General features: G+C 44.8%; 57 protein-coding genes, 1 tRNA gene and 1 other RNA gene (1 of these 59 running past the window's edge). 15 read left to right on the forward strand and 44 right to left on the reverse strand.

Features of this window, described 5'->3' with window-relative positions:
* Positions 1–47 precede the first annotated feature (47 nt).
* From AZI85_RS15490 to rpsU, 7 genes are all read right to left on the reverse strand, one after another.
* Positions 48–389 (reverse strand): hypothetical protein, encoded by a 342-nt coding sequence (locus tag AZI85_RS15490; RefSeq protein WP_155724058.1) that lies wholly within the window; start codon positions 387–389, stop codon positions 48–50.
* Positions 390–697: 308 nt separating this feature from the next.
* Positions 698–774 (reverse strand) — tRNA-Met (locus tag AZI85_RS15495).
* A gap of 137 nt (positions 775–911) precedes the next feature.
* The gene (locus AZI85_RS15500) at positions 912–1373 is read right to left on the reverse strand and encodes a hypothetical protein (RefSeq protein ID WP_063244914.1); all 462 of its coding nucleotides are present in this window, start codon (positions 1371–1373) and stop codon (positions 912–914) included.
* A 152-nt stretch (positions 1374–1525) separates the two neighbouring features.
* Complete coding sequence (gene rpoD, locus AZI85_RS15505) at positions 1526–3355, reverse strand: RNA polymerase sigma factor RpoD (RefSeq protein ID WP_063206055.1); 1830 nt, start codon at positions 3353–3355, stop codon at positions 1526–1528.
* Between the two features lie 14 nt (positions 3356–3369).
* Entirely contained in the window at positions 3370–5229 is a 1860-nt protein-coding gene (dnaG, locus tag AZI85_RS15510; protein WP_063244915.1) for a DNA primase, read from the reverse strand.
* Between the two features lie 8 nt (positions 5230–5237).
* Positions 5238–5684, reverse strand: coding sequence for a GatB/YqeY domain-containing protein (locus tag AZI85_RS15515; RefSeq protein WP_063206053.1), 447 nt, complete (start codon positions 5682–5684; stop codon positions 5238–5240).
* Between the two features lie 147 nt (positions 5685–5831).
* Positions 5832–6026 carry a 30S ribosomal protein S21 gene (rpsU, locus tag AZI85_RS15520; RefSeq protein WP_041872727.1) on the reverse strand — a complete coding sequence of 65 codons (195 nt, stop codon included), beginning with the start codon at positions 6024–6026 and terminating at the stop codon, positions 5832–5834.
* A 170-nt stretch (positions 6027–6196) separates the two neighbouring features.
* Between rpsU and AZI85_RS15525 the strand changes: the two genes are divergently transcribed.
* From AZI85_RS15525 to AZI85_RS15540, 4 genes are read left to right on the forward strand one after another with little or no spacing between them, the layout of a single operon-like run.
* Positions 6197–7258: a hypothetical protein gene (locus AZI85_RS15525; protein ID WP_063244916.1), complete on the forward strand. Its 1062-nt coding sequence runs from the start codon at positions 6197–6199 to the stop codon at positions 7256–7258.
* A 42-nt stretch (positions 7259–7300) separates the two neighbouring features.
* The gene (locus AZI85_RS15530) at positions 7301–8050 is read left to right on the forward strand and encodes a TerC family protein (protein WP_063245072.1); all 750 of its coding nucleotides are present in this window, start codon (positions 7301–7303) and stop codon (positions 8048–8050) included.
* Positions 8050–8982, forward strand: coding sequence for a tRNA adenosine(34) deaminase TadA (gene tadA / locus AZI85_RS17980; RefSeq protein WP_301335695.1), 933 nt, complete (start codon positions 8050–8052; stop codon positions 8980–8982). Before AZI85_RS15530 ends, tadA begins: the two co-directional genes overlap by 1 nt.
* A 29-nt stretch (positions 8983–9011) precedes the next feature.
* The gene (locus tag AZI85_RS15540; RefSeq protein WP_063244918.1) at positions 9012–10598 is read left to right on the forward strand and encodes a DEAD/DEAH box helicase; all 1587 of its coding nucleotides are present in this window, start codon (positions 9012–9014) and stop codon (positions 10596–10598) included.
* Here AZI85_RS15540 and AZI85_RS15545 read toward each other — a convergent pair whose 3' ends face one another.
* Entirely contained in the window at positions 10599–10874 is a 276-nt protein-coding gene (locus tag AZI85_RS15545) for a hypothetical protein (protein WP_063244919.1), read from the reverse strand.
* Between the two features lies 1 nt (position 10875).
* Positions 10876–11814 (reverse strand): protein-glutamine glutaminase family protein, encoded by a 939-nt coding sequence (locus tag AZI85_RS15550; protein ID WP_063244920.1) that lies wholly within the window; start codon positions 11812–11814, stop codon positions 10876–10878.
* 112 nt (positions 11815–11926) lie between these two features.
* On the opposite strand from AZI85_RS15550, the gene AZI85_RS15555 reads away from it, so the two are divergent.
* Complete coding sequence (locus AZI85_RS15555) at positions 11927–12943, forward strand: M48 family metalloprotease (protein ID WP_063244921.1); 1017 nt, start codon at positions 11927–11929, stop codon at positions 12941–12943.
* A gap of 57 nt (positions 12944–13000) precedes the next feature.
* On the opposite strand, the gene AZI85_RS15560 is transcribed toward AZI85_RS15555, so the two are convergent.
* The 6 genes from AZI85_RS15560 to AZI85_RS15585 form a co-directional block, all read right to left on the reverse strand.
* Positions 13001–13720 carry a response regulator transcription factor gene (locus AZI85_RS15560; protein ID WP_063244922.1) on the reverse strand — a complete coding sequence of 240 codons (720 nt, stop codon included), beginning with the start codon at positions 13718–13720 and terminating at the stop codon, positions 13001–13003.
* A gap of 55 nt (positions 13721–13775) precedes the next feature.
* The gene (locus tag AZI85_RS15565; protein ID WP_063244923.1) at positions 13776–14138 is read right to left on the reverse strand and encodes a translation initiation factor; all 363 of its coding nucleotides are present in this window, start codon (positions 14136–14138) and stop codon (positions 13776–13778) included.
* Positions 14135–15661, reverse strand: a complete 1527-nt coding sequence (locus tag AZI85_RS15570; protein ID WP_063244924.1) for a SpoVR family protein — start codon at positions 15659–15661, stop codon at positions 14135–14137. The genes AZI85_RS15565 and AZI85_RS15570 overlap by 4 nt, the downstream gene beginning before the upstream one ends.
* Positions 15662–15702: 41 nt before the next feature.
* A complete protein-coding gene (locus tag AZI85_RS15575; RefSeq protein ID WP_063244925.1) occupies positions 15703–16800 on the reverse strand; it encodes a DUF444 family protein in 1098 nt (365 codons plus the stop codon).
* Positions 16800–18875, reverse strand: coding sequence for a PrkA family serine protein kinase (locus AZI85_RS15580; protein ID WP_063244926.1), 2076 nt, complete (start codon positions 18873–18875; stop codon positions 16800–16802). The genes AZI85_RS15575 and AZI85_RS15580 overlap by 1 nt, the downstream gene beginning before the upstream one ends.
* Before the next feature lie 77 nt (positions 18876–18952).
* Complete coding sequence (locus AZI85_RS15585; protein ID WP_063244927.1) at positions 18953–19579, reverse strand: DUF4292 domain-containing protein; 627 nt, start codon at positions 19577–19579, stop codon at positions 18953–18955.
* A 17-nt stretch (positions 19580–19596) separates the two neighbouring features.
* On the opposite strand from AZI85_RS15585, the gene AZI85_RS15590 reads away from it, so the two are divergent.
* On the forward strand, positions 19597–20208 hold the full coding sequence (locus tag AZI85_RS15590; protein WP_063244928.1) for a hypothetical protein: 612 nt from the start codon (positions 19597–19599) through the stop codon (positions 20206–20208).
* Between the two features lie 49 nt (positions 20209–20257).
* Here AZI85_RS15590 and AZI85_RS15595 read toward each other — a convergent pair whose 3' ends face one another.
* Together AZI85_RS15595 and AZI85_RS15600 are read right to left on the reverse strand one after the other, a co-directional pair.
* Entirely contained in the window at positions 20258–22135 is a 1878-nt protein-coding gene (locus AZI85_RS15595; protein ID WP_063244929.1) for a tetratricopeptide repeat protein, read from the reverse strand.
* Between the two features lie 93 nt (positions 22136–22228).
* Positions 22229–22723, reverse strand: a complete 495-nt coding sequence (locus tag AZI85_RS15600; protein WP_063244930.1) for a hypothetical protein — start codon at positions 22721–22723, stop codon at positions 22229–22231.
* A 264-nt stretch (positions 22724–22987) separates the two neighbouring features.
* On the opposite strand from AZI85_RS15600, the gene AZI85_RS15605 reads away from it, so the two are divergent.
* Complete coding sequence (locus AZI85_RS15605) at positions 22988–23533, forward strand: polyhydroxyalkanoate synthesis regulator DNA-binding domain-containing protein (RefSeq protein ID WP_041872735.1); 546 nt, start codon at positions 22988–22990, stop codon at positions 23531–23533.
* Between the two features lie 56 nt (positions 23534–23589).
* Here the strand turns inward: AZI85_RS15605 and AZI85_RS15610 are convergent, their stop codons facing one another.
* Both AZI85_RS15610 and lpoB read right to left on the reverse strand, forming a co-directional pair.
* On the reverse strand, positions 23590–24831 hold the full coding sequence (locus AZI85_RS15610) for a COG3014 family protein (protein ID WP_063244931.1): 1242 nt from the start codon (positions 24829–24831) through the stop codon (positions 23590–23592).
* 4 nt (positions 24832–24835) lie between these two features.
* On the reverse strand, positions 24836–25435 hold the full coding sequence (lpoB, locus tag AZI85_RS15615; RefSeq protein WP_063244932.1) for a penicillin-binding protein activator LpoB: 600 nt from the start codon (positions 25433–25435) through the stop codon (positions 24836–24838).
* A 132-nt stretch (positions 25436–25567) separates the two neighbouring features.
* On the opposite strand from lpoB, the gene AZI85_RS15620 reads away from it, so the two are divergent.
* On the forward strand, positions 25568–25978 hold the full coding sequence (locus tag AZI85_RS15620; protein ID WP_253721029.1) for a JAB domain-containing protein: 411 nt from the start codon (positions 25568–25570) through the stop codon (positions 25976–25978).
* Here the strand turns inward: AZI85_RS15620 and AZI85_RS15625 are convergent, their stop codons facing one another.
* The gene (locus AZI85_RS15625) at positions 25979–26596 is read right to left on the reverse strand and encodes a hypothetical protein (RefSeq protein ID WP_253721030.1); all 618 of its coding nucleotides are present in this window, start codon (positions 26594–26596) and stop codon (positions 25979–25981) included.
* 253 nt (positions 26597–26849) lie between these two features.
* On the opposite strand from AZI85_RS15625, the gene AZI85_RS15630 reads away from it, so the two are divergent.
* A complete protein-coding gene (locus AZI85_RS15630; protein ID WP_063244933.1) occupies positions 26850–27335 on the forward strand; it encodes a hypothetical protein in 486 nt (161 codons plus the stop codon).
* A 52-nt stretch (positions 27336–27387) separates the two neighbouring features.
* Here the strand turns inward: AZI85_RS15630 and AZI85_RS15635 are convergent, their stop codons facing one another.
* The 11 genes from AZI85_RS15635 to AZI85_RS15685 form a co-directional block, all read right to left on the reverse strand.
* Entirely contained in the window at positions 27388–28311 is a 924-nt protein-coding gene (locus AZI85_RS15635; RefSeq protein ID WP_063244934.1) for a spore coat protein U domain-containing protein, read from the reverse strand.
* Positions 28308–30725: a fimbria/pilus outer membrane usher protein gene (locus AZI85_RS15640; protein WP_063244935.1), complete on the reverse strand. Its 2418-nt coding sequence runs from the start codon at positions 30723–30725 to the stop codon at positions 28308–28310. Before AZI85_RS15640 ends, AZI85_RS15635 begins: the two co-directional genes overlap by 4 nt.
* Positions 30722–31459, reverse strand: coding sequence for a fimbria/pilus periplasmic chaperone (locus AZI85_RS15645; RefSeq protein ID WP_081111044.1), 738 nt, complete (start codon positions 31457–31459; stop codon positions 30722–30724). The genes AZI85_RS15640 and AZI85_RS15645 overlap by 4 nt, the downstream gene beginning before the upstream one ends.
* Positions 31460–31539: 80 nt before the next feature.
* Complete coding sequence (locus AZI85_RS15650) at positions 31540–31764, reverse strand: hypothetical protein (protein ID WP_063244937.1); 225 nt, start codon at positions 31762–31764, stop codon at positions 31540–31542.
* A 32-nt stretch (positions 31765–31796) separates the two neighbouring features.
* Positions 31797–33764, reverse strand: a complete 1968-nt coding sequence (locus AZI85_RS15655) for an ATP-binding protein (protein WP_063244938.1) — start codon at positions 33762–33764, stop codon at positions 31797–31799.
* Entirely contained in the window at positions 33761–34696 is a 936-nt protein-coding gene (locus AZI85_RS15660) for a hypothetical protein (protein ID WP_063244939.1), read from the reverse strand. Before AZI85_RS15660 ends, AZI85_RS15655 begins: the two co-directional genes overlap by 4 nt.
* Positions 34680–35147, reverse strand: coding sequence for a hypothetical protein (locus tag AZI85_RS15665; RefSeq protein ID WP_063244940.1), 468 nt, complete (start codon positions 35145–35147; stop codon positions 34680–34682). The genes AZI85_RS15660 and AZI85_RS15665 overlap by 17 nt, the downstream gene beginning before the upstream one ends.
* Before the next feature lie 13 nt (positions 35148–35160).
* A complete protein-coding gene (locus AZI85_RS15670; RefSeq protein WP_015089392.1) occupies positions 35161–36204 on the reverse strand; it encodes a rod shape-determining protein in 1044 nt (347 codons plus the stop codon).
* A gap of 78 nt (positions 36205–36282) precedes the next feature.
* Positions 36283–37311, reverse strand: coding sequence for a hypothetical protein (locus AZI85_RS15675; protein WP_063244941.1), 1029 nt, complete (start codon positions 37309–37311; stop codon positions 36283–36285).
* A 161-nt stretch (positions 37312–37472) separates the two neighbouring features.
* Positions 37473–39104, reverse strand: coding sequence for a glycerol-3-phosphate dehydrogenase/oxidase (locus tag AZI85_RS15680; RefSeq protein WP_063244942.1), 1632 nt, complete (start codon positions 39102–39104; stop codon positions 37473–37475).
* Between the two features lie 5 nt (positions 39105–39109).
* Positions 39110–39565 carry a hypothetical protein gene (locus AZI85_RS15685; protein ID WP_063206026.1) on the reverse strand — a complete coding sequence of 152 codons (456 nt, stop codon included), beginning with the start codon at positions 39563–39565 and terminating at the stop codon, positions 39110–39112.
* A gap of 51 nt (positions 39566–39616) precedes the next feature.
* On the opposite strand from AZI85_RS15685, the gene AZI85_RS15690 reads away from it, so the two are divergent.
* On the forward strand, positions 39617–40363 hold the full coding sequence (locus tag AZI85_RS15690; RefSeq protein WP_063244943.1) for an HAD family hydrolase: 747 nt from the start codon (positions 39617–39619) through the stop codon (positions 40361–40363).
* 55 nt (positions 40364–40418) lie between these two features.
* Here AZI85_RS15690 and AZI85_RS15695 read toward each other — a convergent pair whose 3' ends face one another.
* The 7 genes from AZI85_RS15695 to AZI85_RS17700 are packed head-to-tail and all read right to left on the reverse strand — an operon-like array spanning position 40419 to position 46270.
* A complete protein-coding gene (locus tag AZI85_RS15695; protein ID WP_063244944.1) occupies positions 40419–41738 on the reverse strand; it encodes an aminopeptidase P family protein in 1320 nt (439 codons plus the stop codon).
* 9 nt (positions 41739–41747) lie between these two features.
* Positions 41748–42728 carry a patatin-like phospholipase family protein gene (locus AZI85_RS15700; protein ID WP_063244945.1) on the reverse strand — a complete coding sequence of 327 codons (981 nt, stop codon included), beginning with the start codon at positions 42726–42728 and terminating at the stop codon, positions 41748–41750.
* A gap of 44 nt (positions 42729–42772) precedes the next feature.
* Positions 42773–43552 carry a TlyA family RNA methyltransferase gene (locus AZI85_RS15705; protein ID WP_063244946.1) on the reverse strand — a complete coding sequence of 260 codons (780 nt, stop codon included), beginning with the start codon at positions 43550–43552 and terminating at the stop codon, positions 42773–42775.
* Between the two features lie 2 nt (positions 43553–43554).
* Complete coding sequence (locus tag AZI85_RS15710) at positions 43555–44424, reverse strand: polyprenyl synthetase family protein (RefSeq protein ID WP_063244947.1); 870 nt, start codon at positions 44422–44424, stop codon at positions 43555–43557.
* A 2-nt stretch (positions 44425–44426) separates the two neighbouring features.
* Positions 44427–44651: an exodeoxyribonuclease VII small subunit gene (locus AZI85_RS15715; protein WP_063206020.1), complete on the reverse strand. Its 225-nt coding sequence runs from the start codon at positions 44649–44651 to the stop codon at positions 44427–44429.
* On the reverse strand, positions 44652–46058 hold the full coding sequence (gene xseA / locus AZI85_RS15720; RefSeq protein ID WP_063206019.1) for an exodeoxyribonuclease VII large subunit: 1407 nt from the start codon (positions 46056–46058) through the stop codon (positions 44652–44654). It abuts the gene before it with no gap.
* Positions 46059–46111: 53 nt separating this feature from the next.
* The gene (locus AZI85_RS17700; RefSeq protein ID WP_172795346.1) at positions 46112–46270 is read right to left on the reverse strand and encodes a hypothetical protein; all 159 of its coding nucleotides are present in this window, start codon (positions 46268–46270) and stop codon (positions 46112–46114) included.
* A 137-nt stretch (positions 46271–46407) separates the two neighbouring features.
* On the opposite strand from AZI85_RS17700, the gene ssrS reads away from it, so the two are divergent.
* The 3 genes from ssrS (at position 46408) to AZI85_RS15735 (ending at position 49240) form a co-directional block, all read left to right on the forward strand.
* A non-coding RNA gene (ssrS, locus tag AZI85_RS15725) (6S RNA) lies at positions 46408–46584 on the forward strand.
* A gap of 128 nt (positions 46585–46712) precedes the next feature.
* Complete coding sequence (locus AZI85_RS15730) at positions 46713–48710, forward strand: hypothetical protein (protein WP_063244948.1); 1998 nt, start codon at positions 46713–46715, stop codon at positions 48708–48710.
* Positions 48689–49240 (forward strand): hypothetical protein, encoded by a 552-nt coding sequence (locus tag AZI85_RS15735; RefSeq protein ID WP_063206017.1) that lies wholly within the window; start codon positions 48689–48691, stop codon positions 49238–49240. Before AZI85_RS15730 ends, AZI85_RS15735 begins: the two co-directional genes overlap by 22 nt.
* 5 nt (positions 49241–49245) lie before the next feature.
* On the opposite strand, the gene AZI85_RS15740 is transcribed toward AZI85_RS15735, so the two are convergent.
* The 6 genes from AZI85_RS15740 to AZI85_RS15765 are packed head-to-tail and all read right to left on the reverse strand — an operon-like array spanning position 49246 to position 54984.
* Positions 49246–49806 (reverse strand): NifU family protein, encoded by a 561-nt coding sequence (locus tag AZI85_RS15740; protein WP_063206016.1) that lies wholly within the window; start codon positions 49804–49806, stop codon positions 49246–49248.
* Positions 49803–51032, reverse strand: a complete 1230-nt coding sequence (locus AZI85_RS15745; RefSeq protein WP_063244949.1) for an aminotransferase class V-fold PLP-dependent enzyme — start codon at positions 51030–51032, stop codon at positions 49803–49805. Before AZI85_RS15745 ends, AZI85_RS15740 begins: the two co-directional genes overlap by 4 nt.
* A gap of 3 nt (positions 51033–51035) precedes the next feature.
* Entirely contained in the window at positions 51036–52292 is a 1257-nt protein-coding gene (sufD, locus tag AZI85_RS15750; protein WP_063244950.1) for a Fe-S cluster assembly protein SufD, read from the reverse strand.
* A 21-nt stretch (positions 52293–52313) separates the two neighbouring features.
* Complete coding sequence (sufC, locus tag AZI85_RS15755) at positions 52314–53063, reverse strand: Fe-S cluster assembly ATPase SufC (RefSeq protein ID WP_041872487.1); 750 nt, start codon at positions 53061–53063, stop codon at positions 52314–52316.
* 24 nt (positions 53064–53087) lie between these two features.
* Complete coding sequence (sufB, locus tag AZI85_RS15760) at positions 53088–54539, reverse strand: Fe-S cluster assembly protein SufB (protein ID WP_063244951.1); 1452 nt, start codon at positions 54537–54539, stop codon at positions 53088–53090.
* Positions 54529–54984 (reverse strand): RrF2 family transcriptional regulator, encoded by a 456-nt coding sequence (locus AZI85_RS15765; RefSeq protein ID WP_063206012.1) that lies wholly within the window; start codon positions 54982–54984, stop codon positions 54529–54531. The genes sufB and AZI85_RS15765 overlap by 11 nt, the downstream gene beginning before the upstream one ends.
* 213 nt (positions 54985–55197) lie before the next feature.
* Here AZI85_RS15765 and AZI85_RS15770 point away from each other — a divergent pair, with 213 nt between their 5' ends.
* Together AZI85_RS15770 and tolQ are read left to right on the forward strand one after the other, a co-directional pair.
* Positions 55198–56064 (forward strand): hypothetical protein, encoded by an 867-nt coding sequence (locus AZI85_RS15770; RefSeq protein WP_253721031.1) that lies wholly within the window; start codon positions 55198–55200, stop codon positions 56062–56064.
* Positions 56065–56136: 72 nt separating this feature from the next.
* Positions 56137–56768 carry the 5' portion of a protein TolQ gene (tolQ, locus tag AZI85_RS15775; RefSeq protein ID WP_063244953.1) on the forward strand. Its footprint extends 106 nt past the window's final position, so 632 of the gene's 738 nt are visible here — the first part of the coding sequence; it begins with the start codon at positions 56137–56139; the stop codon falls past the right edge of the window.

The raw sequence follows: 56768 nt of genomic DNA on the forward strand, positions 1-56768 counted from the left end.
AACTTCAAGGCCAACGAAGACGGGATCATTAAATTTGATAAGAAATATTATTGAACAACACCCGGAGAAGCACAGCTTTCATCAACGCTAGCTTTTTCAGAGAAAGAAACCGCATCCCCATTAGCATTACAGCAAACAAAGCGTTCCCGCTTCACAATGTCGTTTCTAGACTCCATCGAAGCCGTATACTTACAACTTCGGTACTTCCCAGACACCGCCCCACAAGCCGCCGCCTCCAAAGAAGTCCCCCCCGACTGCTGAGGATCCGCAGTACAAGTAGCAGTCCCATTAGCACATTTAATAGTAGTCGAACACAAAGCCCTAACCGGATCCGCCTGAACCACCAATGAACTAAAAAGAACAACAACAGCAAGAATCAGAGTTTTCATATCACCCCTCCAAGAAGCACCTTTACGCCCAAGAAAAAAGGAGTCAATTTTCAACCCAAAAACAAATCCAAAACCGCCCCCTAAAAAAACCCAAGGGAGCGCGAAGAGGGGGCGAGGTTGTGCCCGCGGTAAAAAGCTCCGGGGGAGCTTTTTAGTGCGGAGCATGCGGGAGGCCCTCGCCGCGAAGGCGGCGAACGTCGACCGCCTAGGAATATTGGGCTCAACGCCCAATATTCCGCGTCCCGAGATGCCACCAAGCAACCAATAAAAAAACCCAAAACCATCGGCAATAAAAAGAAAAGGATAAATGGTAGGGGGCGAGGGACTTGAACCCCCGATCCCAGTGTTATGAGCACCGTGCTTTAACCAACTAAGCTAGCCCCCCGGAAGTCTGAGATGACTTTACCGTATCAAACCTAACGAACACTATCAACCGCACATGATGGCAGCGAACGTTTAAAAATAAAAAAGGGTCCCGATGGGAACCCTTTTGACGCTGTGTAGAGTTAAATCAGCGATAAATTAAAACTTCGTGTACGAACAAGCCAAAGCAAAACGACCTGTCAGACCGGCAACACCCAAGTAAACTCCGTTCTTGGCCTTAGAATCTAAATCCAAGCGCACAAGAGAGCCGCCTTCATAGCAGGTCAATTCATAGTGGGCACGTCCGACAAAGGATGAAGCACGAGAGCGATACCAAAGTGTCGTACAAGCGACGTCACGAACCGTGATCACGCGATGCTGAGGACCATTGCCCGTCGTTGCCCAAAACTCTTCGCTATAATTGATACGTAATGGCTCGTCAGGGGTCGCACGTTCTGCTTTTAGATACACGGTCGCCACCGTGTCGTTGCCTGTGTATTGAACCAAATCAGGCGTTTTTTCAGCGGAACATTCAACGGACTTAATGACTTTGTCAGCGGAATCGATAGCGAAAGCGGAGTGAGACAAAAGCAAAGCAGCCACGAAAAGAACTGATTTCATTTTAACCTCCAGTTTTAAAATTGGAGGGATCATACAAGAAAATTTCCGAACGATTTGTCAGGATTATTAAAGATGAAAAAGATTCTAAAAAAAAGGGGACTTTCCGAAAAAAGTCCCCTTTAAAGAGTTTAAATCAGTTTTGAGAACGCGCTCTAGCTATCAACGAAAGCCTTAAGCTTGTTCGAGCGTGAAGGATGACGAAGCTTACGAAGAGCTTTCGCCTCGATCTGACGGATACGTTCACGGGTTACGTTGAAGTCTTGACCTACCTCTTCAAGAGTGTGGTCGGATTCTTCACCGATACCGAAACGCATACGAAGAACTTTTTCTTCTCTTGGAGTCAAAGTCGAAAGAACACGGCGAGTTTGCTCAGCCAAGTTCAGGTTCACAATCGCTTCTGCAGGATTGATAACCTTTTTGTCTTCGATAAAGTCACCCAAGTGCGAATCTTCTTCTTCACCCACTGGAGTTTCCAAAGAGATTGGTTCTTTCGCGATTTTCAAAACTTTGCGAACTTTATCAACCGGCATGTCCATCTTATCTGCGATCTCTTCAGGGGTCGGCTCACGGCCTAGTTCCTGAATAAGATAACGAGATGTACGTACAAGCTTGTTGATGGTCTCGATCATGTGCACAGGGATACGGATTGTACGAGCTTGGTCGGCAATCGCGCGAGTGATCGCTTGACGGATCCACCATGTCGCATAAGTCGAGAACTTATAACCACGACGGTATTCGAACTTATCAACGGCTTTCATCAAGCCGATGTTACCTTCTTGGATCAAATCCAAGAATTGAAGACCGCGGTTCGTGTACTTCTTCGCGATAGAAACCACAAGACGCAAGTTTGCTTCAACCAATTCAGATTTCGCTGCATCGGCCTCACGCTCACCTTTCCAGATCGCTGTGTAAGTTTCCTTAACCCAGTTGTGGTTCATCTCAGTCTCAGAGTCCAAACGCTTGATACGTTTTTCAGCTTCTTGAGCCTGTAACACGTAAGACTTGAACTTTTGATAGTTCAAACCCGTGTCGCGAGTCATTCTTGTTAATTCTTTTTCGTTCGCATCGATCAACTTCATACGCTCAGCCATAGCTGCAACGTCTTTAGAGAACGTACGCTCAACACCGTCTTTGATACGACGACGAAGAGTTCCGATACGGTTCACTAAGTTTTTGAACTTGATCACAACACGATTGATAGTTTTACGGTTGAAGTTCACAGACTCGAAGTTCGCCATCAACTTATCGTTCATCACAACAAGTTCTTTCATAGCGGCTTGACGAGCTGGAGTATTGGTTTCTTCTTTACGAAGAACCATGAAAAGCTTCTCAGCACCTTTTTGGTACTCAGTCACTTTACCGATAAGTTCATGAATCTTATCGATGTACTCTTTTTCATCGTACTGAGTGTCTTCGTCCTCAAGACCACGGAAGATCGATTTAACTTTGATACGGCCTTCATCAAGACGTTTACCAAGTTGAATGATCTCGTATGTACCTAGAGGTGACAAAAGGATCGCACGAACGATTTCACGCTCCCCTTTTTCAATACGACGGGCAATCTCAACTTCACCCTCACGAGTTAAAAGAGAGACGCTACCCATTTTACGCAAATAAAGACGAACGGGGTCGTTACCCTTTACGTCTTCGCTTTCGGCTTTTTCTTCATCATCTATTTCTTCGTCTTCAGAATCCGGGCTTTCAAGGAATGCTCCTTCGCCCTCTTCTTCTTTCGAAGTTTCAGACAAGTCTGAAATTACTACACCACCACCCTCAAGCGCGTGCATGAATGCATCGAGCACCGAAGGAGCGATAATTTCAGGCGGAAGAAGGTCGTTGATCTCTTCAATAGTCAACGCACCTTTTTCCTTTGCAAGCTTCAGAAATCGTTGAATTTCTTCTTTAATCAACGTTTCTTGTTCTTGCAGGGAAAGAACCTTTACGGGCTCTTTCTCTTGTTTGTTTGGTAGGTTCGGTTTCATCAATACCCCGCCTTTTACCCTTTATTCAGAGAGATTCGGTTTCTCTGAATATTCATAATCTGTTCCAACTTTTCCGAACTAGGTTCGTTTTTAAGATCTCGCGCCAATTGCTTTGCTTGCTCTCTTAAGAAATTTTCACGCACGCGTTTAAAGCAATCACGCAAGAGCTTCATCTCTGCCTCTTCGTCGAACCCTGGCTCGGTTTCAGCTTGTGGACCGGCTTGAAATAAATATTCAGGCTGATCGACGTAAGAGACAAGCAGACTGGTCAACTTATCAAACTTATTAAGATCTTGTCTATACACATCCGTCGCCTTTTCTAGGATCTTTTTCACTCCGTCGTGAGCGACGCTCTCAAGCAATTTTTCATTCACAAATTGATCAAAATTGGCACGACTTTTGAGTACCAATCCTAATAGCAGAAGCTCGGCTTTTGAGCCTCCTTTAAGGGAGATTTTGCCACCCTCTACTGATTGGGACACCGGTGCCGGGCCTTGAGGGTTAGTCTGTGGGCCTGGCTGCACCGTCCTAGTCATAGCCGGGCGATTTTGCGAATAAACAGGGCCACTTCCCTGTATTCCGACAGCTTGACGCAACCAGGGCAGAGTTACGCTCATTTTTTGAGCGGCCTCAGCCAAATACAGATCCCTTAAACGAAGATCAGGAATCACCTCAAACAAAGGCTTTAGCTTATCTGCTAGCTTCACTTTTTCCGAAGCGTCGCCACGATAGCCTTCCATCCAACGCGCTAAAATCATCACAAAAAGGTCGGGAGCCTTATCCAGCTCGGCCTTCAGGGCTTCAGCGCCGTACTTTTTCACGTAGTCGTCAGGGTCCATGCTGTTCGGAAGCGTCAGGCCCTTGGGATACAAATCGGCAGCCAATAAAATCGGAAGACTGCGCTCGGCAGCTTCCATCCCCGCAGAGTCCCCGTCAAACATCGCCACCACGTTTTTGGTCATGCGTTTAAGCATTTTCCCATGGTCTGGCGTCAAAGCCGTTCCCATTGTGGCAACCACGTTACGAATACCCGCTTGATACAAGGAAACTAGATCCATGTATCCCTCTACAATAAGGGCCATGTCATCACTGCGAATATAACGAGCGGTCTGAGAAAGTCCGTAAAGCACCTTTCCCTTAATAAAGACCGGCGTTTCTGGAGAATTCAGATATTTCGGTTCATTTTCTTTTTTCTCTAAATAACGTCCACCGAAAGCAATGGGCTCTCCCATCGCCGAGAAAATCGGGAACATCAAACGATCACGGAAGATATCAAAGTAGCCAGATTTATTCGTGCGAGCCTTTACTAGACGCGCTTCTTCGGCCAAGGCCATCGAGATGTTGTGAGAAGCTAAATGCTTTTCTAGCCCATCCCATTCCGCAACCGCGTAGCCAATCCCGAAAGTCTCGATGACTTCTTTAGAAAGGCCACGGCTGGCGATATATTTTTTCACCGGATGATCGTTAGGAACACGGTGAAGTTGCTCTGAAAAGTAATGAGCTGCGAGCTTATTTACTTTTAACAACAACTTCTTTTTTTCAGCGACTTGGTCTTGAGCCGCTTCGTTCTTTTCAGGAGCTGGCATCGGAATGCTAGCGCGATTGGCAAGATACTCGACCGCTTCCGGAAAGCTCATGCCCTGGTAGTCACGTAAGAATGAAAACATGTTTCCACTCTTGTGACAGCCAAAGCAGTGATAGACTTGTTTTGTCTCAGAAACAGAGAACGACGCCGTTTTTTCGACGTGATCAGGAAATGGACAGCGGCCCATAAGGCCGCTACCACTTGGTTTTAACTGAGTGTATTGAGAGATGATATCGACGAGGTTATTGGCCTCGGAAACTCTCTCGATAAAGTCTTGAGAAAATCTCATGAACCTTCTTACGCAAGTTTAGATTTGATTACTTCGCTTACTACTTTGTTATCAGCCGCACCACCAGAACGAGCGATGACTTCTTTCATCACAGGTCCCATGTCTTTCACCGTTTTCGCGCCCGTAGCTGCGATCACTTCAGTCACTAGAGCTTCGATTTGTTCACGGCTCATTTGTGCAGGCAAATAAACTTCAAGAACTTTCAACTCTGCAGATTCTTGATCTACAAGGTCTTGACGACCGGCTTGTTGAAACTGCTCGATAGATTCTTTTCTTTGCTTAACAAGTTTTTTAACCACGCCAAGAACTTCATCACCTGTGATTGGGTTCGGGCGCATGTCGATTTCACGGTTTTTGATCGCGGCTTGGAGCATACGAAGAGCTCCCAACTTAGCACTGTCTTTCGCGAGCATCGCGGCTTTGATATCCGCAGTGATTTGATCTTTGATTTCCATCGATACCTCCGAGAGTAAGACTGTTCAAAAAGGCGCAGCCGCAAGAAGTTCAATGAAGTCGGATGGGTCTTATTCAACAGTCTGTCTGTAAGAACAGAGGCGACCTTTTGGGCCGCCTCTTGAAAAACTATCTTCGCAAAAGAAGGACTAGTCGTTCCAGCCTTTTCTCGATTTTTTTACAGCGCGTTTACGAGCTGCAAGAGACTTCTTTTTAAGTCTTACTGAGGGCTTTTCAAAGTGTTCACGTTTTTTAACTTCAGAAAGAATTCCTGCTTTTTCGCAAGATTTTTTGAATTTTCTGAAAGCAGATTCAAAAGACTCACCGTCTTTGATCTTAACCATTGCCACGACAATCACCTGCCCTTCGATGTGGAAAATGAGAGATGAGTGTATAACAAAGCAGCATAAAAGGCGCAAGTCTCGGGGTCTTAACGCGATGAATTATTATTTCCCATGTGCTTTTTTATTGCGCAGCCAAGGAAAGCACGGGAAAAATTCATCGAGGGGTGTTTATGAGAAATCTTATCTGTCTGATATTACTGGGCTTATCCTTAACTCCAGCGGCCTATGCGTGGGAGGACTTTTACATCCTAAAGCCTTCGGAATTCCAGATTGAACGCACCCCTGGTCAAAGATTCACTCCCTTGAATTCAGTCAGCTGCCGAGACCGCATCAAACAAGTGATCTGTTTGGTGGATAACTCATCTTCACCAAATGGTCCTCGAAAATGCCTCAGCGGGTCCGAAAACTTCGCACCCCCCATTGAAAAGATCTACGATATTTTGCCCGAAAAGCTGCAAAAGGCTTTTTGCGGACTTGATGCTATTTTCGTTGAAAGCGATGTGGAATCTTTAGCCTATGCGGGCATTATTCGCGCGAACGAAAAAGGCGAAGTCGAAGGTTCTTTTATCGGCGTTCGTCGCACACTTTTAGAAAGAGCTTACGACGCCACTTCGGTCTTTGGCTGGAAAGAACAAAAAGCTTTCGGTATCGTGGCGCCTCCGTTTGTGCACTTACCAGACGGACCGCGAGTCGAAGTCATTCTGCCTAATACCTTGTCCGCGCTTCAATATATTTTCATTCACGAAATCGGCCATATTTTGGATTTTGCAAATTCTGCGAATGAATTTGTCTGCCCTCCGAATGAAACTTGCGACTTGAGTAAATGGGATCCGACAGAGTTTGGAAAAATGGTGCCGGCTGCAAATTCTTTTAGTTCTTTAAGTTGGAAAAACCCGATGTATCCACAGGATGCACAACGTTTTTCACTTTGGGATAAACTTTGTTTTTATGGGTGTAATGAACGCCTGACAGTTTTGGATATGGAAGGGTTCTACCAACAGCTTGGTCAGACAAACTTCGTTTCTACCTATGCCGCTGTTTCTCCTTATGAGGACTTTGCAGAGAGCTTTGCGTTTCATGTGCTTAGCCTCCAAGGTGAATGGAACTACCGGATTCAAACACCGAACATGGCTTACTCTTTAGAAAAGAAGTGGGACGTTTTGTTTTCTAAAAAATCTTGGCTTGAAGCGTTCTATCAGCGAGATCTTAAATACCCAAAAGCCACAAAGTAGTTTATAAACTCCTTTAGCTCATAAAGGAGTTTTACCACTATGATGGAAATGCTTTCGAACCCTCAAATCTGGATTGCCTTCGGTACTTTGTTCGCTTTGGAATTAGTACTAGGAATCGACAACGTTATCTTTATTTCGATTCTTGCCGGCAAACTTCCTAAAGACCAACAGCAAAAAGCGCGCATGACGGGCTTGGGGCTTGCGGTTTTGACTCGTATTTTGCTTTTGTTTTCTTTGTCTTGGATCATCGGTCTTACCGAGCCTATTTTCTCTGCCTTGGGCCAAGAGATTTCAGGTCGTGACTTGATCCTTCTTCTCGGTGGTCTATTTCTTATCGTTAAAAGTACGGCCGAAATTCATCACAAGCTTGAGGGCGTTGATGGAAGTCAGTCTAAGAATGTCGCGCACTCTTTCGGCGCGGTGATCGTTCAGATTCTTCTTTTGGATATCGTATTCTCTTTGGATTCTGTGATCACGGCCGTGGGTATGGTGAAGGAATTGTCTGTGATGATCGCGGCGGTTCTAGCTTCGACAGCGGTGATGATTTTCTCTGCGAAAAGCATCAGTGATTTCGTGGATTCTCATCCTTCATTGAAAATTTTGGCGTTGAGCTTCCTTCTGATGATCGGTTTTACTTTGATCGTTGAAGCTTTAGAAGTTCATATTCCCAAAGGATATGTCTACTTCGCGATGGCTTTCTCTGTCGGTGTTGAGATGTTGAACATTCGCATGCGTAAAGCGAGTGTGAAAGATCACGTTAAACTTCGTGAAAGAGTGGCAGAGGAAAAATAGTGTCCTCTCTCCTCCAAGAAGACTCATATTGGATGCGCAAGGCTTTAAATCTTGCGCGTAAAGCAGCGGACAAAGGAGAAGTTCCTATTGCCGCTCTTCTTGTTGGACCTGAGGGCCTGATTTCTTGGGCCATCAATACTCGTGAACGACAACAAACTCCTTTGGGCCACGCTGAACTCTTCGCCCTTCATAAAGCTTCTCAGAAAAAACAAAGCTGGCGACTGAGTGACTGCACTTTGTATGTCACCCTGGAACCTTGTGTGATGTGCGCGGGAGCAATTCAACAGGCCCGATTAAAACGCGTTGTTTATGGGGCTTCTGATCCCAAGGGCGGCGCGGTTCAAAGTCTTTATCACGTGCTGAACGATCCCCGCTTAAATCATCAAGTAGAAGTTACAAGCGGAGTTCTTGCCGAAGATTGTGCTGCTCTTCTTCAGGGTTTTTTTCAAGATCGCCGTGAAGAAAAAAAGACTGAAAAATCTGAAAAGGTCTATCGCGAACGCACTTCCGTTGTGGTGGTTCACAAAAATCAAATTCTTGGATTTCACGCGATTGATCCGACGTCAAAAGCCCCCTATTTCTTTTTACCTGGCGGCGCGATTGAACCGGGAGAAAGCATTCCTGAAGCGGCCGCTCGTGAATGCCTTGAAGAGACCGGCTATAAAGTCCGCGTGCTAGAAGAAACGGCTTTTGAAAGAAAGTATGATTTTCCGTGGAATGGGAAGATTCATGCGTGCCGAACCGTGTTTTACCTCGCTGTACTCGATCAAGAATGGACTCCGCCTCACAACGTCCAGGATGCCGATTATCACAAAGGTGTTGCATGGATGAGCACGAAAGAGGCTGCGCAGGTCTTTTCATATAACAAAGACATCCTCTGGGCCGTGCAAAAATTGCTGAAAACCGCCCAAAAGAAATCCGCCTTGCGCTGAAGGCCTTAAGGCTGTTACAACGGCCTTTCATGACAACGACAAAATTTACCGATCTTCCCTTAGTTGCCCCTCTTCAATTTGCGTTAAAAGAAGCAGGATATGAAAATCCAACACCAATTCAGTTGGCAGCCATCCCTATTCTTTTGCAAGGGAAAGACCTTTTAGGTATCGCTCAAACAGGAACTGGAAAAACAGCGGCGTTCAGTTTGCCGATTTTGCAGAATTTAGCAAAACATCATTCGCGTCCGGAAGCAAAGTGCCCACGCGCTTTGATTTTAACTCCAACTCGTGAGCTGGCGATTCAGATTCACGAAAACATCGAAGCATACAGCAAGCATTTAAAGCTTAAGCACGCGGTGATCTATGGTGGCGTGGGACAAAATCCTCAAGTTCGAGCTTTGCAAGCCGGCGTGGATATTCTTGTCGCGACTCCGGGTCGCTTGTTGGATTTATTCTCTCAAAAGTTTTTGCGTTTGGATAAAGTGGAAATCTTTGTCTTAGATGAAGCCGACCGTATGCTGGATATGGGATTCATGCAGGATATTAAACGCATTCTGCCTTTGCTTCCTAAAAAACGTCATAACTTGTTCTTCTCCGCAACAATGCCGCCAGAGATTTCTAAACTTGCTCACAGCATTTTAGTAAATCCAGAAAAAGTAGAAGTGACACCCACGTCTTCGACAGCAGAAAAAGTCGATCAAAAAGTCATGTACGTTGAGAAGAAAGACAAATTGGATCTATTGATCCATCTTCTTAACGACAACGATCTTTATAAAGTTCTGGTTTTCGTGCAAATGAAACACGGGGCAAATCGTGTCGTAGATAAACTCGTTAAAGCGAACATCACGGCTGCTGGAATTCATGGCGATAAATCTCAGAATGCGCGCCAAAGAGCTTTAGAAGATTTCCGCAACGGAGACGTTCGCGTCCTTGTTGCTACGGATATTGCCGCTCGTGGTATCGACATTGAAGGCATCACTCACGTTATCAATCTTGAAGTGCCACATATTCCTGAAAGCTATGTTCACCGTATTGGAAGAACAGCGCGCGCCGGAGCATCTGGAGCCGCGATCTCTTTCTGTACGGCAGAAGAGAAGTCTTTCATGTTTGCGATTGAAAAGGTCACTCGTCAGCCGGTTCCGGTTGTGAAGAACCAACCTTATCACTCAGAAGCCATTGAAAAAGCTCAAGTGATGAGTGCGGGTAAAGCCAAAGCCATTCTTGAAGGGCAACGCTTAGAGAACAAAGCGAAGAATCGCGCTGGCCAGAAACCGAAGCGTTCATTCGGCGGCGGCAGCGGCGGTGGTAAACCGAAAAGCTCTACTCACGGTGGTGGCAACAAGCCGCACCGACAAGATTCAGCGAAGAGCCCTGCGGCTCACGGTGAAAGCCATAAACCACACAGGCACGAGTCAGGAAAAAGCGACGCTTCTCATGGGGGAAACAAACCTCACAGAGCGGAAACCCCAAAAAGTGGAAGCTCTCATGGTGGAAGCCACAGTGGAAAACCTGCTAAGGCAACTCCGCACAAAAACAACGGACCTAGCGGTGGTGGAAAAAAATCAGAAGGTCAAAAACCGAAAAGAAGATTTTTTGGATTCGGCAGAAAGGGCTAATTAAGGCCCTTTCACGTCAATAATTTTGCGCGTGTGTTGTTCCACTGAAAACTTAACGGGCTTTTTCAGTTTCAAACTTTGTTTAAGATTATCCATAAACGGTTCGTTACCCGTCAGTTCATAAACGCTGGGATGAAGCTTAAAGGACACGCGCACTTTCTCGTTCACGTTTTCAATCTTATACACTTTATCAGTAAATGACTGCGACTTCGGCGCGGATGTCTGCGCCCATGAGATGTGAGAGATCATTAATAACGTCATCAGAATGAATTTCATCTTAAAGTCCCTTTTCGCGCTTTAACTGCTCTCGCTCATAAGCCAGCATACTTTGTTCTTCACGTCGGGCATCTAATTCCTGCTCTGCCTGCACTGTGTCCGCGGCATGCCACTTCAGACGATTCGGTTCGTTCTTCGCGGATGGCAAAGTTTCACCACGCAAGGGCCCGAGGTTAAAGCGATCGGTGATATAGGCCAAAGCTTCTTTCTTCGCTTTTGGCGTTGTCAGAAGTTTATCCGTCCACTGTTTGACAGGAACGGGCTTGTCATAAAGAGCGGGATCTAGAATATGCAACTCAATCCCCTTTTTTGTCTGAACGGCAACAACAGGGGCGACATGGTAATTCCACATGTAGTTTTCAGGATATTGGCGCTTGTCTTCGGGAATGATAAGTTCCCCTTCTAAAAACATCTTGGCGACACGGATGCCTTTTTTTTCCATTTGCTGTGCAAAAATATGAGCACGAGCGTAACAACCATTCTGAGTTGCACCGAAAGCATATCTTTCATCTTTCGCAAACTCTGAGAATATTTTTTTCGCTTCATCTTCCGTCAACACAGACACCGGAATATTCCCGGCAGCCGTTTTCGCTAAAGTCATCGTCGGATAAACGACACCTTTCGGAGCGCTTTCCTTCGGGTCACAGATCTCGGGTTTATTTAAATTATTTAAGGACTTTGAAAGTGACTGATAAAACTCGGAATAATCCGTCATCGCCGCTGATGTGCCGACTTTTTTTGAAGCGTTTTGATCCGGTAGCAGAGGTTCTTCGTAGTGACCAGCGGCACTGCATAGTTCTTCGGCCATCATGCGATCACGGGATGAAAAATCATCCGGCGCCGCTTGGACGGCTTCCTTAAACTGGCAGGCTTCTTGGGGGGTGAGGGCCCAAGAAAAGTGGAAACTAAAAAGGAATAACAATACGTACATAAAACGCATGCTTCTTTTTCGGAATTTTTACGCTCGCGCCAAAGGGGTCTGACCTGGACTTTCGCCTGTTTTCACGAAAGAAAATGTGGCTCTTCAGAGGGGCGTTTGCTTTAGTTTTTATATGAATCAAAAAGAAGCTCTATTAAAACTCGACGAAGTCTTAGATCAATGGATTAGCACCCCAATGGGAAGAAGAACTTTTTTAAGTTCTCTTCCTCTTTTGATGGCAGCATGCGCGACCGAACAACACCGTCAGCGCGAAGGAAATCTGCGTGGTGATGAAACAACTTTGACCTATGATCAAGAAAGAAACCTGACGAAGGAAGCTTTGCCACAAATGCGTAAAGACTATCCACCGGTGCAAAACCCCCAGCTACAATCTTATATTTCTCAATTGGGTCGTAAAATCGTGACCGCGAACAATCTTCAAGGAAATCCCTACAACTACAACTTCACGGTGGTGGATGTAGGATACGTGAATGCCTTCGCACTTCCTGCGGGAACTATTTTCGTGACGGCTCCCCTCATCGCAATGGCGGATTCCGAAGCAGAACTTGCCGGAGTGATCGGGCACGAAGTAGGTCACGTCAAAGCACGTCACACGGCTCAACGCATGGATGCAGCTAAAAAAGCCGAAGGTAAATCTTGGATGTATGCCGCAGGCGGAGGAATCCTGGGTGGAGCTTTGGGTTACGGCATCGGCAAACTGCTATGCAATCAAGGTGATGATCAATGTATGCAGAAAGCCACCGCCTATGGACTTGCTGCAGGAGCAGGTGGTGGTTTGCTGGTGCAGAAGTATGCGTTTATGGCGAACTCTCGTGAAGATGAAATGGAAGCAGATCGTATCGGCTTTAGAACTTCCGTAGCTGCTGGCTACGATAAAGACAAAGTCGGTCTTTTCTATGAAAAGCTTCTTAAGATGGAAGAACAGTCCAAAGGAGAACAGAATAAAATGCTTTCCTCCTTAGCAGACGCTATGAGCACACACCCACCAAGTCGCGAACGTGTTGTGCAGATGAATCAAATGGCCGCCGAGCAAAGAAACAGTCCACGTACCATTGTTTCTACGAAAGAATTTGATCGCATGAAGTTACTTTGCGGAGAACTCACAAAGAAGAAACAAAAGACAGGATAGTTTGAAATTAAAAAGCCGGAGTTCATCCGGCTTTTTCTTTTAATTTTTTTAAAGAACTTATTCCGGTGATTCCAAACGGTAACCGAGTGAAGGCACCGCCACAATACGACCATTGAACTTACTGATCTTACGTTTCAAATAGTTGATCTGAGAATCCACGTTACGAGAAGTCACTTCGGTGTCTCCCCATATTTCCGTCAGACATTTTTCGCGCGTAACCAGATTGTTTTTAGCCGCCACCAGCATTTTCAGAATATCAAATTGCTTCGGCGTTAAACCAACCTCTTCACCATCTACGAAAACCTGACGAGACAAAAGATTCATTTTCAAATTAGAAGCCGTCAATTCAGAAGCCGCTTCAGGTTCTTTTTCCGATAAACGAGCTTTGATTCTCAGAATCAATTCTTTCACGTGGAATGGCTTAGAGATAAAGTCATCCGCACCTGTTTCAAAAGCTTTGATTCTTTCATCGATGGTCGCCGCGCCAGATACGAAAATGATCGGTGTGTTTTTCGTTGTTGCGCTTTCACGCACCATGCGACATACATCCACACCCATCAAACCAGGCATTTTGTAATCTAACAAAATCAGATCAGGTCTTTTTTCATTAATAAGTTTTACCGCAGAGTTGCTGTCAGAAGTGTAGGTGCACTCATACGTCGCACTGAGAATTTCAGCCAAAAGCTTACAGCTCTCTTCGTAGTCATCAACTATAACAATCTTTTTTGCTGCCAAATCCGCACCTCGCAAAGGATTGCTGGAAGTAAACATGTTCATATTTGAAAACTATCTCCCGATCAAATTGAAAAGACAAGCTGCATGGGGTCCAGTTTTAAACACCCTTATATTTAATGCGCTTGGACTCAAGTATTTTCTTAAGTTGATCGCGTTTGTCACCCTGAATTTCGATTATACCACTTTTTGGGGAAAGAATGTGAGTACCGCCAACGCCGCACTTTGCTTTGAGTTCCTTAGTTAGGTTTTTGAGGAACTCCTCGTTTCTGGGAAAACCATCCATCACCGTGACCGTTTTTCCGCCTCTGCCGCCTTTTTCAATGCGAAAGACAACAGTGTACTGCCCGTCAGTTACAGAGTCCTCAGGCACGCAGGTACACTCGGCCTGAAGCTGTTTACATTTAGGACAACGGATGTTCTCTTTTGGATCAGTGCTAAAAACTAAGCGAGTATTTTTCATGAACCGGAGCTTTCTGAATTCGATGGATTCGGAGTGGGCTCTTCACCCAACTTATGCTGTGTATACTCCTTTCCGTCGAATCTAAAAAGCTGCGGGGTTTCATCCATGATTGTCGCTAGGTTTACCGGGCGTTTCCACATTTTGAAGACGTTTTTAAGGGTCTCGCTCATGAAATCCGGCTGCATATCGATGCCCTCATGCAAATGTGTCAGCAAAAGCTCGCCGCGATTTTCAAAGTTCGCATCTTCGATACGAATGATCGGCTGACCGAAGTTTGTCATATGGAACAGCAACTGAGCTTTAATAGCCTTGAAGTCTTTGGTATCGACCTCAAACTTACCGGTCTTCTTATTGAACTTGTATACAAACAATTTGTTACGAGCGCAGAAGTCTTCCGTCAGGAATTGGTCAATGAACGTAACGTCGTTACAGACTTTACGAACTTCAAAGATTTTTTCACGTCCTAAACGCAAATCCTTGTTCCAATTCTTACGTTCACGAACGTCATCGCATTCTTCCCATTCGCGACCGAATTGACCTTTGTTCCATCTTTCTTCGATATCACGGAACAGTTCAATACCCACTTTATACGGATTGTATCCATTCGGTGCCATTGCCATCGTTCCACTATGGTGATCAGCAAAGTCGATGATCTCTGAATCATTTAAGATCTTCGTCGTCATCAAATGCGAATGCCAATACGAAGCCCAACCTTCATTCATGGTTTTCGTCATTCCCTGCGGAGAGAAGTAATAAGCTTCATCGCGGATGATCGAAAGCACGTCTTGCTGCCAGTCTGTTAACGGAGCATGGTGAATAAAGAAATTAAGAATGTCTTTTTCAGGCTCTTGCGGGAAGCGTTGAGCGCGGTGTTGCGCTTCTTCCTCCGCCTTCTTTTTTTGTTCTTCGACAAAAGATGGCGGATTGATGTAGTCACGCATGTAAGAGCGATCCACGCGCAAAAGATAATTCGGCTCTTGCGGACGTGACTCTGTCGGCTTAGCCACAGACTTTTCCACATACGGACTGTAACGATCGATTAAATTTTCTAAACTAAGGCAAACATCAATGAAGTTTTCCACAGTTTCATATCCGTAACGATCCATGTAGCGACGAATGCGTGTCGCGTGGTTCGCCATCTGGTCCATCATTTTACGATTCGTTTTTGAGAACCAGATATTGTTCTTAAAGAAATCGCAGTGACCATACACGTGAGCCATCACAAGCTTTTGATCCATCATCGCGTTGCCTTCCATCAAGTAGGCATAACAAGGATCGGTATTAATCACCATTTCATAGATTTTCGAAAGACCGTACTCGTAACTTTTAGAAAGATGCTCGTACTCCATCCCGAACTTCCAATGCGGATAACGAACGGGAAAACCGCCGTAAGCCGCAAATTGGTTGATTTGATCATAAGTGATCAATTCAAAAATAGTTTCAAAAAAATCCAGTCCTGCGTCTTTCGCGATCTGACAGATTCTTTTTCTTTCTGCTTCTAATTCGGGAGTTAAATTCGCCATAACTCATCTCCGTTGGAAAAAGGCATGTGGTCCCTTTTCGTTTAGCGGCCTTTACCCAAGAAGTCCTTGATAGAATCAAGGATCTTGTCGCGGTTTTCGATTTGGCTCAGAGTGAGTCTTTCGTCGTTGCCAAATTCTTTTTGTAAATCTTTAAGGAACTGACCACTTCCGTATTTACTTTCCACCTGCCCGTAACTAAAGACGTTGCAGTTCGGAAGGAAGAATTCAGTCATCATCTTAATACACAAACGAGTGTCTTCACCCGACCAGTTGTCACCGTCACTGAAATGGAAAGGATAAATATTCCACTCGTGAACAGGATAGTCTTTCTGGATGATTTCCTGACAGAGCTTATACGCAGAGCTGATTAAAGTTCCGCCGGATTCACTGGTTCTAAAGAAAGTATCTTCGTCCACTTCTTTCGCGGCCGCATCGTGAATAATGAAACGAGTCTCTAGACCCTTATAATGTTTCTTTAGCCACGTGTTGATCCAGAAGCTTTCTAAACGAACAATTTCTTTTTGTTCATCACCCATACTGCCCGACACGTCCATCATGTAAATAACCACGGCTTGGGTTTGTGGTTGATTCACTTTTTTGAAGGACTTGTATTGCATATCCCTGCGGATCGGCAAAACCAAAGGCTCTTCCGGATTGTAGGTGCCAGCACCCACCATGCGCTTTAAAGCTCTTTTATAAGAAGATTTAAAATGACGAAGTCCTTCCGGTCCCACCGGAGCAAGTCCTGTAAACTTCGTTTTTAAGGATTCGATATTCTTTGCGCCTTTAGGCTCAATGCGTGGAAGTTGCAACTTCTCACCAAGAATATCTGCCAACTCTTCCATTGAAAGTTCGACTTCCAAAAGATGCTCTCCAGGAGCTTCTCCGGCTTGTCCTTGTCCACCTTCACCTGGATCACCGACGTCTTGACCAGGTTGACCTTCCCCTTGACCGACACCGCCCTGTTGCTTGGGACCGTAGCGGAAGTTAGGAATATCAATGCGAGGAAGAGGAATTTTAACGTACTCCTCCTCTCGCTTCCCAATCATTTCGCCCTGGGAGACATACTTGCGAAGATCTTCTTTGACCTTGCCCTTAACGATTTCTCTGAACCTGTTATTGTCTTCCCGAATCGACATTATTTATTCTTTACATCCCCGCGGGCGAAGATACTTGCAACGTAGTGTAGAACGTCCGTCGCAGAGATTTCATCGTACCCGAAGTCCTTGATGAGACGAGTTTTAACGATATCAATTTTTTCTTGAGTATCTTTGTCAGCAACGTTGCTCACTAAAGTCGTAAGTTTGATGCTGTCTTTTTGATCCTCGAAGAGTTTCAATTCAATCGCTTTATGAAGACGTTCGTTCATTTTGTAGTTGAACTTCTTGCCTTCCAAAGCCAATGCCCCGATGTAATTCATGATCTCACGACGGAAATCATCTTTACGAGATTCAGGGATCTCGATCTTCTCTTCAATAGATCGCATCAAACGCTCATCAGGCTCTTCATCATTGCCCGTGAACTGATTACGAACTTTTTCACGTTGAGTGTAAGCTTTCACATTATCGATGTAGTTCGCGCAAAGTCTTTGCATCGCACTTTCATCGGCACTGATCGCTCTTTGAACTTCCGCTTTGATGATTTCTTCGTATTCTTGAAGAACCACACCTAGAAGTTCTTTGTACTCGCTCTTAAGCTCTTCGTTAGAAATCAACGAGTGATTCTTAAGGCCGGATTCAAGTTCTTTAAACACCATGAACGGATTCACAGAGCCTTTATTAGACTGTTGCGCCGCAACCAGAGCGTTAGAGAGCTTATCTTGGATATAACGAGCCGAAATACCTTCAAGACCTTCGCGGTTGGCTTCTTTACGAAGCTCACGCACGTTGTCTTCAGTGTAGTTCGGTAACGTCTTACCGTTATAGAGTTTTAGTTTTTGCAAACGAGTGAGGTTGGCTTTCTTAGGCTTTTCCAAACGAGTCAGAATCGCCCACATCGCCGCCATTTCAACCGTATGAGGCGCGATACTTAAACCGCGCACTTTTTGAGAATTGAAATCACGTTTGTAGATATTGATCTCATCTCTCCAGCGAGTGATATAAGGAATATCGATCTTCACGGTACGGTCACGAAGGGCTTCCATGAATTCGTTGTCTTGAAGACGACGGTACTCTGGTTCATTCGTGTGTCCGATAATCACTTCATCGATATGAGTTTGCGCGAATTTCTTAGGTTTAACTCTGTGTTCTTGTGACGCTCCCAAAAGGTCGTACAAGAAAGCCACGTCAAGTTTAAGAACCTCGACGAACTCGATCATACCGCGATTGGCGACGTTGAACTCTCCGTCAAAGTTAAATGCACGTGGGTCTGAATCAGATCCATATTCAGCAATCTTACGATAGTTGATATCGCCTGTTAGCTCCGTAGAGTCCTGATTCTTTTCGTCTTTCGGTTGGAAAGTACCAATACCGATACGATCCGCTTCAGAGATGAAAAGTCTTCTTACACGAACGTGCTCAAGAACTTTCATCAAGTTGCTGTCGTATTTTTCCATCAGTTGCTTAAAGATGAATCGAGATGGCGGGCTTAGCTCCCCGTCAACATGCACACGGTAAGAACCTTCTTGTCCTTTATTCAAGGACTCATACACACTTTGACGAAGCTCTTCTGGGATTAGAAGCAAAGGCTCTTCATTCATCGGCGAAGGGAACACCTTCACACCTTTACCAAGAATGCCATCAAGTTCTAATTTTTCATCAATCCATTCAAACGTGTACATTGCGCCTGATTTGCTGTGCGAGTAGCGCTCAAGACCTTTTTTCAACATCCGGCAGATTGTAGATTTCGCACTTCCCACCGGACCGTGAAGCAAGATCACACGTTTTTCAGTTCCGTATCCCAAAGCGGCCGCTTTAAGTACGTTCACCAACTTCATCAACTGAACATCCAATCCGAAGACGGCGTCTTTTCCGTTGTTGAATGTGTCATCGAAGAATTTATATCTAACGACTTCTTTTTTGAAATCCAGATATGTTTCTGTGCCTTCTTCAACGATCATGTCGTACATGCGCTGATAAGCATTCCTCGTGATTTTAGGATTTTGTTTTACAAGATCGAGATACTCTTCGAAGGTCCCACTCCAATGCTCTTTAGCGTGAGTGCTCGAGTTCTGCCAGTTACTGACCAACGATTGAAGATCAAACTTAGAGGCCATAATCTCTCCCTCAGGTGCTTGGTGACACACCTACTTCCATAAGATTATGCCTCAATACTAGACGGTTAACGAGTTAATTAATTTATTTGTATTGCTTTGAACCCCGAGGGCTGTCTCAATGTGAAAAGGTCATTTTTAAACTGGACTTCAGTCTGGGGCGCTGGGAATTGCCACTGCATTTCAAATTGCGGGCCCGTAATAACTACTTTTTTCTCACCTTCATTTCGATTTGACCAAACAACGCGAAGGTTCCTTTGTAAGTTGTCACATTGAGAGATCCAGCCGTCCGTCGCAAGCGTGCACTGCCACCCGGGGCCACGTACAGGCTCATCAAAAGCAATATTGGCAAGATTCATAGGATGCAATGGCAAATCGATCATACGGTTGAACGCACGCTCTGAATTTCTGCCATAAAAAAAAGTTTTCTGCGGATAAATCACATAAGAAATTTCAGAAGGACTCATGACCAAGCTAGCAACTTGATACCCCAGCATCGCTGAAATCTCCAATCGTGCTCTTTCATTTTTGATCGCATAAATATCTATATTTAATGACTGCGTCTTATTCTGCTTTTCGTCCTTTATAAGGGCTTTGGTTTCCCATTGAGCTTTTTGATAAGCTCCTTGCTTCACCGTCTTAGTGACACAGCCAGATACGATAGCGGTTAATACAATCAGTAAAAAATAATTGATAGTTGTCATCATTGCCTTAGCATAGAGAAATGAATTCTTTTAAACAAGCGCTGATTCAGCTGAAAAGCCAGTGGAAATACAGTCTTATTCTTGGAGCCATTGGTTTTGTGGTCGCATTCTCGCTGCGCCATATTCCGTACGTCAGTGCCGTGTTAACGGCTTTTGCTCTGTTGGTCCTTCAACATCTCACAGACCGTTGGCTTGAAGGAAAAAACTGGAAGGATCTTTCAACAGTGAAAGAGTCACTGCTTCCTTTTATTGTAACAAGCTTGATTTTGTTCCCGACCACGGTTCTTATTGGGTCCTCTTTTGGAATCTTGCAAAGTCCTCAAGAGTATCTTTCAGGAGCACCTCTTTCCTTAGGCCTATTCATCCTGGGAACTTTCTTTTATTTAGTGCTCACCCACGCGTTACGTTACCGCTTAGATACCGGCACAGGATTAGCTGAGGCCGTTGATATCGTAGGCTTAGCTTCCATGAAAAATCTTCGACACTATTTTGTAGTGAGCTTTTATCTAGCTCTATTACTATTAATAGCCGGAGTGACTTGGGGGATTGGATTTTTACTGGCTTTCCCGGTGCTCTTTTTCAGCAGCTATTACTCTTATTTGGAAATGAAATCCAAGTTCGTTAAAAAGTAAAAGGGCCGCGTTTTTAGCGCAGCCCTTTTACTTTTCAATTTTAAATTTATTACTTCGTCGTATCGTGCTCTGCAATCGGCACTTCTGTTTTTGGCGCCGAAGCTGGCATTCTTGGCGAAAGAAGCTCTTGCTTTTCGATCGCGGTGATTTTGCTGCGGATCTCTTCCACTTTCTTTTTATCAGTTTCAAGATCAGCGGCTTTGCGATACATCTTCTTCGCTTTATCCACCATAGATTGCTTTAAGTAAGCGTCACCCAAGTGCTCAGCGATGATGCTGACAGCACCTTGATACTTGTGAGCCGCTTCTAAGAACTTGATCGACTCTGTGAACTTATTTTGTTTGTACAAAATCCAACCCAAGGTATCTAGAACATAACCATCTTTAGGCTCAAGCTCTAAAGCACGACGAGCTAGCTTTTCCGCTTGCGGAAGTTGCACTCCCATCTCAGCCCATGTGAAGGCAAGATAGTTCAAACCTTGAACGTGATTCGGATCTAAATCCAAAACCTTTTGCATTTCTGTTACGACAACCTCTTTATTACCCAAGCGGTCATTAATAGTGCCGTAATAGAAACGAAGTTGCGCGTTTTCTGGAAACTTCTCTAAACCTTGTTCCAAGATTTTTGAAGCCCCTTTATAATCCGTCTTTTCATCTAACAAAGAAGCATACATCGCATAGATCTGAGGTTGATCTTGACGATCCTTCAAACCTTTTGCCGCAACTTCCAAACCTTCTTCCAAACGGCCCAAACCTTTTAGAAGATAAGCCGCATGAACCACAGCCTCACCGTAGTAAGTGCTGTTCGCTGGAATCTTGCGATATTCTTTCACTGCTTTTTCTGCTTTACGCGTTTCTTCGTAAACCGCTGCTAGATAAAAGCGAACTTTATCTGAATCTGGAGCTTCCTTAAGAACGTCTTCTAATTTTTGCGCCGCTTGATCGTAACGTTTTTGTTCGATCAAGATCAAAGCCATCTTCATGCGCACATTCAGTGGCTCTTCCGTTTCTGATTCCACGATAGCCAATTGGTCATAAGCATTTTCGTAGTCACCTTGTTCGATATAGATTTGCGCTAAGACTTCTGCAATACGTGGACTTGGAGTGTTTTCCTTTTGGAACTCTTTGTACATCGCAATAGCTTTATCTTCTTTCTTTTGTTTTGCATAAAGCGAACCCAAAGAAAGAAGAGCGTCAGCGAAGTCAGGTTTCAACTGCAAAGTCTTTTTGAAAGACTCTTCAGAAGCTTTTTGGTATTTCGCTTCTGGTTGCTCCATACGCACGCGACCGATGTAGTAATGAGCTAGGTACGGCGTTGTGTAATCAGGATTTTTCAAAAGAGATTCAAAGTACTGAACAGCTTTGTCCGATTGTTTTTGTTCAGAGTAAAGTGCGCCAATGTAAAGCGGAGCTTCCGTATTCGAAGGCTGAAGCTTCATCACTGTGGAGTATTCAGCTAAAGCTTTTGGGTAAAGCTTCATTGATGAATACAAACCACCTAGCAACAAGTGAGCATCTACGTTTTTTGGATCTTTTTTAACAGCCTCTTCCGCCTGCACCAAGGATTCAGAGATCATGCCTTGTTTCAGGAATTCAGCTGCTAAACGCATGTTCACGGCTGGAGACTCTTGATCGTACACCAGCACGGTTTTGAAAGCTTCGATCGCTTTTTGCGAATTGCCGTCAAGACTGTAAGCCTCACCCATCGCGAAATGGTAGTCAGCTTGTGTGCGCATGTAGAGTGGATCTAACTTGGCGCTTCCATCTTGCGCTACGATAGCAGGAGCAAAAGATGCAGGAGCTCTGTTTTTGTCATCGAATGACGCTTCATAATACGTGGCTTTGTCCGCGTCGTTCTGTGTGAACGTCGCACATGCCGTCAGCGTCAACAAAATAGGGATTAAGGAAGTCCTAGTGAATAAAAACATCTGATCTCCTAGTTACATGCTGATCGGCATGTTTTGAGATTTTGTTGATGTATCAGGACTTCATCGCGACCTAGGCCGTGATCAGAAAGAGTTCTAATTCTGAGACATGCTCAGAAGGACTCCAACATCGTCACCGGAGTAAACAGGCTGTTCTTTAAGAGCGATTTCTTCATTTTCTAAATTTGTCGTATCTACTTTTTGGTTTGGACCCGAGGACCAAACAACAATGCGGATCTTGCCCACTTGGTTTCCCGATAAGATTCGGTACTTATAAGGCTGTCCCCAAGGATCCACCCCCATTGTCCCCGTACTGCGAATATTTTCAGGGGAAAGGGCCTTTTCTTCGGCCACAGAAGCCGGAACGCGGGACTTAGGCATATGTGAATTGGCAGCTGATTTTGTTGCTTCGCGGTAAATCTGGATGACTTGATATCCAACAACTTCCGCTTTTTGGCGGGCAAGTTCGCTGCGAGAGTCCTGAATTTGGCGGTTCCAAGGGGTCGCTATAATCGCCGTTGAGAAACCGACGAGACCCAGCAGGGCCAAGACTCCAGAGGACTTAAACTCTTGTTTTTGCTCATTTTTCATTAAATTACTTCCCGCCAAGAAAGTTGGTATAAATACATTTCGGCGGGCTTTGGAAAAAACTTTAGACAAAGGTCTGTAAATTTAAAAAAAACTAATGGCGGTTTGCAGAAAAAATAACGCCTAGAGTCTTTTCTTTTGATTTGAGGACCCCTTGACAAGGGGTGGCGGCAGGGATAGGTTGCGCCCATCTGCAAGGGGACGCTGAATCATTTAGCAGCCATATCTCCTTGAGACTTTGGGGAAATTTCAAATTGGGAGGCACTTTTGATCAACCAAAACGAAACAATGACATCGAAGCCAAATTCTAAAGTAAAAATCATCAAGCGCTATCAGAACCGCAAACTCTACGACACTCAACAAAGCTGCTACGTTACTTTGGACGATATCGCTAAGATGATCCGTACAAACGAAGAAGTAATGGTTATCGATAATAAATCTAAAAACGATATCACTGCTGCTACTTTGACTCAGATCATTTTCGAAGCAGAAAAGAAAGCATCTCAATACGCTCCTCTTTTCACTCTTCGTGAAATCATCCAAAACGGTAACGGAAGCATCTCTGGTTACTTGGCTAAGCTTGGCGCGTTCCCTCAGGACTACATGACTAAGCAACAAGTTAACACAGTGATCGAAAACGCTTCTACAGACAGCGTTAAACAAAACTTGGAAAACCGCGTTGCTACTGCTGCAACTCGCTACAACACAGACACTACTGCTAAAGTAGCTGCTGAAAAAGCGACTGTTCTTCCTGGTTTGCAACAAGACGACGAAACTCCAAACCTTCCTGGTTCTTCTTTGTTGAACAACTAAGATTTGAAGTAAATTCGAAGTTACTTAAAAAGCCTCGCAACTGCGGGGCTTTTTTTTTATTTCAAGGATCGCCAGATCACGAACTTTTTCTGACCCGGGCGAATTTCGATTTCGCGATTTTCCAATACCTCCCCCGTGGAGGCTCCAGAAACATTCAGACCTTCAATATTAAAAGTGTATTTACCTGGCGCTAGCGGCACGCGGATAATTTGAATTGTCTGCGGAAGTGTCGACCATTGACGAACATCGGCGCGGTCCGCAACGTTCAAAGCAATCCACGTCAAAGTCCCCAAGAGTTCGTCTTTTTGGCGGACCTGATCTGACAACACCGCTTTAGTCGCCACGCCGGCCACACGTTTTGCAATCAAGATACCTTGGTCTTCATTCAGCGTGTGAATGGCGGCACTTTGCACATCGTAGACTTCGCGGCTTAAATAATTTTTTCCGACGATATTAAGACGCGCTTTTTGAGTTTCACTATAAACTGGAACTAAAGTTGGAAAGCGGTATTCATTCGGGCTTTGGGCTTTTCGAGGTCCCCAACCCTGCTGATAAATAATAACAAGCTCACCCAAACCGCGATCATACCAAGCGCTGTCCTCTTTCACGTCAGGGAATTTCTTTTTCCAATCCTGATACGTGTCCATACGACGAGCGAGCTTCGCAGAACGGATCAGATCTTCACGAATTGTCGAAATAGTCGGATCGATTTTATAAGCTTCCGCATAGGCAATGTAAGCATCATCGTAATTGCGGCTGGCTTCCCAGACGACAGCCGACAAATATTTACTGAACGAGTTTAGCTCAAAAGTTTTCTTTTCATCCGCGCGATATTTTAGATATTTTTCGTTAATACGACGGGCTTCAACCAGAGCATCATCCAACTGATTCAGCTCTAAGAAATTCATCGCCAGATAAGCGTTGATAAAGATTTTTTCAAAAGTATCGCCCTTGTATTGAACCATTTCTTCGTTCAAGGCTAAGGAACCTGCGATACGCGAAACCGATTGATAGTCGACCAATTCAGCAAGGCGGTCTGCCTGCAAAAAGACTTGGTTACTTTCTTTCAGTTTGCCCGCCAATTGCAGCGCTACACCATAATCTAAGAGATATACCAATTGGTCGTCGTTCTGGGTTTCCGCCAATGGCTTTAGATCCGCGATCGCTTTTTCGTAATCACGGCGAGACATAGCAGCGCGAGCTTCTTGAACTTTATTCTGATAAGTCGCGCAGCCGACAAGATGCAGAGCTAAAAAAAGACCCACGACAGGCGTGAGTCTTTGCAAATTCAGTTTCATCTAATTAAAGACCAACCGCTTTTTTCTTAAATGTTTTGCGGATTTGTTTTTGATCAGACCAAGTGATCATGCTTGTTTTCAAGTTCGTCAAATTCAAAGTCAGCTTGTAGTACACGGACTTATCTTTACCCACTTCTTGCACAATGGAATCAAGACGGCCATTGATAATGAAATCGGCGCCAATTTGGCCACCAGGGCCTTTTTTAGACTCCTGCTCGACCATGCCCGAGTTTTGGTAGTTGTATTCATCAGAGATATCTTGGCGAGCTTCTTTATCGATGAAGCCAACTTTACCTGACTTCATAAGTTCAACACGAACCATGTCCATGATGCTTTGAGTGTCGATATGCTCACTTGTTTTATTTTGAAGACCCGTCACCATTACAACAGGCATTTTCTTAGCATTGTTGATCGCGGGTGCATTCATCAAACTTGCTACAAGATCAGCGACAGCTTTTTGCATGTCTGTTTCAGACCATTGATCATTCATCAAGTTTTCGCGATTCACGTCGTCGTATTGACCTTTTACGAATGCTTTTGGTCCACAACTAGCCAACGCTACGAATGAAAGAGAGAGAGCTGCTAATGTAAGATTCTTTTTCATATTACCTTCCCTGAATAATGGATACTCAGAAAGTCTATGTCGAGGTTTTCGGACACGCAAGTCCGAATCAAAAACCAGTAAAACCCTTAGATCCAGTTCTGAAACACCGGCTCATTTGCAGTTTATTCAGTTATGAATGAAGTGTCCTCAAGCCTGCAGGCCTATGAATTACTCCGCGCGCAAATCAATCCCTACGCCGAAGAACTTTGGCTCATTGCTTTAAACTCTCAGATGGAAATGGTGCAAAAAGAAATGATTTTTCGCGGCACTGCGGATCATTGTCTGGTTCATCCGCGTGACATATTTCGCACACTCATTCTGTGTAACGCGAGTTCATTCATTCTTGCTCACAATCACCCCAGCAATCAGGCGCTTCCTTCCGAACAGGATTTAATAATCACCCGAAAAATTCACCAGCTGGCGACGATGTTTCAAATTCCACTCAACGATCACTTGATCATGACGCAAACGCAGTACTATAGCATGGCCGATCACGGACATTTTAAAAAATGGCGAAAGAACTCTATTCAGTACTTGTATTGATTATTGAAGGAAGTCGTCGCCGCCGCCACCGAACAGCTCCATGGAATTAGGATTTCCACGTCTCAATGGCTGAACGGAAATAACACGGCTTAAATCTTCACTTAAGATCACTTTGTATCCACCACGGCGGGCATTTTCAATAAACTGTCGTGCGTATTCTTCTCTGTAGGCTTGAGAGTATTCGTGCATCTGTTGCTGATTAAAAAGTTCTTTTTGAACAATTTCATCAGGAGTCATCGCTTGTTCTTTCTTCTCGCCCCGACCCAATTCGTTGGCAAGTTCCGCAGCGCGATTATCGACGCTTAAATCCAAGCCGTTGCTATTTTGGTAAGCTTGTTGGGCTTGTGTTTTATTAAATTCAGTATTGAGTAAGCGCGCGTTCTCAACAGCCATGCGCTGACGCTCTAGTTCCATGCGTTCGTTAGTCAGCATCAAGTGTTTGTTCACTGACTTCTCGTATTTTTCAGATTTCAATTTTGCAGAAACACCTTCGGGAGCTGGCTTCGGATCAGGTTCCCCTAAAGAGGCAAAGATAAGCCCGGCCGCTCCTAAAAAAAGGAGAAGCGCCAAAAGCATCGATCTTTCTTTTTGGTCCTTTTGTTCCGGTTGGGCTGCCATACAAAGCCCTTATCGGCTTAAATAGATGATTTCTTAACAAAAAGAGTCTTCCTCAAATCATTACAGTTACGCCGGCTTCTGCTGTTGTAGTTAAAGTCCTGTCAAGCAAGATTGGGTAAAGTGTCTAACTCTTAGACATGTCCATGTGTTTCCTTTTCAAAATAATTGCTCGGCGGTAATGGCACAACCCATGAAGTAAAGATTCTGTGAAAGTTAAAACAGTAATTCCTCGAATATGGAAAGGATCTTTTACATGAGAATCACTAAAATCGCGACGGCAGTAATGACGACATTAGCTCTTGGTTCAACAGCAATGGCGGCTTCGTCAGGCACTCTTTTACTTCAAGGCACAGTAAATGTCGTTAACGATATCGTTGTTGCCGCAAACACCGCGAACAACACTTCACTGAATATCACGGCAGGTGAGACAGGTAAGAATGTCGCAACAGTCACTGAGACCTCGAACAATTTGAATGGTTATAAAATCAAAATCTCGTCTGCTACAGGTGGAGAATTAAGACACACGACAAACGCTGCCCAAAAAACGACTTATAAGATCGGTTATGATGGCGCGGCTTCGGTTACTCCGACAGTGGCTGGTGTTGTTGTGAAAAACGTAAGCTCATTGACAGGTCTTACAACGGATTCTTCAGACGTAACAGTTGATGTGACTGCTTATGCAAATGCAGCAGCTGGTACTTACCAAGACACTTTGACAATCGCTATCGAAGCTAACTAGTCCTTAGCCGTTTATTAGAAATAAAAAAAGCCAACTTTCAGGTTGGCTTTTTTTATTCTGCAGATTGAACGGTCAAAGTAATAGTGTCGGAATAAAGACCTGATTGCTGGTTTGTCGCCACAGATCCAATCGTAGCTACGACCGGCAGAACTGTTCCGCTAGCGGGAGATCTTCCTAAAACGCGCGCTACCTGCGTAGGACTTGTTGCCGTATTTGTAAGATTCAAAGTATTTCCACTAATCGTTAAAGCATAATTGATAAACTGTGCCGCCGAAGCATGTTTCAGTCGACCATTGTTTTGCGAAGAGGCAAACAACGTATATCCAGCATTGTATTTAAGTATGATAGAAGCGGCTCGCGATATGCCGGAAGATAAGTTGCCAAAATTCATCGTCTCTGTGGTGTCACCGATATCAAATTCACCGCCTGGTGACGTGATCGAAATGTCCGCTCTTTTCTGAGCGTTATAATTAAACGCAATGGATCGGGTTTCCATCAAAGTGTAACCGGGCACTGTCGGGCTTCCTCGGTATAAGCGTGCCGTTAAAGTCTCGGTGTAGTTTCCAAACTTCAACCAAGGATTTGAATCATCTAGTTTTGCATAATAGGTGACGTTGGCCTGACGGTCGTTACTTCCTTCGGGCAAAGTTCCCGTTAAAACATCGTTAGTGCTAAAAACATCTGGAAAGTGTTTCAGTATGTTTTGTTGGGCTGAATCTTTTGAAACTTGAAATGGCCACTTGTCAGATCCCTGATTCATAGCGCGATTGGAATAGGAAGATGCATTGCCATAATCAAAAGTAATAAAAAAGTTGCATCCGTTAGCTTGAGTGTTGGCCTTTACAGTAAAAGTCGGCGCTGCCATCGTCGAATTATTAAAATTAACAGCGGCCAAGGATGTCTGAAGTTGGACTGAAACACAAGCGAGCGCGGCCTGACCTTGCAATAAGAGTCCTAGAAAAAAGAGCGTTCTCATTCACTGTCCTCTTTCTTTAAAACAATACTTCCCAAATCTAAGGAATTATTTGGGCTTTCAGTGACTTCGAATATCAAAGGCCCCAGATAAGGACGATCCGTCACGATTTTATACCTCCCGGGTTCTAAGCCTTCAATTAAGAAACCGCCATTTTTATTCGTAAAGAAAGTATTGTCGACCAATTGATCCTGAGCATTCAGAATATCGCCCGCCACGTAAGGGACGGGTTGTCCTTTTTGATCAACCACACGTCCCTTAACCATGATCTTCTTTTTCAAATTTAGATCTATCAACACACCACTGCGATAGGTGGGCTGGACATTGAAATATTCTTTTTCCAACAAGTAGCCCATCGGAAGCGAAGTCGAATCGACGTTCACTGTATATTTGTAGTAAGCCGATTGATCACGCAACACAGTCGTGTGTTGAGGTCCCAGCTGCGCGTCGCCTTTTTCGCCGTTCGGATTGATCATGAGTTCTTGATCTTTTGGCAATAGATCTGAATGAACTAACACAAAGCTATCATAAATCGGTTGCGTGAAAGCGGCATGACTTCCCACCCAGGCAATACCGGTGTTCAAACCCAGGGATGTGGTATTTGTATCTACAGAGTTCTGACGGGTCGTGAAATGTTCAAGACGCAGACTTAAAGGCTGCGTCAAGTATTCCGCCATGAGATTGACGCTCTCACTGCCATCACTTCCTTGCACTGAAGCAGAAGCGCGAACATCATCATATTTATGCATATTGTTTCGGTTCACTGTCAGGTTGGCCGTTTTTTGAAGTGAATCGTAATAGGCACTGGCACTGTATTTTCCCTGAGGCTCATTCCAGAACAAAGAAATCAAACCTCGATCCTCTTCTGTCACACCGACGATTTTACTGTAAGACAATTCCACGCGAGTTTGATTATTTACGGGCACTACTAAGTTGGATCGATACTGGCGCTCGTCTTCCGCTAACGGCACTTCCATGACTCCAGCCCCGACGCCGAAAAACCAATTTTGCAAGAATCGGAAGTTTAGTTGCGAGTCATAGCGGCGCACGTAAGATACAAGACCAATATCAAAGACTGAAACCGGAATGAAATCAGGATCCCGATTTTCTGCTTCTAGTGTCAGCACGACCGGAACATCCCTTCCCAGCATTCTATCCAAAGTGCGGTAACGAAGTTTCTCTGCGAAGCCCGTTTTATTTTCAGCAACAGAACTATATCCGCCATCAAAAGACAAATATCCCCAACGACTGATGCCAGAAATTTCAATGCCTGAAAGAGATTGAGATAAATAATTCTGAAAGTTAAGGCCTAACGTCAATTCGTCCGTTACACCCGCGCGATGAAAAAATGTCGCAGCAGCCCCGGTGTTGTCGTAGGCACGATCAGCACCTGACACCGTCCATGGCAACCCCACAGCGTACGAGAACTCTTGAACACCTTTTCCTAAAAGAGTGTTTTCAAAAAGGACTGAAAAGTCATAGACCTCTTCCTGACCGAAATCATCGCGGATTTTAACTTTGACGTTGTTTTGTCCAATCGCCAAAGGGAAATCCCGAATATTGAAAACCCCTGGGGCTAAACGCAATTGACTGTAAAGAAATCCATTTACATAAACTTCAACCAAAGACGCACGTTTAATCACAATTTCGGTATTGCTCAACGGACGTAAAGTTTTATATGGCTGAATTGAAAATTCTCGGACTACGGAAAGACCCGCTAAATTTGGCGCGATCTGAAAGCCGCGTGAACCCAAGGTTAAATCTCCAAGAGTGTAACGAATCATTTTGTCTTCGTCGTCTCGTCGAATTCGCGTGTCCTGGCGTTTCCACGGATGGTTATCTCCTTCCAGGAATTCACCAGAAGATTCAAAGACAAAACCTTTGATATTTTCAACCAGATCCACTTGAGAGGACAGCGGTAACTTTTCTTCCGTAGTTCCTGCCCCGTACTGAAAAGACTGAAGCATTCTTAGATTTAAGTATCCACTGTGAGCATCGGGTCTCTTGTAAGGACGACCGCTTAATTCGGCGTAGTTTAAATCTAAGTCGTTGCCTCGACGATGTTTTAAAGGAAGATCGATCTTTAATTCTAAACGAGCTTCATCGAAGAAAATAGAAAGGCCGACTCCTTCCAAATCTAACAAGGTCACGACACCTTCTGGACGAACTCGGTTCTTAAGATTTAGCCACAATGATTCTTTAAGCTGACTTTGTAAACCTTCAAGCAAAGGCTTTGCTTCGACTGCAAAATTTCTTTTATCATCGCGAGGGAAAACCCACGCCTGCGCAATGACTTGATTATCTAAGACCACCGGAGCGACCAGATAAGGTTTAGCCAATGCGGGACGTGCGGATTGCGCAAACGTCGGCAACGTCAAAAAGATTATTAGAGATAGAATGCTAAAAAGAAATCTCAATCACCAGACTCCGCTAGCTCAAGCTCTCCACGCAAAGTCTTTCCGGAAATTTCTTTACTAGACGTTAAAACAACTGTTTTTTCAGTCTTAGGAAGCAGGTTCGTATTTTCTAGATCGGTCACCGGGGATATCGTACCGACTAAGCTTTCACCAGAATAAATCCTTAATGCTTTCGGCTTTAGAACGAAATGCGCCGAGCCTTCATTGCTGACGGTGACACTGATCTTCTTTTTGTCGAGCGCTTTTACTTCTTTAACTTTGACCTTGGCAACAGCACCTTCAGGCGTCACGTAAGCTGAAGCCACGTACTGCAAAAGAAAGTTCAGATTCACACCGTTTGTTTTTGGCTTGGCATTTCTGTCGCGAAACTCGACGGGAAGTTGCGATGCGATGATGCGAAATGCTTTTTCGTCTGAGCCATTAATTTCTCCTGACCACGTGACTCGTACATTTCGTTTTTCGTTGGGTAAAAGAACGACTTGCTCGGGGTAAACGTTGAATTCATCTGTTTTCGTACGAACTTCTTCGCCTTTAGAGTCGGTGGTTCGTGTGAAGACTTCAATTTGTATAGGAACTTTTTCGGTACTTGGATTTTCCAAGGTAAGAACCTGGGTGGCTTTCGTGCCTGTGGGTGAGAAATGCACTACCATCGGGGTTAAACGAAACGCAAAGGCAACAGAAGGAATTACCGCGAAGCCAACGATCAAAGCCAGAATATTTTTGAACATATTCATAAGCTTATCGAAGTGCCTATATCAGGGAAATGCCGAACTTAATCAGTTTTTAACAACTAGTCCTAAGAGAGGAATTATTTCTAAGGAGCTGAAACACGCACGATCGAAGCGGGTTTTCTTTTATCGACTTCGGTGCGAAGTTCGGGCGAGCTCTTAGATTGAATGTGAGCATCTCCCTTTTTTGTATACTGAATACTTACCTCCGCTTTCAATGGAACTGTGCCTGCCAGCGGCAGTCCCGCAGAACTCTTCGCATGGCTCAAAGCAGTCATAAACAGAATTGAAAGAATGATTGAAGTTTTCACCTCAATCTTCTCGGAAAAGCAGGACTAAAGCTTTAGGACAAAAGTGCTGGGTTCTTTTCTTGAATCGGTGGATAGACCGGAATTATCACAATAAATTCAGTTCCTACGCCCACCTCAGAGCGAGCTTGAATTTCGCCCCCGTGGTTTTGAATGATGCCGTAAGAAATACTCAGTCCTAAACCTGTCCCCTGTCCCACCCCTTTTGTGGTGAAGAACGGATCGAAGATTTTTTCTAAAGTTTCTGCCGACATTCCTTTTCCACTGTCTTGAATTGAGATTTGCACCCAACCACGACGGTCTTTAGAACCTTTGTAGTCTTTTAGCGCGGTCGTAGAAATCCAGATGTGCCCCGTGCCTTCAATCGCTTGAACAGCGTTTGAAAGAATATTCATGAACACCTGATTAATCTGACTGGCGTAACAATGAATCATCGGAATAGGTTCGTATTGACGATGAATTTCCAGGCGGTTTTTGATTTCACCTTGCAGTAAATTCAATGTTGTATCGAGACTTTGATGAACATCGATTTCTTGCAGTTTTGCTTCTTCCAGTCGAGAAAAGTTTCTTAATCCTAAAACGATATCGCGCGTACGACGAGCACCATCCTGACAGGACGCCACCAGCTTCGGCAGATCTTTCACGATATAGTCAAACTCGTACTCTTCCTTCACTGCCGGAAGTTTCTTTGGATCTTTTTCTGCCACTTCGGCAATTTGAATGAGCTTTTCTGAATATTCTTTTAGATGAGTCATGTTGCTATAGATAAATCCGATGGGATTATTCAGCTCATGCGCAACACCGGCGACCAACTGACCCAAGCTCACCATTTTTGCAGAGTGAACAAGTTTTGTTTGCGTGTCTTTTAATTCTTTATTAGCGGCTTCAAGTTCTGTGATTTTCTTGCGAAGATCGGACCGGGCTTGCCAGATTTTTTTACTCATCTCATTGAAGGACTCTGTAAGAAGACCAATTTCGGTATCATTTTTTACTGGAATTGTAACTGCTTGTTCTTGAGATTCGAACGACTGCAAAGCTTCGACAAGATCATAAAGTGGTTTTAAAACCCAGCTTGATGTCACAAGAATCGTCAGAACAAGAAGAACGACAACCGCACCAACTACAGTGATGAACGCATAGTTTACGTTTTTAAGAACGGCCTTCGCTTCGCTTTTGGAAGCTCCCAGTGCCACATAGAACTTTGTGATGCCCCAATCCAACGGATACACTAAGAAGCCATAAGGAGTAGTTCTGATATTTAAGTCAAAGAAAGGTTCAGCACCGGGGCGGAAATAGGGACGGAAAAAATCTTTTTTATAAAGATAGAAATCCGGATGACTGGCCACCACGACTTGACCCGAGTCTTTAAAAAATATCAATTCCAACTTCAGACGATTTTTGATTTTGCTGACAAAGGCTTTATTGATATCCACGATTTGTTCCACATAGCCGACGACTCGTCCACCAGCGCCCGTCACCTTGGATATTAAGATAAGATTTACTTTTTGATTCTCGCCGAACTCTGCCAAAGCAATTTCACTTTCGTCTTTCACCTGAGCCATGTACTTGGCAGACAGAAAGACGGCATCTTGAGACGGAACAAAACTGCGAATAACGTCTTTGTCGTCTTTAAAAACGGAGGCCAGCATACGACCTTCGCGATTGAAGAAAGTTAAACTTGAGATATTGTCCGAGCGAATCCACTGTCCCGACAACGAGCGCAACGTCGAACCGTCACCCATAGTGACGTGATAAACCAAACTAGGATCGCGCACATATTTATCGCGTTTTTGCTGAAGACCGGCGCGAAGATCCGTTAAGGCCACTTCGATTTCACGAGCATTTCCACTCAAACGCTGCGACAACTCGTGGTCGATCGCTTTTTCGTATTTGATCATGGAATAAATTGTGACAAAGGCTAAGGGAACCACCGAGAAAAGAACAAACCAAACGATCAAAATCGTACGTAGTGATCTTTTAGGTTTTTTTCTTAAGGTTTTCACTTCTTCGCTTCATCCACAGTAATAATAAGTCGCACGATCCCGTCAGGCATCACGCGAGGATGTTTTTCTTTTGAAATCTTAGGCTTTCCGTAAGTCCCTAAGAAATTCATCAGATCCTGATATTTGGCTTCAGGAATAGTGAAGTGATAATACATGGAAGTGGCCGTTTTCTTCCAGCCCAGTTCCACGGCCCCGGCTTTACGTCCACCAAGCTCGTTGATCTTGTCTGTGATTTTCGGACCGATAACTTCGATATTTGTGACTGCGATGTCGCCACGATAAAGAAACCCTCCCCCGGCAGCTGGACTTGTCGCCGCTGAAGATTCCTCTGTAGGAGCTGCTTTTTTTGCCGCCACTGTGGGTGATGGGCTCGTTGTGGGCTTCGCCGTGTCTTGAACTGGTGCCGCTGGCGCTGGCGTCGAGTTTTCTTTCACGCCTTCGTCCACAAACTGGGGTTGATCTTCCACTGTGGTGGAAGTTCCCGTTTTTGAGACCTCTGCCAATACAACTTCTTTTGAACCCGTGGTCGTACTTAACTCCATGACTTTCTGCCAAGGAGTGATTGAAAGCAGAACCACGATCCCGACAACAACAACCAAGGCTTCCAAACCCCACTTCAAACCTTGTGGCCACTTATCGAAGTTCGACTTCTGCATAAGAACAGACATATAGCTTGAAGGAGCATTAATTTGCCCGATGATGTGTTGAGAAACGACGGTGTCAGCTAGCTTTTCGGCATAGGCCTGGCCGTTTTGAATTTTCGTAAGATCTAATTGCGCGTCTCGGGAAAATTTAACGTGATCTTCGACGGCCAAACGACGGTCTTTATCTAAGGAACCGGTAAGGTAATCGTAAAGCAGCTCATGCCCAATAAAAGGAGAGATCTCTCTTTTTCCTTTTTTTGAAAGAGGAACGTTATTTTCCTGTGCCATGCTTTAACTTACCCACTGCTTGAGTCATGCTTCCCAATTTACGAAGAGCGCGACCTAAACGGTAACGAATCGTACCTTGAGTGATGCCCAAGCCTTCAGAGATATCATCATCTTCAAGTTTTAGAATTTTAGACCAGATAACTGTTAGCAATTCATCTTCAGAAGCCGACTTCTGAAATTCACGCCAAGGACCTAAATCCGTCCCATCAGGAATGAGCCAACCAGATTCAACAGAGGTATTTGGACGACCACGTGCTACGCGAGACTTATATCGGTCCCACACGGTTTTCGTAGCGGTCACGATAGCAACAGAGTTTTTTAAATCGGGATTTCTTTGCTTACGGGCTCGACCAAGGGCCAGAGCCTGGGACGAAGCCTCTATCGCTTTTTGATCATCGAGCAAAGCAAAGTAGAAAAATAAAGCGATAGATTGTACGTCGGCCTCGGTCATAATTCCTTATATGTTAGTCGACTGTAAGCTGTCTGAGAAGATCAAGCTGGTCGAGAACTTTGCCAGAACCCATTACTACACAGCTTAAAGGATCTTCTGCGATAGAAACTGGAAGGCCTGTTCTTTCTCTTAACAACACATCAAGGTTCGCTAGTAAAGCACCACCACCAGTAAGCACGATACCGTTATCTACGATATCAGAAGCCAATTCTGGTGGAGTTTTTTCTAGAGCGGTACGAACAGCATCAACCACTTCAGACAAAGGATCCATCAAAGCATCATTCACTTGCGAAGAAGTGATCTCGATAGTTTTTGGAGCACCGGCAACAAGGTCACGACCTTTGATTTCCATCGATTTTTCTTCTTCGAATGGATAAGCGTTACCGATTTGGATTTTAATATTTTCCGCTGTTCTTTCACCGATCAACAAGTTGAATTGACGGCGAACATAGTTCACGATCGCTTCATCGAATTTATCGCCAGCAACCTTAATAGATTTACAGTAAACGATACCGCCTAAAGAGATAACGGCAACACCCGTTGTACCGCCACCCATATCCACAACCATGTTTCCAGAGGGTTCTGTGATTGGAAGACCCGCGCCGATTGCGGCTGCCATCGGTTCTTCGATCAAATAAACTTCACGAGCTCCCGCTGATTGAGCGGCTTCTTTCACCGCGCGTTTTTCCACCTGAGTGATTCCGTAAGGAACGCAGATGATGATACGTGGACGGATGAAAGATTTTTTCTCTCCCAAAGATTTTCCGATGAAGTATTTCAACATGGACTGAGTAACTTCGAAGTCGGCGATAACACCGTCTTTGATAGGGCGAATCGCCACGATGCTGCCAGGTGTACGACCCAACATATCTTTGGCTTCTTTACCTACCGCTAGAACACGGTTTTGCATTCCGCGATAATTTTTTTGAACCGCAACCACAGAAGGCTCGTCGAGAATAATTCCACGTCCTTTTACGTAAACAAGGGTGTTAGCGGTGCCAAGGTCAATGGCAATATCATTCGAAAAATAATCTTGAACTTTGTCAAAAAAACTCATGCGGACTCTCTCTTTTCATCTCAAGTCTAGGAGCGATGAAAAGCAGAGTCAATGCAGATATTTAGGCCCGACTCGCAGTTATTTTGACGCGGGCGCACATTGAAGAGAGAAGTCGGCACGGGTCTGGCGACCTTGGTAGCGGATTTCCAGACCTTCATTCAGGGCCGCTTCCGCCTTGAATGTTTTGTCTATGTCGAGCTCCACAGTTTCAACTTCGATGCGCTCTTCTTCCCCGTTGGCAGCGGGTTTCAGCTTTACGACGATGGATCCACTGCGACGAGTACGGAAGATTTCTTTCTGCACAGAATTTACTAAATCCCATGTCAAAATCTCTTCCCGAACTGTCGAGTTACGATCATGAGTGCCGCCCAAACGGAATGAACACTTCACCGTTCTTAAATCTTTTTTGGGTACGCGAAAGGCTTTGTCAGAGATGCACACCGCATCGACTTCTTTTTCATCCGTAAAGTTTGTCACCACCATGCGAAGTGGTGAGCCCATTCCACCACGAGCAGAAAATGCGTCATCGCCTCTTTGCTGCTGTAACAAAATCTCTCCTTGAGCGGACCGACCAGCTTGTGCAGGAGAAACTAAAAATCGCGCACGGCCATAGGAGTTACTAGAAAAAAGAAGATCGTAAGCTTGAGACTGTCTTCCGTTCCAGAACATATCGCGCACACTTTGGCGTCGTTGAGGATTGAATGGATTCATATTGTCCAGGAACGTACGATCTTTCAAGTCCATACCACTGACGATACAACGAGCAGCACTTGTGGGAAGTAAAGTCCCCGCACTGGAAGGCTGAGTCGCTGTACATTGACGGTTGTAGTGTTCAATACGCAATTCACGCGCGCAGTTGTTGTTAAGCGCATCGTTCAATAAAGCATCACAGAATTCTTTTTTTGAAAGAAGCTTGTGCTTTCCTGTTGAACAGCCATTGAATTTAAATTCGTAAGTCAGCTCTTCATATCCAATAGATGTAGGAGTTGGGTTTGGGTTTGGAATTGGCGCCGCTGCCGTGACAACCGGTTGGCCGCCGCCGCCATTACCACAGGCACCTAAAACCATCGTGAGCGCAGTCAAAAGCAAAGAATTTTTTAAACTCATCTGACGTCCTCCACCAACGAGCAACGCCACCTAAAGTTCAAACTTCCTGCCAAGTTAGACTGAAATATAGGGGTACGAGGAAACACGGCCTATCTAAAAGTTAGACAGTGCTGACGGCTTAGGCCGTCAGAGGGTAAAAGATACTTGGTGTTTGTGGACCTCTAGAAGTGTTTCTTCCACTCAACTTCACGAGCCATGTAAGCCGTGAGGTTGTGCTTTTCTTCGTGAAGACGCTGATCATTCCAGCCCAATTTCTCTTGGAAAACAGCGCCAATTTCATCAATGTGCTTAACACCATGGTTCCGATCTGCAAGGAACAAGGGAACTCGGCGGGAATAAAAATCACTCAAGTGCAAGCACATGGTTGCGTCGATAGCTTGAGCCGCTTCAAGTTGCCAATAGCTATAGTTTTCAGAATATTTCTCTAGGATTTCTGCCGCTTCAAGGCCGTATCTTTCGGTCAACAACTTGATATCTTCCAAAGGACGAGCGGTTTCTTTTGACCAAGCGTCTGCAAGACTTTGCGCCTGATGAAATGCATCGACGCTCGTATAAGAATTTAATGGCTTCGCGGTGTCCGCTTTCGCAAACTTCACACGCTCTTCTAAAGTAAAAGATTCTAGCGCACGATCCACGGTCTGCTGACACATCAAACGGTAAGTCGTATATTTTCCACCTGCCACGAAAGTGATTCCTGAATCATCATTAAGAATCGTGTGCTCGCGGCTGGTTTTACCTTCTGATGCGGATCCATCCTGAACCAAGGGTCTAACACCAGCATAACTTGCGATCACGTCATGAGCTGTGATCTTTGCTCCAGGAAAGTAATGATCTGTAATTGATAGAAGATACTTCACGTCTTCTGGAGTTGTGGAGACGTTTTCTGGTGACTCTTTAAAGTCGGTGTCCGTGGTTCCAATAATAATCATTTCGTGACGAGGAATTCCAAAGACGATGCGATCACTTTTTTCTGCACCCATCACGACGGCACTTGTTAAAGGCAGACGATGTTTCGGCAAAGTTAAGTGAATACCTTTTGTGGGACGAAGAATTTTCTTCCAGTCACGAAGCAGACTTTGCGCCACTTGATCTGTCCAAGGTCCCACACTGCTAATGACGTGACGAGCTTTGATGGAAAACTTATCTTTGCTGACTTGATCTTCACAAGTCACCGCGGTGATTTTACCGTTTTCGTATTGCGCTCCCGTGGCCTTAACATAGTTGGCACAAAGAGCCCCGTTGTCATTGGCTGAACGCAATGTCTCGTGCACCAAACGGTCATCATCCATGTAAGCATCAGAATAAATATAAGAACCCAAAAGATTTTCGCTACGGATCGCCGGCATTCTTTCTAAAGAATGTTTTGCATTTAAGCGTTCATGCATTTCGGGAGCTTGAAATAAAGACAAGGCATCGTACAGCCACATGCCCATCCCCATCTTTGTCATGCCCACACGACTTTCCTTGTACAAAGGAATCATAAAACGAAGGGGATGAACTAAGTGAGGCGCCATTTCAAACAAGCGAGTGCGTTCATTCAACGCCTCAAACACCAGTTTGAATTCCATGTTTTCTAAATAGCGAATTCCGCCGTGAATCAGTTTGCTGGATTTTGAAGATGTGCCGGATGCGAAGTCACGAGCCTCGATCAACGCCACTTTCATCCCGCGCGCCGAGGCGTCGCGCGCGACACCCGCGCCGTTAATTCCTCCCCCAATAATTACCAGATCAAATTCCTGAGTCTTCATTTTGTTGATATTCTGGATACGATTGGCGAAGGAAAAATTCTTCATAAGCTCTATCCCTTTGTCGTCTTGACCGAAAGAGTGCCTGGTTGCCAGCTTTCTGACTTGAAAGCTTTAATGGAGTTTGGAACTCCGTTGTCATTGGGAAAGTAAACTCTTTGCAAATGTTTTTCGCGACCTAACTTGTAAGCAAGCTCACAAAGCTCGTCACGCGCCTGCAAAGAAGAATACTGAACGTGTTCTACCCATAATGACTGCGTTTGCCCGTCCAAAAATAAAAGCGGTTGCGCGATGAAATAACCCATGAGCTTGCCACTTTCCACATCACGAGCCAAAAAACTCCAGCCCAATGGAATATAGTGATTCAAAGCTTCCACTCGAAACTTCGAGCTCCACCCCGCCATCATGCGCTCCATCTCGTCGGGATAAGCTTCTGTCAGCTTTTTATTTTCGAGATCTAAAATATCCTGTAAATCATCCGCCTGAATCACACGGCAAAAAAGGCTCATGGCCTGAGGTCTCCTTGTCATTTCACTCTTCCTATTTCATACTAGAAGAATATGAAATACAAAGACTATTCGATCGAGATTTGGAACCGCATAAATACGACACTAGACCAAGTTTTGAAAGAGGATTCTGCACCCATCGCCGCATTCGATGCCGATGGAACACTGTGGGATATCGATCTAGGAGAAACTTTTTTCCACTATCAAATCGATAACAAACTTGTCGATCTTCCACCCCATGCCTGGAATCACTATGAATCCATGAAGGCCGAAGATCCTCAGAAGGCCTACCTTTGGCTAGCACAAATCTGTAAGGGCCAGAAACTGGAGCAAGTGCACGAGTGGGCGCGCCAAGCCGTGAAGGATCAAGCTCCCCTCCCTATTTTCTTAGAGCAAAAAAGGTTGATCGACTTATTTCTTTCCCGCGGCGTACAAATCTTCGTTGTGACTGCTTCAGTAAAGTGGGCAGTAGAACCAGGCGCCGAAATGTTGGGTCTAAAAAAAGAAAACGTCATTGGCGTTGAAACAACCATAGAAAATGGTTTGATCACGGAAACTCAAAAAGGCCTCATCACATACCGACAGGGCAAGGTTGATGCCCTTCTTCAACACACCGACGGCAAAAAACCTTTCTTCGCTTCAGGTAACACGATGGGAGACTTTCAGCTGCTTCAATCCGCAACTCACTTAGGCTTAGCAGTAAGTGCCGCTTCTCGCGACGACAAATTATTTAAAACGGAACACGAACTTCAACAGCATGCTGTAACTCATTCGTGGCTATCTCATCGTTTTATAGGCTAAAAAAAAAGCCTCTTGGTTCACAAGAGGCTTAGTGATTTAAATTGAAAAGCTAGGCTTATGCTTTTCCGACGACTTTTTCGATGTCGGTAATTTCTTTTGGAACCGACGAAGTCATGTTCTCTGAACCCGTTGAAGTCACACGAATATTATCTTCAATACGAATACCAATACCGCGGTACTTTTGAGGAGCCGAAGTATCTTCAGCAGGGATGTAAAGACCCGGTTCGATCGTGAAGCACATATTGGCTTCAATCGGACGAGGCTCTCCTTTTTTGAAGTAAAGGCCTGCATCATGCACGTCAAGACCCAACCAGTGACCGATTCCGTGCGGGTAATACTTCTTTTGAGCCAATGCTTGGATCAAATCCTCTTTGCGACCGGAAAGAAGTCCTAATTCCAACATAAGATCAGTCAACAATGACGTCCCCATCTCGTGAAGATCTTTGAACACGATTCCTGGTTTCACAAAATCGATGATTTGTTTTTGAACTTTCAAAACACCTTCATACACGCGAGCTTGCTCATCTGTGAACTTACCGTTTACGGGATAAGTTCTTGTGATGTCGCCCGTATAGAAATTGTATTCCGCACCGGAATCAATCAACAACAAGTCCCCGTCTTTGCAGACTTGGTCATTGAAGTTGTAGTGCAACGTCGTCGCTGCATTTCCAGAAGCCACGATGTGGTTATAACCTTCACGCGCAGAACCCTTCATAAAGTAATGATGCGCAAGCACACCTTGAACCTGACGTTCTGTTACACCTGGGCGAGTAAAGCGCATCGCCGCCAAGTGACCTTGAGCGCTAATTTCACAAGCCTCACGTAATTGAGTCAGTTCAAACTCACTTTTCACTAAGCGCATCTCGCCTAGTAATGTGTCCGCGTCATGGATCGATAACAAACCGTAACCGGTGCGGCCTTGCATTTGTTTTACCGTCTCTAGAACACTTTGCATTTGGTGATCTACTTCTGGGTTTTTGAAAAGACGGTAATAAACGCGGTCCACTTCCTTAAGAAGTTGCGGAGCCACTTTCGAAAATTCATCAATAGGATAAGCCTTGTCGATTTTGAATTCGCGCTCACAGCCTTCTGGACCGTAGCGGAAACCATCCCAAGTTTCACGTTCTGGATCACGACGACGAACGAACATCACCGTTTCTGGAACTAAACCCGGGCGCAAAATCATGATAGACTCAGGCTCTTCCCAACCTGTTAGGTAAAAAAGGTTTGAATCTTGGCGATATGGAAAATGCACATCGTGATTACGAATATGCTCAGGGTGAGAAGCCACGACCAAAGCTCCGCCTTGAATTTCTTGGCCGACCTTTTTTCTTCTTTCTGCAAAAACGTTCATATCAAAAGTGGGTTTTCTCATAACAATCTCCTAAAGTCCCCATTTGCGAGTCAGAGTTTTTAGTTGGCGGGCGGCTGAGTCAGCTCCCTTACTCATGATCTCGCGGCGCTTATCAAAATCCATAATACCATAATTGGTAGTGTCTAAGTAAACAACAGTATCTACACCCGCAAAAGGCTTATTATACAGACCTGCAATCTCATTCCATAGGACGTTGTCGGTTGCCGCAGCATCCAATGTATAAGTTTTTCCGCCCGGAGGCTGAAGCACGTTTACAAGAACGATATAGTTGGCACCTTTACTGCGAAGGTAATTTGCCAGAGCCGTCACATCGCGAACACCTGAAATATTCTGAGCTTGATACGGCTTGAAAAACGGCGGATAGGCCATGCAAAGGTACATGAGTTGATCCAAGGCGCCACGGTTCATCAGATAGACTTGATTCTTCTTCATGTTGTAAGAAGGGCAAGCAAAAGGAATGCGGAAATCTTCGGCCTTAGAACGGTTGAACGCTGTCCCGACAAAATCTTTTAAGATCGTCACATCGGCATTTTTATTTACCGAACCTAGCAAAGAAGTTTTGATAACGTCTTCGCCTTTGAGCTTAAACATCTGCCATTCAACATCGTTAGCTTGTTCTTTATTCGCAAACAACGCGGCCATCGGTGCCGCAAATTCAACACCACCAATCGCGTGAACCGGAACTTTTGCGCGCGTTAGTTCGTGAAGAAATCCAATGTGCGCATACGTTTTTGCACCACCAGCCCCTAAGATAATTCCAATCTTAGGCATCGTCGGAATAACTGGCGCTGGAGGTGGCGGTGGAGCTGGAACTTCGGCAACTTCCTCATCATCAGATTCAATGGGTGGCGGCTGTGGAGTCGGCTGCTGTGGAGTTTGACTTGGACGCGGTTGCGGCGGCTTACGCATGTCCTCGCGCGTACGGATGGACTGACAGCCCACAACAAAGATCAAAGAAGAAATGAAACCTACAGAGAATATCAATCGCATTGTTTCCCCTTTTTTATTTTAAATGATCCTAGCACCCAACTTTGTCAGATTCTATTTAAATGACGACAATAAATGAAGAACTCGCGGTTTCCGTCTTTACCTTCGATAGGTGACGGGAAATAATCCAGGACTTCTAAGGAACTTTGCGCGCACACTTCGCGAATTTTCTTTTCAACCTGAGCATAAAGACTTTCGTCTTTAACGATGCCACCCTTACCTAGGCCTTCAACACCCACTTCAAATTGGGGCTTCACGAGACTTAGAATCGATCCATTCGACTTTAGAAAGTACGAGAGTTCAGGAAGTATTAAGCTGATCGAGATAAAAGACACATCCATAACGATAAGATCAAACTTATCTTTAGGCACATACTGAAGAACGGTGTCCTCTTTGGAAAGATTGCGAGCGTTCACGCCCTCACAGACTTTCAGTTTTGGATTCTTTAAAAGACTGCTATGAACTTGACCATGTCCGACATCAACACCAAGAACAAACTGTGCACCTGCTTGCAGAAGGCAATCCGTAAAGCCTCCGGTCGAAATTCCAACGTCTAAAACATTTAAATTTTTGGCGGACACTTTGACGTGTTCTAAAGCTCCTTCAAGCTTCAAACCTCCGCGCGACACAAAACGATTCGCCGGGCCCGCTTCAACAATGATGGCGCTTTCGGTAGTAACAGACTGACTGGCTTTTTTTAAAATACGGCGCTGAGATCCTTCGCTTAGAAAGACCTGCCCCGCTTCAATCAACTCTTGTGCGTGAGTGCGCGACTGGGCCAATCCTTTTTCGACAAGATAGACATCCAGGCGCAACTTCTCAGACATAACTACACCTGGCGTTTTTGATTGAAACTAATTAGAAACTCTAGCATCGGGGCATCCGCCGACACTTTGTGCAGCTCTTGAAGAGCGGAAGAGCTGACCTCTTGAAGATAAGACTTAGTACCTTCAAGTCCCAAGATTCCTGTGAAGCTTCGGATGTCTTGATCTTTTTCTCCGTGATCTAAAACATCGTCGGCAACCTGGAAAGCCAAACCCAGTCCTTCACCGAATTTTTTAAGATGCTCAACATCGGAAGGACGAGCGCCAGCAATAACCGCCGCTCCTTCCACCGCAACGCGAATAAGAGCTCCCGTTTTTAATAAATGCAGATGAGCAATTTCATCCTTGGTCATTTTGCGTGTGCCCGGGCGAAGGTCAATTGCTTGCCCTCCAACCATGCCACGAATTCCCGCAGCTGAAGAAAGAAGGCGCACCAGTTGACCAACAAGAAACGTCGAATCGCTATATTTATCTGCAATCAAGTAAAAGGCTTCCGTTAAAAGCGCATCACCTGCAAGAAGGGCGAAGTCCTCACCATACACTTTGTGATTGGTAGGCTTGCCTCGGCGAATGTCGTCGTTATCCATGCACGGAAGATCATCGTGAATGAGTGAGTATGTGTGAACAAGTTCTACGGCTGTGGCGAAGGGAAGAACCTTTTCCGCAGGACAGCCAAAAAGTTCGCCGACAAGAACAGAAAGAACGGGACGAAAGCGTTTTCCGCCGTTCGTTGCCGAATACAACATGGATTTTCTTAACTCGGCGATGGCCGGTCCATTTGGAAGGTCCATAGATTCAATATAGTGATCCACATATTGATTTACGGACTGAACACGTGCGGCGATCTCTTGATCTAACTGAATTGCCAAATCCAAGACTAGTTTTCCTCTGAAGAGAAATCTGTAACAACCGGTTGTCCATCAGCTCCGACAGACATTAAAAGTTTTACTTTGCTTTCAGCCTCGTTCAAACGCTGATGGCATTCGCGAGAAAGCTTTACGCCTTCTTCAAAAAGCTTCAAAGAATCTTCTAGTGCAAGATCGCCTTTTTCCATCTTTTGAACGATTTCTTCTAGGCGGTTTAATTTTTTCTCGAAATCCATTTATTCACCTTTCACGCTATCAACGACAGCCGTCAACGAACCCTGTGCCAGGCGTACGTCGATCATATCGCCTTTTTTCACTTGGTTCGCAGATTTAATAACTTCATTATTTTTTGTAACAATCGAGTAGCCACGCTCCACGACTTTCAGCGGACTTAAGCTATCTAGAATACCCATCAGACGTGACATGCGAGCATGTTTTTTCTCAATGGAAAAGAGAAGTGCTTTTTCCGTACGCGCTTTAAGGTACTGAAGGTCTTTTCGTTTTTCATCGATCAGATCTTGTGGCGAGCCCAGCTTTTCTGTCAAAAGCTCGACACGGTGAGAACGCTCTTTCAATAAACGATTCATCGCAAATTCCAAGCGATTTAACAAATCGTCATTTCTTAATTCTAAATCTTGCAAACGGCGCTTAGGATCTACCAATCGTTTTGACAGTCCCAACATCTTTTCGCGTAAGTGCTTCATCTTCTTTTCAAAAGACATGTGAAGCATGCGTTCCAATGATTTGACTTTATTCACAAGCTCGCCCGAACTTTTTGCGACAAGTTCAGCCGCAGCTGACGGCGTTGGCGCACGTAAATCAGCTACAAAGTCGGCAATGGTAAAATCGATCTCGTGCCCTACAGCAGAGATAATTGGAATAGAGCTTGAAGCTATAAGGCGCGCTAAGGTTTCGTCGTTGAAGCACCACATATCTTCAATAGAACCGCCACCGCGACCTACGATCACGACATCAACACCAGGAAGCTTCAACGCCTTTTTTAGTGCTTCACAAATTTGCGGGGCCGCCCCTTCGCCTTGTACCACAGTCGGTACAACAGTGACTTGAATGGACTTCGCACGGCGAGAGAGGACGTTTAAAATATCACGGATAGCGGCACCCGTTGGAGATGTTACAACGGCGATGTGACGTGGAAACGTCGGAATCGCTTTCTTGCGTGAACTTTCAAAAAGCCCCTCGGCCTTAAGTTTCGCCTTCAATTGCTCAAACGCTTTTTGTAAAGCGCCGGCACCCACAGGCTCCATCATTTCACACATCAGCTGATAGTTGCCACGAGGTTCGTACACCGTGATACGGCCACGAACGATCACTTCCATTCCATCTGTCGGTTTAAATTTTAATCGTGAGTTGTGACCACGAAACATCACAGCGGTAATCTGCGACTTTGGATCTTTCAGACTGAAATAGAAATGCCCCGAAGAGTGAGCCTTGAAGTTCGAGATCTCGCCCTTCACCCACACCATGCCCACTTGGCCTTCCAGCAACTGCTTGATGTAGACATTCAGTTGTTCAATAGAAAGAATCGAAGGCTCGCTGGATTTCGTTAATATATCAGCCGCGCCGAGAGTGGCTTGAGCTGAGACATCCGTTTTGCGAAGAGGTTGATTTGGAGCATCTGACATGGAAGCAGAAGTTAGTCTCCCCTGCTTCTTGAGTCAATACATTGAGAGTCAACTTACAGAGATGAATACCACACGTTTTGTGCGGACCATAGACCGCCGACGAAGAAACACACCCACCCAAGAGATTTATGACGAGCAAGATTTTGATACATCTCGCCCATGCGCTCTTGGCCAACCCGCGCCAGATAAGGGTTTTCCAGCACAAAGACCATTAACAGTCCATAGAAAAAAACGAAGAACGGAAAAATAAAATCGAGCTTTTCTGGTGTCATAAGCAATTTATCGGAGCTTTGCCACAAAGTAAGAGTCCGGTTTAATTGACGGGACGAACTTCCATGATAGAATGTTTTTAAGGGTTCGACGGCGTAAAGCTCATCGAAAATAAACCTTACAAGCATAATCACGGGGACTGTCCCTGACAATGGTGTGCAAGCTCAACTCGTATTGAGAAGCCTAAAGTTGTTACCATGGTCGCCCACCTTAGCTATAGAGGTTTAGTTTTCAGAGTGGCCATCGAGCCTTTTTTTTATTTCTTCCAAGCGTTTCTTCTTGAGACAGTCCTGCAAAAAACTTCGTCAATTTGCGACAAATTTAAAAGAAAATTCCATCTAAACCCGCGTTCAGTCATGCCTTTTTAAGGCCGATAAGTTCCTTATGAAATCAAGGATTTTAGCGGCTGCTATTTGCATCCTCTCGTTATCTATTACTGCATGCGGTGGCGGCGGCTTTTCGCCGAATGACTATGCCTCTAGACCGGCCTCGGCGGAGCCTGATTACTATGGAAGTCCCAAGGATATTAGTGACCCCGTGGTAGTTACGATTCCAGCGAAATTTCTTTATCGAGCGCTGACTTTTGCTATTCCTGAGGACATCAACAACCGCAACGGACTTGGTGCCGTCGTTTCGGCTGCGAATGCATTCCCAATCCCGTTTGCTGAATTCCACGTGTATGACTCTGGCGGAAACCGTGTTCAACAAGGCGAAACAAATACGAACGGTTTAGCGATTTTTGAGATGCCTAAAACAACAGGCACATACACTCTGAAAGTATTCTCTCGGGCTTACAACGATTACCTCAAGGTCAGTATCTTAGAGGATATTTACGCGAACACACCGTACTCTATCTCTAAGACATTTACTATTGGAAGCTCCAACGTAACTTCAGGAACACTGGATCTGACTTCGTCACCGGTATATGCAGAAGCTAATGAAGCCATCTCTTCAAAAATTGAAGGCGGGGCTTTCAACATCATGTACGACATTTTGTTAGCTAACGAATACATTCGTCGCAACATCAACAAGAATGGTACTGTGGCGGGACAACCAGAAACCAACACTAACAAGTGGTGGGTGGCTGAAAAAGTGACCGTCTATTGGAAAGCCGGTTTTAATCCTTATTCTTACTTCAACTCTTCAAGTCCACTTTCTTTCTATTCTCCGGGCGAAAGAAAGCTCTATATTCTTGGCGGAGTGAATGGAGACGTGAAGGGATCAGATACCGATCACTTTGACGACTCCGTGATTCTTCATGAATACGGTCATTTCTTAGAAGACGTTTATGGAAACTCTGAATCTCCGGGCGGATCGCACAACGGTAACTTTATCATTGACGCGCGTCTAGCTTGGAGTGAAGGATGGGCAAACTTCCTACAGGGCGCAATTCTCACCGGAGCGGAGGCCTATTCAGAAGCCAGACAGCAATCCCCCCCTGTCACGCCTGTTGAGAACCGACTCCCAGCCTCGAAGAAGTTTAATTACTATGTGGACACCTACGGATATAAGGGCGGTTGTTCGACCTGTATTGGTATTTCGTTCAATCTCGCGGCCGTTGGAACAGACAGTTCACAACCAGATAACGTAGATGATGATCTTCCAGGCACAGGAACCTTCCGTGAAGTTTCAATCGCTCGTACTCTTTATAAATCTACTCGCAGCACCTCATCAAATTACGACGCTTCAAAGCCCGGTGGCGGGATAACATTTGCAAATATCTGGAAAGTTTTTTCAGGCGAAGATACGGTCGGCCACAATCGTGCGAACCCTTTAAGCTTAAGTCTTGCAAATACGGCCAAATATCCAGTTCCAAATGCGGGGTTATTTAACTGGCTCTTAGATCAAAGTAATTTCGATACAACTCAATGGAATGACATTTTGAATGAAGAAAAGCAGAATAAAACCACTCATGATTATGCTTACTTCTTGTCTTCGGGCACTTGCAGTGGCGTGACGTTCAACGGTGGTACCACTGAGGTTAAGATGGGCACTTCGGATTCTGTCCGTCGTTCTAACCAGCAAAAAAACAATGACTTCTATTTGTATAAGCACGACGGCGGATCTGCGACTCTTACAATTGATATCTCTACGTCGGGTAGCTATCCGCCAGATCTGGATCTGATTCTTTATTACGGATCTTACGTCTACTTCGAAGATGATTATTGGTATGCAAATTACAAAAGTCCTTACATTGCAAAACAAAGTAGAACGGTAGCGTCTAGTTCAGAAACAATTTCTTTAAGTGGCCTTCCAGCGGGTTACTACATGCTCAACGTAAAAATCAATGCGTACGAAAAACCTAACTGGCAGATGGTTGGCATGTCGACTTACACAATTAGAAAAGGATCCCAGCAGCTATGCGGTACAGAACAGCCTTAACTTTATTCGTAGCTCTTATTTTTGGAATCACAGGCTGGGCCTATGTTTCCAATAAGGATAAAAAACGCGAACCTGCTTCGGTGAAAAGCAAGTTCTGGATGCCAGTTCCCGTGGGGAAACATCTTGCTCTTCTAAAAGTAGAAGTGGCTCCGACTGAAATTCCTGAATCAGGAAACTCTGATGTAAACCTCGTAGGACGGATTTTAGTGAATCAAGAAATGACTAGCGATCTTTCGTATGTCTGGGCCCTTCCTGAAGATGTGCAAGTGGTTGAAGGTCAGCTGAGCGACAGCCTTGCTAACGTTAAAATGGGTCAGATCGTCGAAGTAAGACTGACAGTTAGCGGCTTTAATAAAGAAAAGCAGCGCATGATTTCCTTGCAAGCATCGGGTGCTCGCGGAGAAGAAAAGATGGGAAGCTCTGCCGTTGTAGTCAGCCGCCCTGAAGATACGTGGGAATCTGTGGCTTCGGAAATGAAAAAGGCCGCTGATGAACAACTCGGTCCCGAGTCTAAACCAGTCGGCCGATAAGAAAATTAAACCGGAATCACTTCGATTTCGGAATTGAATTGATCACGAAGAATTCCTTCGATCGCCATCAAAGTTCCTGATGTAGCACTTGGGCAAGTTCCGCAAGCCCCTTGATAAAACACGTAAAGCTTATTGTCTTCGTATTTCACCACATCCAAGTCACCGCCATCGCCTTGCAAACCAGGACGAACCGTTTCATCCAAAATTTCTTCAATGCGCTGAACTTCCGGAGGAAGACTTGCACGACGCAATTTCTTTTCATCCATTTGCGTCTGATTAGGATTGTGCACGGGCATGCGCGTTTGGATCACAGCGCATACATTCTTTTGAATTTCTTCGGGATCCGCATCGAAGTTGTGCGTGATCGTGATCACATTCTGAAAGAAGTGAACCTGACGAACACCTTCGACTTGAAATAAGGCGGAAGCCAGCAAGCTTTGATCAGCTTCTTTGGCATCAGCGTAAGTGGCTTTGCCTTCATTCAATACAGGGCGATCCAATACAAATTTCCAAGCATTGGGATTTGGAGTCGCTTGAATACGGATGAGTACATCTTGGCTGCTCATAACAACATCTCCCGGGCTTTCGCCACGGCTTTTACTAAAGCGTCTATATCTTGACGATTATTATACACGGAAAAAGAAGCGCGCACTGTCCCAGGCACACCCAGTCTAGTCATTAAAGGCTGAGTGCAATGGTGACCCGCGCGAACGGCAACACCTTCCTGATCTAGGATTTGTCCTACGTCAGAATGGTGAGCTCCTTTAATATTAAAGGAAAGAATAGGACCTTTGTTTTCAGAAGTTCCGAAGATTTTCACATCTGGAATCGCTGACAACTTTTCAGTCGCATACTTTAAAAGATCCATTTCATAGCTGTGGATTTTATCTAGTCCAATGCGGTTGACGAAATCAATCGCCGCATGCAATCCGACCGCGCCTTCAATATGTGGCGTTCCGGCTTCAAAACGGAAAGGCACATCGTTGTAAGTCGTCTTTTCAACAGTGACTTTAGCAATCATACTGCCGCCACCCTGATACGGAGACATTCCATCTAGAATTTCTTTTTTTCCGTAAACTACACCCATACCGAAAGGTCCGAAAACCTTATGAGCCGAAAATACAAAGAAATCACAATCGATGTCCTGCACATCCACTTTGGCCTGAGAAACAACTTGGGCACCATCAATAAGAACTTTTGCGCCCACTTCATGAGCAAGCTTCGTCAAAAGTTTCATATCATTGTTCGTGCCTAAAACATTCGAGCAGCCCGTGAAAGCCACCATTTTTGTTTTAGAAGAAAGTTTCTTTTTGAAATCTTCAATATTCAGTTCGCCATTATCTAAAATGTCTGCCGCCAGCACTTTCGCGCCGACTTTTTCGGCGACCATTTGCCAAGGAACGATATTCCCGTGATGTTCCATCACCGTAATTAGGATTTCGTCGCCGGCTTTTAGATTCATCATCGCCCACGAGTGAGCAACAAGGTTCACACCCTCAGTGGTGCCGCGAACAAAAACGATCTCTTCCGACATACGCGCGTTTAAGAATTGAGCCACGCTATTACGAGCCGACTCAAAGGCTTGAGTGGCAACATCACCTAAGTAATGCGCACCACGATGCACGTTGGAAGTTTCAAATGAATAAAAATGAGTAATACGATCAATCACCGACTTCGGCTTCAACGTTGTTGCGCCGCTATCCAAATAAATCAAATTCTTCCCATGCACCTTTTGTGTCAGTGCGGGGAATTCATTTCTTACTGAGGTGAAGATCTGTTCTAGTTGACTCATTTCCTATCCAATTACATGAAGACGCGTGAACGCTTCATCCAAATGACGAGTCAGCCATTTTTGAATGCTGTCGTCAGAAATTTTATAAATAACTTCAGAAAGAAAACCGTAGCTTAGCATCGGAATGGCTTTTGACTTGGGAATCGCACGTGATTGTAAATAGAAAAGCTCTTCGCGATTCAATTGACCCACCGTCGAACCGTGCGCTGCCTTTACGTCATCAGCATAAACTTCTAAACCAGGCTTGCTATCCGCTTCAGCCTTAGAGCTTAAAAGCAAATTATTATTCAGCTGAGCTGAATCCGCTTTCTGCGCGCCTTTTTGGATTAGAACTTTACCGCTAAATACAGAGCGGGATTCTCCATCCAAGATGCCTTTATAAAGCTGATTCGTGTGACATTCACCAACCTGATGGTTGATCAAAGATGTGTTATCGACGTGTTGTTTGCCGCTGACGGCGTAAACACCCAAGATCTCTGTTGAAGAGCCTTGGCCCGTTAAAGTCACATCTAAAGAGTGACGAGACAACATCGCACCCGTCGCAAAAGCCAAGCTTTCCACATTCGCGTTCTTTTCAACTGTAAGACGAGTGCGACCGATATTCACCGCCGACTCCCCTTCACCTTGAACACGCACGTAAACGACCTTCGCACTTTCACCTACGTGAAGATCCATTACAGAGTTCACGAAATAAGAAGTGGCTGGCCCGTAGTAGCTTTCTAAAATCTTAACAGAGGAACGCGCGCCGATGTTTACTGAAATACGCGGATTCACCATCAAAGGGCTGCCACCTTCCGTAGAAGTGAAAAACACGAAATTCACAGGTTTTTCCACAGAGGTTTCTTTCGCGAGCGAAAGAACAAACGGCTTCGAAAGATAAGCGCCGTTCAGAGCATCAAAAGTATCATCGAATTGAGTCGGATACTCTGAAAGCTCGCGCAAAGAAAAGCCCATCGGCAATTCTTCAGATAAAGTTTTATTCAAGACACCGTTAAAGAAAACGATGTTGATAAATTCTGGATTCAAATACTTTTTGATCGTCACCACGGTGTCGTGGCTAGGTTCAAAAGGATTTACGGCACTTGGAGTGTATTCCGTCTCTCCCAGAACTTTTACGCTAGTATAATGCCACTCTTCATCTTTGCGGGTCGGAAGACCCTTGCGAGAAGCATAGTCAAACCCTGCCTGACGGAAAGAAGCCAAAGCTCCTTCTGCCGGTTGTGTTTGACTGAATTTTTCATAGGTTGAAAGCAAATTCATTTCTTCACCTCGACGGCTGACTTACGTCAACCAGTCATACCCTTTGTCTTCAAGTTTCAAGGCCAAAGAGCTGTCGCCAGTTTCAACGATCTTTCCACCCAACAAAACGTGAACGTAGTCAGGCTTGATATAATCAAGAAGTCTTTGGTAGTGAGTGACCATAACGATCGCGTTGTCTTTACGACGAAGCTTGTTCACACCTTCAGAAACAATGCGAAGAGCATCGATATCAAGACCTGAATCTGTCTCGTCAAGAAGAGCTAAGCGCGGAGATAAAACCGCCATTTGCAGAATTTCATTCTTCTTTTTTTCACCGCCAGAAAAACCTGTGTTCACCGGACGATCCAAGTACTCTGGCTTCATGCCGACAAGTTTTAATTTCTGAACGAGGAATTCACGGAACTCCCCTTCAGGCATGGGTTCAGAACCTTGGTGTTGCAAGATCGAGTTAAAAGACGTGTGCAAGAATGTGAAGTTAGATACGCCCGGAACTTCGATAGGATACTGGAACGCCAAGAAAATGCCTTCTTTCGCTCTTTCATCCGGCTCAAGCTCTAAAAGATTTTTCATTTGGAAGTTCACTTCGTATTTTACTTCGCCACCAGTCACTTCGTAAGCAGGATGACCCGCAAGAACTTTAGACAAAGTCGATTTACCAGAACCGTTGGGTCCCATGATCGCATGGACTTCACCTGGCTTGATTGTCAGGTTCAAACCTTTAAGAATTTCTTTTTCTTCAACACGTGCATGGAGGTTTTTAATTTCTAACATAACTCTTACCTTTACGTCGCGGGATTAACCCACGCTGTTTTCCAATTTCATTTCAATCAACTTCACGGCTTCTACGGCAAATTCTAGAGGTAATTCTTTAAAGACCTCTTTACAGAAACCGTTAACGAGCATCGAAATTGTTTTTTCCATGTCCAAACCACGAGATTGCAAATAGAAGATCTGATCTTCACTGATACGTGAAGTCGTCGCTTCGTGCTCAATCATGGCAGACTTATTTTTCACTTCAATATATGGATAAGTACTAGCACTGCACTTATCACCCACAAGCATCGAATCACACTGAGAATAATTTCGTGCGTTTTCTGCTGAAGGCATGATTTTTACTTGGCCACGGTAAGCATTTGAAGACTTATCCGTTGAAATACCTTTTGAGATGATTGTGCTCTTTGTGTTCTTACCGATGTGGATCATCTTCGTGCCGGTATCGGCCTGCATCAGATCATGAGTCAAAGCCACAGAATAGAAAGCGCCTTCAGAATAATCGCCTTGTAAAATACAAGAAGGATATTTCCAAGTGATCGCAGAGCCTGACTCTACTTGTGTCCAAGAAATTTTTGAACGCTTGCCGGCCGCTTTTCCACGCTTCGTTACGAAGTTGTAGATACCACCGCGACCTTCTTTATCACCCGTGTACCAGTTTTGAACTGTCGAGTACTTGATCTCTGCATCATCCAAAGCTACCAATTCAACAACAGCGGCATGTAATTGATTTTCGTCACGTTGAGGCGCTGTACAGCCCTCAAGATAATTCACGTAACCACCTTCATCACAAACCAACAGAGTTCTTTCAAACTGACCTGTGTCCTTCGCATTGATACGGAAGTAAGTGGAAAGATCAATCGGACAACGAACACCTTTAGGGATGTAGCAGAAAGAACCATCTGTAAAGACAGCGGCATTCAAAGCCGCATAGTAGTTGTCAGTGTAAGGAACAACCGAACCCAGATATTTTTTAACAAGTTCTGGATGCTTTTGCACAGCTTCAGAAATAGAGCAGAAAATAACTCCCGCTTTCTCCAAAACTTCTGTGTGTGTCGTGCCGACAGAGACGGAGTCAAAAACCACGTCAACGGCAATACCAGAAATACGTTTCTGTTCAGATAAAGGGATGCCTAGCTTTTCAAATGTCTTGATCAGCTCGGGATCTAAATCATCCAAAGATTTTGGTTTATCAGCTTCCGCCTGTTTTTTGGGAGCGGAATAGTAACGAATATCCTGGAAATCAATCTTCGGATAAGAAACATGCGCCCATGTTGGCTCTACCATTGTTAGCCAATGACGATAAGCCTTCAGACGATATTCTAACATCCATTCAGGTTCATTTTTCTTTTGCGAGATCAAACGAATGATGTCTTCGTTCAAACCTTTTTGAACGTCGTCGGTTTCGATATCTGTCGTAAAACCGTATTTGTATTCGTAAGACTCAAGAGGGTTGTTGGAGGATTTATTGTCCATGAGCCTCAGCCTCCGCTGACTTTTTGCCAGCCAATGATGATTTATCCACAAGCAGCTCTTTCAAACTCAGGCTTCGATAGAATTCCGTGAGACGATGATTAAGTTGAGTGATGGGTGAAACAATGTTGCAAGTTCCTTGAATTTCACAAGGAGCCTCTTTATGAAGGCACTTCACCAAAGCCGTTGGGCCTTCGATGATTTCCACAAGATCGTGGATAGAAACTTTAGAAAGATCCTTCGTGATTTGGTAACCACCGTTAGCACCATATTCGGCGCGAAGAATTCCTTTTTGTGCCATTTGTTGCATAACTCGAGCTGTCGCATCAAAAGGCGTATTAAAAGAATCGGAAACTTCTTTCGCGGACGTCAATTCGCCAGGAATCTTTTTACTCATGTGCTTTAAAGCCATGAGGGCGTATTCGAGTTTGCGGTTGATCTTGTTCATGATTCGTTCTCTGCTCTTTTTGAGCTGCTTTCAGTGGGCATCTAAATGTGCGTCCACAGTAGGGCTATGACCCCGTTTCTAAACGAAAGTGAAATGAAAAACAAGGGTAAATACGCCTAATTTTAACGTATTTAAGACTGTGACAGAAAAGAATCACAGAGTTTTGGAAAAATTTGCTGATTTCAATGCCTTAGGGTGCTATACGAAGGTCCTATGAGAATCTTTTTCATTACCATTTGCAGCCTTGCCGTCGTCGGTATTCTTATTTTGTCCGCCCGTATTTGGGGCCTGGGCCAACACTACAAAGCTTACGAGCACGCTTTCTTTTCGGGCCCGGCACCCTTGATTATCGTAAAAGCGGACACTCTAGAAAAAGCCCAAGAGGCGATCAAGACCAAGTCCGACGTCGTTCTTTGGTTGGATGTGCGCTTTTCTCGCGAAAAGACGCCTTTTATTTTGCCCGCTTCTCGAGATGTTGAATTCCTAGATGTGAAACGCAAGCTGCAAGAGGAAAATCCCTCTACGCCCATCATGATTGGTGGAAAGCTGAATGAATATCCATGGGAACAAATCAACGAGTTTTATAAAAACACTCCCGCGCTGAAGGAATACTACGAACAGTTTCCGCAAACTCGCTTCATCCTCAATGTCGTTGATAACGTGGCTGATGCGCACACAACGCTTGTGACCACGATCCAAGATTCAAAACCCAACGAGCGCACTCTTATTCAAAGCGATGCTTTGATCATTATGAAGACGATCAAAGAGATCAAGCCAGAGTGGGTGTATGGAACAAGCACTCCAGATCTTATGCGCATGCTGACATTTGATTCGATGTGGATTCTGCCATCGACGCAATTTGCTGGAGATGTTTTCATCGCACCATTTACATTGATGAAACGCCCCGCATTCAACGACAACATCATTGAAGAAATGCGTCGACGCAAAAAAAGAATTTTCTTGGGTCCTATTCAAAGTGAATCTCAATTTGCTGAAGCGAGTCGCTACAAAGCAGATGGTTTGATCACGGACAATTTATCACAATTACTTCATCTTCTCGGCCAAGGTCCTGCTCAATAGGTTGAACTCAGGACCATTTGGACATATCTTTTTACCTTAGGGATCGATGCGTCCCATATCGGAGGTCAAGATATGTCCGCTTTATTTGTTAACGTGGCTCAGGCCGCACCCTCTGTGTCAGTGAACACAAGCTCCATGGATGCAATTTTTCAAGCAAGCCCTGTCGTTCAATTGACCCTGTTAATCCTTATTCTTCTTTCGGTTTTCTGTTGGGCCATTGGTTTCACAAAATACCAAACGTTTAAAAAGATGAATAACTCGGACGAACTTTTCTTAAGCAAATTCTGGAAAGTGAATTCCCTTGATACACTTTATGAAGATATCGACCAATATAATGATTCTTCAATCGCGCGTGTGTTTAAGGCGGCGTATCTTGAAATGAAAAAGATTTCTGAATCTCCTCTTTTGGCAAAAACAGAAGGTGATAAACCGATTCTTTCTGGCATCGACAATCTTCAACGTGTCCTTAATAAAGCTTCTGAAAACGAAATTTCCAAATTGGAATCTCGTTTAACTGTTTTAGCGACGACGGGAAGTACAGGCCCTTTCATCGGTCTTTTCGGAACGGTATGGGGGATCATGGGCTCTTTCCATAAAATCGGTCAAACCGGAACAGCCAGCCTTGCGGTTGTAGCGCCGGGTATCTCGGAAGCATTGATTGCGACAGCGATCGGTCTTGCGGCGGCAATTCCAGCCGTTGTTTT

The sequence above is a fragment of the Bdellovibrio bacteriovorus genome (assembly GCF_001592755.1).
GTDB classification, from domain to species: Bacteria; Bdellovibrionota; Bdellovibrionia; order Bdellovibrionales; family Bdellovibrionaceae; genus Bdellovibrio; species Bdellovibrio bacteriovorus_E.

Excerpts from the sequence above, each read along its gene's own strand:
- sufD (WP_063244950.1), bottom strand. The coding sequence starts at position 52,292 with ATGAATTTGCTTTCAACCTATGAAAAATTCAGTCAAACACAACCGGCA.
- AZI85_RS15540 (WP_063244918.1), top strand. The coding sequence starts at position 9,012 with ATGACAACGACAAAATTTACCGATCTTCCCTTAGTTGCCCCTCTTCAA.
- AZI85_RS15700 (WP_063244945.1), bottom strand. The coding sequence starts at position 42,728 with ATGCGATTGATATTCTCTGTAGGTTTCATTTCTTCTTTGATCTTTGTT.
- AZI85_RS15500 (WP_063244914.1), bottom strand. The coding sequence starts at position 1,373 with ATGAAATCAGTTCTTTTCGTGGCTGCTTTGCTTTTGTCTCACTCCGCT.
- AZI85_RS15525 (WP_063244916.1), top strand. The coding sequence starts at position 6,197 with ATGAGAAATCTTATCTGTCTGATATTACTGGGCTTATCCTTAACTCCA.
- AZI85_RS15570 (WP_063244924.1), bottom strand. The coding sequence starts at position 15,661 with ATGGCGAATTTAACTCCCGAATTAGAAGCAGAAAGAAAAAGAATCTGT.
- sufC (WP_041872487.1), bottom strand. The coding sequence starts at position 53,063 with ATGTTAGAAATTAAAAACCTCCATGCACGTGTTGAAGAAAAAGAAATT.
- AZI85_RS15555 (WP_063244921.1), top strand. The coding sequence starts at position 11,927 with ATGAATCAAAAAGAAGCTCTATTAAAACTCGACGAAGTCTTAGATCAA.
- AZI85_RS15685 (WP_063206026.1), bottom strand. The coding sequence starts at position 39,565 with ATGAGCCTTTTTTGCCGTGTGATTCAGGCGGATGATTTACAGGATATT.
- AZI85_RS15715 (WP_063206020.1), bottom strand. The coding sequence starts at position 44,651 with ATGGATTTCGAGAAAAAATTAAACCGCCTAGAAGAAATCGTTCAAAAG.
- AZI85_RS15490 (WP_155724058.1), bottom strand. The coding sequence starts at position 389 with ATGAAAACTCTGATTCTTGCTGTTGTTGTTCTTTTTAGTTCATTGGTG.
- AZI85_RS15610 (WP_063244931.1), bottom strand. The coding sequence starts at position 24,831 with ATGAAACTGAATTTGCAAAGACTCACGCCTGTCGTGGGTCTTTTTTTA.
- AZI85_RS17700 (WP_172795346.1), bottom strand. The coding sequence starts at position 46,270 with ATGGTCTTTGTGCTGGAAAACCCTTATCTGGCGCGGGTTGGCCAAGAG.
- AZI85_RS15620 (WP_253721029.1), top strand. The coding sequence starts at position 25,568 with ATGAATGAAGTGTCCTCAAGCCTGCAGGCCTATGAATTACTCCGCGCG.
- AZI85_RS15680 (WP_063244942.1), bottom strand. The coding sequence starts at position 39,104 with ATGAAGAATTTTTCCTTCGCCAATCGTATCCAGAATATCAACAAAATG.
- AZI85_RS15730 (WP_063244948.1), top strand. The coding sequence starts at position 46,713 with ATGAAATCAAGGATTTTAGCGGCTGCTATTTGCATCCTCTCGTTATCT.
- AZI85_RS15600 (WP_063244930.1), bottom strand. The coding sequence starts at position 22,723 with ATGAAAAATGAGCAAAAACAAGAGTTTAAGTCCTCTGGAGTCTTGGCC.
- AZI85_RS15575 (WP_063244925.1), bottom strand. The coding sequence starts at position 16,800 with ATGTCGATTCGGGAAGACAATAACAGGTTCAGAGAAATCGTTAAGGGC.
- AZI85_RS15515 (WP_063206053.1), bottom strand. The coding sequence starts at position 5,684 with ATGGAAATCAAAGATCAAATCACTGCGGATATCAAAGCCGCGATGCTC.
- rpoD (WP_063206055.1), bottom strand. The coding sequence starts at position 3,355 with ATGAAACCGAACCTACCAAACAAACAAGAGAAAGAGCCCGTAAAGGTT.
- AZI85_RS15765 (WP_063206012.1), bottom strand. The coding sequence starts at position 54,984 with ATGAACAAGATCAACCGCAAACTCGAATACGCCCTCATGGCTTTAAAG.
- dnaG (WP_063244915.1), bottom strand. The coding sequence starts at position 5,229 with ATGAGATTTTCTCAAGACTTTATCGAGAGAGTTTCCGAGGCCAATAAC.
- AZI85_RS15635 (WP_063244934.1), bottom strand. The coding sequence starts at position 28,311 with ATGAGAACGCTCTTTTTTCTAGGACTCTTATTGCAAGGTCAGGCCGCG.
- AZI85_RS15645 (WP_081111044.1), bottom strand. The coding sequence starts at position 31,459 with ATGAATATGTTCAAAAATATTCTGGCTTTGATCGTTGGCTTCGCGGTA.
- AZI85_RS15585 (WP_063244927.1), bottom strand. The coding sequence starts at position 19,579 with ATGATGACAACTATCAATTATTTTTTACTGATTGTATTAACCGCTATC.
- AZI85_RS15745 (WP_063244949.1), bottom strand. The coding sequence starts at position 51,032 with ATGAGTCAACTAGAACAGATCTTCACCTCAGTAAGAAATGAATTCCCC.
- lpoB (WP_063244932.1), bottom strand. The coding sequence starts at position 25,435 with ATGAAAAAGAATCTTACATTAGCAGCTCTCTCTCTTTCATTCGTAGCG.
- AZI85_RS15565 (WP_063244923.1), bottom strand. The coding sequence starts at position 14,138 with ATGAAAAATACTCGCTTAGTTTTTAGCACTGATCCAAAAGAGAACATC.
- sufB (WP_063244951.1), bottom strand. The coding sequence starts at position 54,539 with ATGGACAATAAATCCTCCAACAACCCTCTTGAGTCTTACGAATACAAA.
- AZI85_RS15665 (WP_063244940.1), bottom strand. The coding sequence starts at position 35,147 with ATGACCGAGGCCGACGTACAATCTATCGCTTTATTTTTCTACTTTGCT.
- AZI85_RS15705 (WP_063244946.1), bottom strand. The coding sequence starts at position 43,552 with ATGTCTGAGAAGTTGCGCCTGGATGTCTATCTTGTCGAAAAAGGATTG.
- AZI85_RS15670 (WP_015089392.1), bottom strand. The coding sequence starts at position 36,204 with ATGAGTTTTTTTGACAAAGTTCAAGATTATTTTTCGAATGATATTGCC.
- AZI85_RS15675 (WP_063244941.1), bottom strand. The coding sequence starts at position 37,311 with ATGAGTTTAAAAAATTCTTTGCTTTTGACTGCGCTCACGATGGTTTTA.
- AZI85_RS15770 (WP_253721031.1), top strand. The coding sequence starts at position 55,198 with ATGAGAATCTTTTTCATTACCATTTGCAGCCTTGCCGTCGTCGGTATT.
- AZI85_RS15545 (WP_063244919.1), bottom strand. The coding sequence starts at position 10,874 with ATGAAATTCATTCTGATGACGTTATTAATGATCTCTCACATCTCATGG.
- AZI85_RS15590 (WP_063244928.1), top strand. The coding sequence starts at position 19,597 with ATGAATTCTTTTAAACAAGCGCTGATTCAGCTGAAAAGCCAGTGGAAA.
- AZI85_RS15550 (WP_063244920.1), bottom strand. The coding sequence starts at position 11,814 with ATGCGTTTTATGTACGTATTGTTATTCCTTTTTAGTTTCCACTTTTCT.
- AZI85_RS15630 (WP_063244933.1), top strand. The coding sequence starts at position 26,850 with ATGAGAATCACTAAAATCGCGACGGCAGTAATGACGACATTAGCTCTT.
- xseA (WP_063206019.1), bottom strand. The coding sequence starts at position 46,058 with ATGTCAGATGCTCCAAATCAACCTCTTCGCAAAACGGATGTCTCAGCT.
- AZI85_RS15625 (WP_253721030.1), bottom strand. The coding sequence starts at position 26,596 with ATGGCAGCCCAACCGGAACAAAAGGACCAAAAAGAAAGATCGATGCTT.
- AZI85_RS15660 (WP_063244939.1), bottom strand. The coding sequence starts at position 34,696 with ATGGCACAGGAAAATAACGTTCCTCTTTCAAAAAAAGGAAAAAGAGAG.
- AZI85_RS15695 (WP_063244944.1), bottom strand. The coding sequence starts at position 41,738 with ATGAGAAAACCCACTTTTGATATGAACGTTTTTGCAGAAAGAAGAAAA.
- AZI85_RS15530 (WP_063245072.1), top strand. The coding sequence starts at position 7,301 with ATGGAAATGCTTTCGAACCCTCAAATCTGGATTGCCTTCGGTACTTTG.
- AZI85_RS15690 (WP_063244943.1), top strand. The coding sequence starts at position 39,617 with ATGAAATACAAAGACTATTCGATCGAGATTTGGAACCGCATAAATACG.
- AZI85_RS15740 (WP_063206016.1), bottom strand. The coding sequence starts at position 49,806 with ATGAGCAGCCAAGATGTACTCATCCGTATTCAAGCGACTCCAAATCCC.
- AZI85_RS15735 (WP_063206017.1), top strand. The coding sequence starts at position 48,689 with ATGCGGTACAGAACAGCCTTAACTTTATTCGTAGCTCTTATTTTTGGA.
- AZI85_RS15580 (WP_063244926.1), bottom strand. The coding sequence starts at position 18,875 with ATGGCCTCTAAGTTTGATCTTCAATCGTTGGTCAGTAACTGGCAGAAC.
- AZI85_RS15595 (WP_063244929.1), bottom strand. The coding sequence starts at position 22,135 with ATGTTTTTATTCACTAGGACTTCCTTAATCCCTATTTTGTTGACGCTG.
- rpsU (WP_041872727.1), bottom strand. The coding sequence starts at position 6,026 with ATGGTTAAGATCAAAGACGGTGAGTCTTTTGAATCTGCTTTCAGAAAA.
- AZI85_RS15560 (WP_063244922.1), bottom strand. The coding sequence starts at position 13,720 with ATGAACATGTTTACTTCCAGCAATCCTTTGCGAGGTGCGGATTTGGCA.